This is a genomic window from Actinacidiphila oryziradicis (assembly GCF_005047355.1).
GTDB classification, from domain to species: Bacteria; Actinomycetota; Actinomycetes; order Streptomycetales; family Streptomycetaceae; genus Actinacidiphila; species Actinacidiphila oryziradicis.
In genome coordinates this window covers 1-50,843 of record NZ_SUMC01000060.1, presented here as the reverse complement: position 1 = coordinate 50,843, position 50,843 = coordinate 1, and the positions used below count along the sequence as shown (strand labels likewise).

The 50,843-nt window shown below is 70.0% G+C and carries 38 protein-coding genes and 2 pseudogenes; 26 read left to right on the top strand and 14 right to left on the bottom strand.

What is annotated here, in order from left to right; translation table 11 throughout:
• A partial coding sequence (locus tag FCI23_RS38120; protein ID WP_211265643.1) for a transposase family protein occupies window positions 1-383 on the bottom strand: 383 nt, incomplete at its 3' end.
• A 594-nt stretch (window positions 384-977) separates the two neighbouring features.
• Here FCI23_RS38120 and FCI23_RS38115 point away from each other — a divergent pair.
• On the top strand, window positions 978-1,619 hold the full coding sequence (locus FCI23_RS38115) for a hypothetical protein (protein WP_136728751.1): 642 nt from the start codon (window positions 978-980) through the stop codon (window positions 1,617-1,619).
• Here the strand turns inward: FCI23_RS38115 and FCI23_RS38110 are convergent.
• Window positions 1,616-2,170 carry a hypothetical protein gene (locus FCI23_RS38110; RefSeq protein WP_246144473.1) on the bottom strand — a complete coding sequence of 185 codons (555 nt, stop codon included), beginning with the start codon at window positions 2,168-2,170 and terminating at the stop codon, window positions 1,616-1,618. The genes FCI23_RS38115 and FCI23_RS38110 overlap by 4 nt on opposite strands.
• Window positions 2,171-2,797: 627 nt before the next feature.
• Window positions 2,798-3,193: a hypothetical protein gene (locus FCI23_RS38105; RefSeq protein WP_211265642.1), complete on the bottom strand. Its 396-nt coding sequence runs from the start codon at window positions 3,191-3,193 to the stop codon at window positions 2,798-2,800.
• Window positions 3,194-3,414: 221 nt separating this feature from the next.
• On the opposite strand from FCI23_RS38105, the pseudogene FCI23_RS38100 reads away from it, so the two are divergent.
• From FCI23_RS38100 to FCI23_RS62585, 4 genes and pseudogenes are all read left to right on the top strand, one after another.
• A pseudogene (locus FCI23_RS38100) lies at window positions 3,415-3,660 on the top strand (inorganic phosphate transporter); the annotation flags it as partial.
• Window positions 3,661-3,865: 205 nt separating this feature from the next.
• The gene (locus FCI23_RS62595; RefSeq protein WP_136728748.1) at window positions 3,866-6,712 is read left to right on the top strand and encodes an RHS repeat-associated core domain-containing protein; all 2,847 of its coding nucleotides are present in this window, start codon (window positions 3,866-3,868) and stop codon (window positions 6,710-6,712) included.
• A 12-nt stretch (window positions 6,713-6,724) separates the two neighbouring features.
• A pseudogene (locus FCI23_RS62590) lies at window positions 6,725-6,883 on the top strand (hypothetical protein); the annotation flags it as partial.
• 93 nt (window positions 6,884-6,976) lie between these two features.
• On the top strand, window positions 6,977-7,240 hold the full coding sequence (locus FCI23_RS62585; RefSeq protein WP_265737798.1) for a DddA-like double-stranded DNA deaminase toxin: 264 nt from the start codon (window positions 6,977-6,979) through the stop codon (window positions 7,238-7,240).
• 61 nt (window positions 7,241-7,301) lie between these two features.
• Here FCI23_RS62585 and FCI23_RS38085 read toward each other — a convergent pair whose 3' ends face one another.
• The gene (locus FCI23_RS38085) at window positions 7,302-7,988 is read right to left on the bottom strand and encodes a hypothetical protein (protein WP_136728747.1); all 687 of its coding nucleotides are present in this window, start codon (window positions 7,986-7,988) and stop codon (window positions 7,302-7,304) included.
• Window positions 7,989-8,285: 297 nt separating this feature from the next.
• Between FCI23_RS38085 and FCI23_RS38080 the strand changes: the two genes are divergently transcribed.
• The 5 genes from FCI23_RS38080 (at window position 8,286) to FCI23_RS38070 (ending at window position 12,200) form a co-directional block, all read left to right on the top strand.
• On the top strand, window positions 8,286-9,530 hold the full coding sequence (locus FCI23_RS38080; protein WP_211265641.1) for a hypothetical protein: 1,245 nt from the start codon (window positions 8,286-8,288) through the stop codon (window positions 9,528-9,530).
• Window positions 9,527-9,844: a hypothetical protein gene (locus FCI23_RS58585; protein ID WP_211265640.1), complete on the top strand. Its 318-nt coding sequence runs from the start codon at window positions 9,527-9,529 to the stop codon at window positions 9,842-9,844. Before FCI23_RS38080 ends, FCI23_RS58585 begins: the two co-directional genes overlap by 4 nt.
• Window positions 9,841-11,142 (top strand): hypothetical protein, encoded by a 1,302-nt coding sequence (locus FCI23_RS58580; protein WP_211265639.1) that lies wholly within the window; start codon window positions 9,841-9,843, stop codon window positions 11,140-11,142. The genes FCI23_RS58585 and FCI23_RS58580 overlap by 4 nt, the downstream gene beginning before the upstream one ends.
• Window positions 11,143-11,226: 84 nt before the next feature.
• Complete coding sequence (locus FCI23_RS58575) at window positions 11,227-11,739, top strand: hypothetical protein (protein ID WP_211265638.1); 513 nt, start codon at window positions 11,227-11,229, stop codon at window positions 11,737-11,739.
• Window positions 11,736-12,200, top strand: a complete 465-nt coding sequence (locus tag FCI23_RS38070) for a hypothetical protein (RefSeq protein WP_136728746.1) — start codon at window positions 11,736-11,738, stop codon at window positions 12,198-12,200. The genes FCI23_RS58575 and FCI23_RS38070 overlap by 4 nt, the downstream gene beginning before the upstream one ends.
• A gap of 98 nt (window positions 12,201-12,298) precedes the next feature.
• Here FCI23_RS38070 and FCI23_RS38065 read toward each other — a convergent pair whose 3' ends face one another.
• Both FCI23_RS38065 and FCI23_RS38060 read right to left on the bottom strand, forming a co-directional pair.
• Window positions 12,299-13,237 (bottom strand): MerR family transcriptional regulator, encoded by a 939-nt coding sequence (locus FCI23_RS38065; RefSeq protein WP_136728745.1) that lies wholly within the window; start codon window positions 13,235-13,237, stop codon window positions 12,299-12,301.
• Between the two features lie 109 nt (window positions 13,238-13,346).
• Complete coding sequence (locus FCI23_RS38060; protein ID WP_136728744.1) at window positions 13,347-13,913, bottom strand: GNAT family N-acetyltransferase; 567 nt, start codon at window positions 13,911-13,913, stop codon at window positions 13,347-13,349.
• Between the two features lie 264 nt (window positions 13,914-14,177).
• On the opposite strand from FCI23_RS38060, the gene FCI23_RS60655 reads away from it, so the two are divergent.
• The 4 genes from FCI23_RS60655 to FCI23_RS38040 all read left to right on the top strand — a co-directional run bounded on the left by FCI23_RS60655 (window position 14,178) and on the right by FCI23_RS38040 (window position 17,019).
• A complete protein-coding gene (locus tag FCI23_RS60655; protein WP_246144471.1) occupies window positions 14,178-14,741 on the top strand; it encodes a site-specific integrase in 564 nt (187 codons plus the stop codon).
• On the top strand, window positions 14,731-15,177 hold the full coding sequence (locus FCI23_RS38050; RefSeq protein WP_211265637.1) for a DUF6262 family protein: 447 nt from the start codon (window positions 14,731-14,733) through the stop codon (window positions 15,175-15,177). Before FCI23_RS60655 ends, FCI23_RS38050 begins: the two co-directional genes overlap by 11 nt.
• A 246-nt stretch (window positions 15,178-15,423) precedes the next feature.
• A complete protein-coding gene (locus FCI23_RS38045) occupies window positions 15,424-16,353 on the top strand; it encodes a recombinase family protein (RefSeq protein ID WP_136728743.1) in 930 nt (309 codons plus the stop codon).
• A 60-nt stretch (window positions 16,354-16,413) separates the two neighbouring features.
• The gene (locus FCI23_RS38040; protein ID WP_136728742.1) at window positions 16,414-17,019 is read left to right on the top strand and encodes a hypothetical protein; all 606 of its coding nucleotides are present in this window, start codon (window positions 16,414-16,416) and stop codon (window positions 17,017-17,019) included.
• A gap of 22 nt (window positions 17,020-17,041) precedes the next feature.
• Here the strand turns inward: FCI23_RS38040 and FCI23_RS38035 are convergent, their stop codons facing one another.
• Window positions 17,042-18,586 carry an MDR family MFS transporter gene (locus FCI23_RS38035; RefSeq protein ID WP_246144470.1) on the bottom strand — a complete coding sequence of 515 codons (1,545 nt, stop codon included), beginning with the start codon at window positions 18,584-18,586 and terminating at the stop codon, window positions 17,042-17,044.
• Window positions 18,587-18,786: 200 nt separating this feature from the next.
• Here FCI23_RS38035 and FCI23_RS38030 point away from each other — a divergent pair, with 200 nt between their 5' ends.
• Window positions 18,787-32,760, top strand: coding sequence for a type I polyketide synthase (locus FCI23_RS38030; RefSeq protein ID WP_136728741.1), 13,974 nt, complete (start codon window positions 18,787-18,789; stop codon window positions 32,758-32,760).
• A 53-nt stretch (window positions 32,761-32,813) separates the two neighbouring features.
• On the opposite strand, the gene FCI23_RS38025 is transcribed toward FCI23_RS38030, so the two are convergent.
• Window positions 32,814-33,257 (bottom strand): type II 3-dehydroquinate dehydratase, encoded by a 444-nt coding sequence (locus FCI23_RS38025; protein WP_136728740.1) that lies wholly within the window; start codon window positions 33,255-33,257, stop codon window positions 32,814-32,816.
• A 1,016-nt stretch (window positions 33,258-34,273) separates the two neighbouring features.
• On the opposite strand from FCI23_RS38025, the gene FCI23_RS38020 reads away from it, so the two are divergent.
• Window positions 34,274-35,596, top strand: a complete 1,323-nt coding sequence (locus FCI23_RS38020; protein WP_136728739.1) for a helix-turn-helix transcriptional regulator — start codon at window positions 34,274-34,276, stop codon at window positions 35,594-35,596.
• Between the two features lie 31 nt (window positions 35,597-35,627).
• On the opposite strand, the gene FCI23_RS38015 is transcribed toward FCI23_RS38020, so the two are convergent.
• From FCI23_RS38015 to FCI23_RS38005, 3 genes are read right to left on the bottom strand one after another with little or no spacing between them, the layout of a single operon-like run.
• On the bottom strand, window positions 35,628-36,575 hold the full coding sequence (locus FCI23_RS38015) for an ROK family protein (protein WP_246144469.1): 948 nt from the start codon (window positions 36,573-36,575) through the stop codon (window positions 35,628-35,630).
• Entirely contained in the window at window positions 36,545-37,195 is a 651-nt protein-coding gene (locus FCI23_RS38010) for an HAD-IA family hydrolase (protein WP_136728738.1), read from the bottom strand. Before FCI23_RS38010 ends, FCI23_RS38015 begins: the two co-directional genes overlap by 31 nt.
• Window positions 37,192-38,280, bottom strand: coding sequence for a Gfo/Idh/MocA family protein (locus tag FCI23_RS38005; RefSeq protein ID WP_136728737.1), 1,089 nt, complete (start codon window positions 38,278-38,280; stop codon window positions 37,192-37,194). Before FCI23_RS38005 ends, FCI23_RS38010 begins: the two co-directional genes overlap by 4 nt.
• Window positions 38,281-38,432: 152 nt before the next feature.
• On the opposite strand from FCI23_RS38005, the gene FCI23_RS38000 reads away from it, so the two are divergent.
• The 10 genes from FCI23_RS38000 (at window position 38,433) to FCI23_RS37955 (ending at window position 47,490) form a co-directional block, all read left to right on the top strand.
• Window positions 38,433-39,602, top strand: a complete 1,170-nt coding sequence (locus tag FCI23_RS38000) for a CaiB/BaiF CoA transferase family protein (protein WP_136728736.1) — start codon at window positions 38,433-38,435, stop codon at window positions 39,600-39,602.
• The gene (locus FCI23_RS37995; protein WP_136728735.1) at window positions 39,592-40,467 is read left to right on the top strand and encodes an HpcH/HpaI aldolase/citrate lyase family protein; all 876 of its coding nucleotides are present in this window, start codon (window positions 39,592-39,594) and stop codon (window positions 40,465-40,467) included. The genes FCI23_RS38000 and FCI23_RS37995 overlap by 11 nt, the downstream gene beginning before the upstream one ends.
• Entirely contained in the window at window positions 40,464-41,594 is a 1,131-nt protein-coding gene (locus tag FCI23_RS37990) for a phenylacetate--CoA ligase family protein (RefSeq protein ID WP_136728734.1), read from the top strand. The genes FCI23_RS37995 and FCI23_RS37990 overlap by 4 nt, the downstream gene beginning before the upstream one ends.
• 29 nt (window positions 41,595-41,623) lie before the next feature.
• Window positions 41,624-42,199 (top strand): YbhB/YbcL family Raf kinase inhibitor-like protein, encoded by a 576-nt coding sequence (locus tag FCI23_RS37985; RefSeq protein WP_136728733.1) that lies wholly within the window; start codon window positions 41,624-41,626, stop codon window positions 42,197-42,199.
• Between the two features lie 44 nt (window positions 42,200-42,243).
• Window positions 42,244-42,813, top strand: a complete 570-nt coding sequence (locus FCI23_RS37980; RefSeq protein ID WP_136728732.1) for an isochorismatase family protein — start codon at window positions 42,244-42,246, stop codon at window positions 42,811-42,813.
• Window positions 42,813-44,198 carry a carboxylesterase family protein gene (locus FCI23_RS37975; protein WP_136728731.1) on the top strand — a complete coding sequence of 462 codons (1,386 nt, stop codon included), beginning with the start codon at window positions 42,813-42,815 and terminating at the stop codon, window positions 44,196-44,198. The genes FCI23_RS37980 and FCI23_RS37975 overlap by 1 nt, the downstream gene beginning before the upstream one ends.
• A complete protein-coding gene (locus tag FCI23_RS37970; protein WP_136728730.1) occupies window positions 44,185-45,168 on the top strand; it encodes a Gfo/Idh/MocA family protein in 984 nt (327 codons plus the stop codon). Before FCI23_RS37975 ends, FCI23_RS37970 begins: the two co-directional genes overlap by 14 nt.
• A complete protein-coding gene (locus FCI23_RS37965; RefSeq protein ID WP_136728729.1) occupies window positions 45,165-46,118 on the top strand; it encodes a Gfo/Idh/MocA family protein in 954 nt (317 codons plus the stop codon). The genes FCI23_RS37970 and FCI23_RS37965 overlap by 4 nt, the downstream gene beginning before the upstream one ends.
• Window positions 46,115-46,678, top strand: a complete 564-nt coding sequence (locus FCI23_RS37960; RefSeq protein ID WP_136728728.1) for an NADPH-dependent FMN reductase — start codon at window positions 46,115-46,117, stop codon at window positions 46,676-46,678. Before FCI23_RS37965 ends, FCI23_RS37960 begins: the two co-directional genes overlap by 4 nt.
• 101 nt (window positions 46,679-46,779) lie before the next feature.
• On the top strand, window positions 46,780-47,490 hold the full coding sequence (locus tag FCI23_RS37955; protein ID WP_136728727.1) for a class I SAM-dependent methyltransferase: 711 nt from the start codon (window positions 46,780-46,782) through the stop codon (window positions 47,488-47,490).
• Window positions 47,491-47,723: 233 nt separating this feature from the next.
• On the opposite strand, the gene FCI23_RS37945 is transcribed toward FCI23_RS37955, so the two are convergent.
• From FCI23_RS37945 to FCI23_RS37935, 3 genes are all read right to left on the bottom strand, one after another.
• Window positions 47,724-48,041 (bottom strand): MFS transporter, encoded by a 318-nt coding sequence (locus tag FCI23_RS37945; RefSeq protein ID WP_136728725.1) that lies wholly within the window; start codon window positions 48,039-48,041, stop codon window positions 47,724-47,726.
• A 104-nt stretch (window positions 48,042-48,145) separates the two neighbouring features.
• Window positions 48,146-49,516 carry a phthiocerol/phthiodiolone dimycocerosyl transferase family protein gene (locus FCI23_RS37940; protein WP_136728724.1) on the bottom strand — a complete coding sequence of 457 codons (1,371 nt, stop codon included), beginning with the start codon at window positions 49,514-49,516 and terminating at the stop codon, window positions 48,146-48,148.
• A 3-nt stretch (window positions 49,517-49,519) separates the two neighbouring features.
• A complete protein-coding gene (locus tag FCI23_RS37935; protein WP_246144468.1) occupies window positions 49,520-50,587 on the bottom strand; it encodes a methyltransferase in 1,068 nt (355 codons plus the stop codon).
• Window positions 50,588-50,843: the final 256 nt, after the last annotated feature.

The window sequence follows — 50,843 nt, the reverse complement described above, 5'->3', positions numbered from 1 at the left end:
ATCGCCTCGGTCACCGCGGGGGCATCGTCCAGGACCGCCTCGGCGTAGGCGGTGAACGAGCGGTGCACGACGGGCCAGGACAGGCCGAGGTCCCGGCCGGCCTGTACCACCGTGCGGCCGCCGTCGCACACCACCGCCCCGGCCTCACGCCGCAGAGGTTCGGTGATCCGCATCCGGGCCGGTATCTGCGTGGTCTGCTCGGTGAACGAGCCCCGCTCGCAGCGCGGTTCGCCGCATCGCCAGCGCGACTTGTGCCAACGGATCGCCACCGGCCAGCCGCCGCAGGACAGATGTCGGGGGCGGGTGGTGACTCGGCCCTTGCGGAAGGAGGAGAAGACTCCGCAGTCGGGGCAGGCCCGCGCCGCTTCGTCCGTGGTGACCACGTGCACCACGGTGCCTCCGGCCCCGTCGGACTCCGTCCGCACTACCCCCACCCCCTCCACTCCCAACAGGTCGGAAGCCGCCGTGATGATCTCTGTATCGTTGATGTCCGAGCCCGTGGGTGTTCATGATCAGTTGCGTAGAGAACAACCATGATCACGGACGCCTGCGGGCTCACTGCGTCCAGGGCGCCGGAACCCCAAGACCGTCGCTCAACGTCACAACCGGGCCAGCGATCCGCCACGTTGCCCGCCTAAATTCGAAGACCCGCTTACACGACACACACGGCAACCGTCGAGGAACCGTTCCTGCTGCCTCAGGATGATCTCTTCGGGGACCTGGGGACTGCTCTGGCCTTTCAGACGGCCAGAGGGGCGGACGCTGCCCTTACTCCGACCGGCTATATCCCTCCAGCGGACTCGAAGGCGCTCAAGGCTGTTTGGCATGCAGCCGAGCGGATCAAGCGAGACGACGTCATCGTTGCGCTGCCCGTCGATGTCGCCTGGCTCAAGACCGAATATGCCGAGCAGCTCATCGCGGTCTGCTCGCGGATCAGCCAGCCCAAGGCCTTGATCCTCACCCGGCAATTCGATCCCATGGAAGTCTCCAAGGAGGCCCCCGCCAACTTGCGCCAGCTGATGTCCGAAGTCGAGCACATGGCCCTCCTCCGCACCGATCTCGCAGCGCTGGACGCCATGGCCCACGGGGCATTGTTCACCGGCATTGGAGCGGACAGTTCCGTGCGGCACACCGTCCCCGTGGGTGAGCGGCCCAAGGTGACCAACCCCGGACCGCAGTACCCGAACGTCCTGGTGCCCAAGCTGATGTGTTTCACCGGAGCCGTCAAGCTGGCCAACCGGTACGGCAACTGCGAGCCGGCAACCTGCGCTTGCGACATCTGTGACGGCCGGGGGCTAGACCGCTTCGACAGCCCCGACGGAGCCACGCGGTTGGAGTCCGAGGACCACAACATCCTCACGTGGCGAGAGTGGGCCAGCGAGATGGCCACGTACCGCCCGGGCGCTGATCGCCAGCGCTGGTGGCGGGACAAGTGCGCCGCTTCCGTCGAGCGCTATGCACTGGAAAACCAACGTATCGGAGTGTCGTCACGGGCGGGCTTCACCCCGCCCCCGCCGCTCAAGGCGTGGGCCACCTTGCCGATCGCCTCGCCCGAGCAGTCTCCGACGGTCTCGGAGCCAACTGCCGGGGAGGCCATGCCGCCTGAGGACAAGTTCTAGGACACCTGACGGTGGACATCCTCGACGAATCGCCAGCCCGCGGCCGTGTACCGCTTGCGTACGAAGGGGCGTGGCGGGACAAGCATCTCCACCTCGTCGCCCTGGACTGCCAGCAACCCAATACCGTAGAAATCTGCCTGCATGATTGCATCATCCCTGCGCCTGAGCGGACCGTCGACCAGTGCGGCGCGTGCGCAGAACGGCGTGAATCGCTCAGCCTGCTCCATGGCCGACTGCCAGCCCCTGCCAGGTACAACAGCAAGGTCGACGCGCAACGGCTGAACCGCCGCACGGGTCACTGTGGCACCCTCACGAAGCACCACGCCGCGGGGGACGTGCTTCAGGGCACGCCGTTCGGCGTCGCTCAAGGCGGCAACCGGAACGGCTTGGCCGACGGGCAGCCCCATCAGTAGGTTGATCACGTCGGAGCGGTTCAGGATGCCTGTACACGCTTCGGATCGCCGCTCGCGCTCGCTAAGGTCCGGCCGGTAGGCAAGCACAGCGCGTACCCCGAAGATCTTGACTGCATCCATGCAGGCATCGACCGACATCAGGGCACTCAAGGGCGCCACAGCCGCCGACATAGCATCCCTCGGTTCTCGCGCTGTGACTGCCATGCTCTCACCCTGCCCTATCGGGAAAGCCGGACCCCTGACAGGGTCCACCACTCAGGTGCCGACCCGGTGGTACTTTCCATGAAACATCTCGCATATCAAGGTCTGCCCAATGCGCCCGATATCCGGCCACCCGAGATGGGCTTCGGCTTCTCGCACGCCCTCAACTCGGTTGCTTGACCAAAGGACACGCATGCCTTGATTGGCGGATCCTCAGCCAGGTCGGTGCTCACGTCGGCTCCGACCTGCCAAAATGGCATGCCGGTGAGCACACACGACCGCTGTGACCTTTAGCAACCACAGCTTCCCCTCACCGTCCACTGGGCGATCCGATCGTACCGGCTAAAGCGCAGAATGATGCGCTTGTTCGAATACTTTCCCGTTCGCGTTACCAGATTGCCGCATTGACTACACAGGGTATTCCTCGGACGTGCCATGCGAATTCCCACCACGCCTCGGTCATCGAGGCCCGCCGATCCCGCGCACGCCAGCGTCCAGCCGCGCGGGCGCACGCAGGGCCGCCACGGCCTTCGACTCGCTCACCACCCAGTCCCGCAACAAGCGTCAAGGCGCGGCGCCGAGGGCAAGGAGAGCCGCGACCGTGGACAGCCCAGCGAGCAGAGCGATGAGCTGGGGGTAGCCGCCGAGTGGTGCGGCGAGGGCGGCTCCGGCCCAGCGAGCGAAGGCTGCGGCGACGGTGGCTGGGGCGGCGAGAAGGCCGGAGAGGTGGCCGTAGGAGGTAGCGCCCCAGCGGTCGGGGACGGCGGTGGCCTGCAGGAGGGTGATGTTGCCTCGCACCGTTCCGGCCGGGATTGCGGCGGCGATCAGGAGTGGTACGGGGCCGGGGATCACGGCAAGCAGGGCGGTGGTGGCGCCTCCGGCGAGGAGCAGCAGGCAGGTTTCGGTTCCCAGGTCGGTCCCGAGCCTGCGCGAAGGCCCGGGGTTATCGGCGTCGCCCACTGGTTCACCAGTGGCCTGACCAGCTTCGCTCGGGGCATGAACGACGCCCCGAAGATCGTGGCGATCGGGTCATTCGCGCTCGTCTCAGGCATGACACCGGCCCGACTGCTGGTCGCCGTCACCGTGGTGATGGCGGCCGGCAGCCTGATCGTGGGCCAAAAAAGTCGCCGCGCGCCTGGCCAAGGACGTCATCGAGATGACGCACGTGGAAAGGCTTCACGGCCAACCTCACCACAGCCGCGCTGGTCGGCCTGGGCGCCTTGCAGGGATTGCCCATGTCCACCACACACGTGTCCATCGGCGCGATCTCCGGAACCGCGGGAACCGATCTGTCGCGCATCAAGAAGAAGACGGTGCGTGACTTTGCCATCGCCTGGCTGATCGCCCCGCCGTTCGCAGCCGCCGTTGCCGCAGTGGCCTATCTCTGCGCTGAGACCCGGCGACCTGGAAACGCAACGTCCAGGTAGCCCTGACGCCCGGCCCAGCCCCGGACCATAGAGTGACGCAACCGCGGCGGTCAGCGGCCGGGCAATCAGCGGCGGGCCTGTGCGTACCCGCCGAGTGACAACCGGCCGCGCCCCTGCCGCTGTTGGCACCTGCTCTGGTCCGGATCCGCACCCGTAGCTACCGGGCCGGCCTCGGCGCGAGCCCGGGTGGGAGCACGGCTGGCCGGTGGTCACCAACAACGCCTACAACGTCGCCGGGAACCCGGGCAGCGCGCTGATCTCCGTCTCCCTGGTCTCCATCCCGGACACCACCGTCTCCGACCATGACGGGCTCGGCCGTGCCGACCTGGTGACCGAGGAGCACGACGGCACCAAGACCTGGGCCACGACCACCGCCTACACCGGTGACAAGACCACCGTCCTTCCGCCCAAGGGCGGCGTGGCCGCCGCCACCGTCGTCAACGCGCGCGGCCAGAGCACCGAACTCGACCAGTACACGGCCGCCCCCACCCTCACCGGCACCGCGGCGGCCGGGTTCACCGCCACCAGCGGCACCACCTCGCCGACCACCTACAGCTACACACCGGCCGGCCAGCAGGCCCAGGTCACCGGCCCCGACCAGACGGTATGGAAGACCGAGTACGACCTGCTCGGCCGCAAGACGACCCAGACCGACCCGGACGCGGGCACCAGCAAGTACGGCTACGACGACGCCGGGAACCTGGTGTCGACCACCGACGCCCGCAACATCGAACTCGACTACACCTACGACCTGCTCGGCCGCAGACTCACTGGCACCGACAAGTCCAAGTCCGGCTTCGAGTTCGCCTCCTGGCTCTACGACACCCTGCAGATCGGCAAGCCGACCTCCTCCACCCGCTACGTCCAGGGCACCACCGGCGGCTACACCACCGCGACCACCGGATACAACACCCTCGGCAAGCCGAACGGCACAAAGATCACCCTGCCCGCGGCAGAAGCCCCGCTGCCCGCCACGTGGACCACCACCTACGGCTACAGCATCAACGACCAGCTCCTGCAGACCCAGAGCGACCCGCGCACCACGGGCCTGGCGAGCGAGACCATCCTCTACGAGCACGACAGGCTCGGGAACCCGACGAAAACCACCGGTGGCGGCATGGGCGTTGTCGCCGGGACCGTCTACACCAACTACGGCGCACCGTCGCTGATCACCGTGGGTGACTCCACCAACCCCGTCACGGCCACCTATCACTACGACGACCAGACCCTCCGGCCGACCGAACGCGTCATCGCCCGCACCCAGGCCCCCGGTCCCACCGTCGACGACACCAAGTACTCCTACGACGCCTCCGGCAACCCCACCTCCACGACCGACCAGCAGTCAGAGACCGGCAACACCGTCACCGACCAGCAGTGCTACAGCTACGACACCCTGGACCGGCTGAGCGCGGCCTGGACCGCCAACGACAACTGCGCAGCCAACCCGCCCACCTCCAGCACCCTCACCACCACGGCGGGCTCCTACTGGCAGAGCTTCAGCTATGACGCGATCGGCGACCGCGAACAGAGCATCGACCACGCCATCGGCAGCTCCGGCACCACCGTCACCACCGGCTACACCAACGGCTGCACCACCAACTGCAACGCCACCGGCGCCCAGCCCCACACCCTCACCGCCACCACCGGCGGCACCAACCCCACCACGTTCGTCTACGACACCGCCGGCAACCTCCTCACCCGCACCCCCACCACCGGCGCAGGCCAGAGCCTCACCTGGGACGACGAAGGCCACCTGGCCGAAGCCGACACCACCGGCACCAGCCCGACGGCCACCAAGTACCTCTACGACGCCGACGGCAACCAGCTCATCCGCCGCGACCCCGGCCGGACCACCCTCTTCGCCGGCGACACCGAGATCATCGTCAACACCAGCGTCACCCCCAACGTCCTCCTCGGCGGCGTCCGCACCTACTCCCACGGCGGCGCCGGCGCACCCGTCGCCGTCTACTCCAGCCTCACCGGCGGCGGACGGAAGTACCTCTTCAACGACCCCCACGGCACCGCGACCCTGGCCATGGACACCACCACCCAGCAGGTCGCCCGCCAGCAGTACACCCCCTACGGACAACCCCGAACCAGCCCCAACACCACCACCTGGCCCGACCCCACCCACTCCTACCTCGGCAAACCCCAGGACACCGCCACCGGCTACACCGACGTCGGCGCCCGCAAATACGACCCCACCCTCGGCCGCTTCATCAGCGCCGACCCCCTCCTTGAAACCACAAGCCCACAGCAACTCGGCGGATACACCTACGCCGCCGACAACCCCATCACCAGCAGCGACCCCACTGGCCTGCACTCCGAATGCGGCCAGAACGGCGACAGCGCCTGCGCCAGCAGCAGCCCCCCCGCCAGCGACTGCCCGCCCTTCTGCAGCGCCGACGGCCAGCCCCACGGCCCCAGCGGCACCCCGGGTGCCAACCGCAATTCCGACGGCAGCGAAGGCGGCGGCGACCTCGGCGGCGATGACGGCAACGGCACCCACCACCAAGACCACCACATAGGGCGGAGCATCCTCCTCGGGAAAATCGTCGGAATTGTCAATACTCTGGGCAGAGTCAGCGACATAGCAAACCCGGCCTGCTGGGTGGACTCAGGCTCGTGTTCCTACGACCCGAATACGACAAATAACTGGGCTGCAAGCCTTGGAGCAGACCCAAATTCCGACGACTATAAACTCTCGAGTGAAAACGGCAGCGAAGCAACCTGGATTGCCATCGGCGGAGCAAGAGATCTCGTCGCAGACGGCGAGATGCCGGGCGGCTACAAATGCAGCTTCGCTCCGCAGACTCCAGTCCTCATGGCAAACGGAAAATCCAAAGCCATAGGTAAGATCAAAGTCGGCGATGAGATCGAGTCAGCGGATGCCGCCACAGGAATAGAGAAGGGCGGCCGCGTTGTCCAACACGTGTGGATCAACCGCGATATCAACCTCCTTGACCTCACAGTCCGCGGCGCGGACGGCAAACCTGCCACTCTCCACACAACGTCCAACCACCCCTTCTGGGACAACACCACTCACAGTTGAGTTCAGGCCGGAAAGCTCAAGCCCGGTCACACGCTGAACAGCAACAAGGACGGACATGCCACCGTCCTGTCCATCCGCGTCATCTCCGGAGCCGCCAACCGCTACAACCTCACCGTTCACCAACTCCACACGTACTATGTGCTGGCGGGGCGGACGCCAGTCCTGGTTCACAATGCAAATTGCGGCCCGGCCCTGAAGGATTTGGAGAAGGACTATCCTCGGCGCACAGTGGGAATTCTTGACGTCGGGAACGACCAGCTACCGATGATCAGTGGTCCAGGTGGGCAGTCCGATCTCCTCGATAATCTTCCGGGCAGGACGAAGGCAAACTTCAACCATGTGGAGACTCATGCAGCAGCTTTCTTGCGTATGAATCCCGGAATCAGAAAAGCTGTGCTCTACATCGACTACCCGACTGGGGCGTGTGGAACATGTGCAAGTACCTTGCCTGACATGCTGCCCGAGGGTGCCCAGTTGTGGGTCATCTCGCCAGGTAGGACCGAGAAATTCGTGGGACTCCCTGACTGATTCAGGGACGTAATCGGCGGCCGATCCGGGTGGATCGGCCGCCGATTCACATCCTGACTACCTACCAGGGGAGTGGCTCGTTAGTTGTGTGGTCCTGAACGCCGGAGTAAGAGCGCCACTTGATTCCTATGGTATTTTCCGCCCATTCGAGGTCCTGTGGTGCAACCGCTGCCAGGGTGACGTCATGACCGGCCTCGGGATCGTCGCTCGGATGGATGAGAGCCAGCCAGCTCTCACCGAAGAGGATACGTGAATCGCGGGCCGGCCAGTTCCATGTAGGGAAGGGGAACTCGCGAATCCCTTCCTGAGACCAGAGCCAATCTACTTGTACTCCTTGCGTGACTTTGCTTGCAGGAGCGCCCAGGATTGCCTCTAGGACTGTAGCGTGAATCAAAAATTCTGAAATCCGCTCGCCAGTGCGCTTCCACGGGTTGGGCTCGTCAGAGGGCTCTCGCTCGTATACGAAGTGATCTTCGTTGCTCGGGTCGAATGCCCAAACCCAAGTTCCTTGATTCTCGACCCAGAACGGAATCTTTCCGTCTTCTACCGCAAGTTCTGGCAGCGGGATGGCGTAGTTGTGCGACGTGATCAACCCGCCCCACTGGGTGGAGATTTCATGCCACTCAACAAGTTCCCTGGGTACTTCAGGTGATTCTCCCAGTCTTACATTGGGCGCTGCCGGGGCACCGTACCAGCTCCGTAGAAATCGCAGCAGGCCCGGATTGTCCGTGGGGGTGAGATAGCTCATGTGAGCCATTATGCGCTACAAGCGAGACGTTGACGTGGGGTGATCTGCAAAGTGCCACAGCAACACGGGAGCCCCGTAAGTGGGGCTCCCGTCGGTCTTGACGGCAGTAGTTGACGGCAACGTCAGCGGACGGGTGCTGCACAAGGCGGCGGATCGTCGCCGTCGCCGGCCTCGGCGAGGTTACCCAGCGCATGGTTGAGGAGCTCGATTGCCTGGCGCTGGAGGCGGAGCCGGACATGTAATGGTGACGTCGGGTATTGGAACTGTCTGAATGCCTGCCGCAGCTGCCGTGTGATCGTGGAGGAGTCCTACGCCGTCCACCGCCAGGTGCTGGCCGCTTCGGCCCGGGGCACGGTCCCGACCGACCAGGCGTGGACGGGCGAGAACCTGGCGTGGCTGCTGGCCCGCTTGGGTCCGGTCGGGACGCCGGGCGTCGCCAAGCACCTGGGGTGCTCGCTCAACACGGTGCAAAAGCGCGGCGGTGTCCCCGCGGCGAGCGCCGGGCTGTTCCCGCACCTGAGCACGGTGATCGCCTACCGGCTGCTGTTCGGCGTCTACTCCGGGATCGTGCCCGACGGCATCGACGACCTGCTGGTCGAGGACATCGACTGGGCCGGGGACGCGACGATCCTGCTGTCCTACGTGAAGGGCCGCACCGCGGCCGAGAGCCTGAACCTGCCGAAGAAGGCCGTGCGGCTGCTGGAGCAGTGGCTGTCCCACTCGGCACTGCTGCGAAGCCACGTCGAACCGTCGACAGCACGCCAGTTGTGGCTGGGGCTGACCCGGCCGGGTACCTCGGGTGTGTTCAGCGGACCGATCAACCGCAACGCCGTCAAGGCGTGGACGCTCCAGCGAGGTCTGACCGGGGACGACGGCAACGCATTGAAGGTCCACCGAGGGCGGATCCGCACCACGCATCTGGCGATGCGCGACCGGCGGGCCTGGAGCGGACAGGGGCGCGCGACCATCGATCCCAACCACAGCCCGCAGGTCGAGGGCGATCACTACCTCACCGTGACGACCGCGTCCCAGCAGCGGGCGGTGGAGGCGATCGTCGAGGACGCCCAGCACGACCTGCTTCGCCGGGCCCACCCTCCCACCGTGGTCACCGACGAGGACGCCGCCGCCCTGGCCCGGGACTACCCGCAGCTGGTCGCCGCCCTGGAGCTGGACGACACGGTCATCGCCGAACTCATCGGCGGAGAACGAGATGTGTTCACGGCGGCCTGCGCGGACCAGCTGTCCGGGCTGCACGGCCCGAAGGGCAAACCGTGCCCGGCCCGGCCGTGGGTGTGTCTGCTCTGCCCGCTCGCGGTGTTCGCTCCCCGGCACGCCGCCAACCTGCTGCGGTTGAACGCGTTCTTCTCCCGGCAGTGGCAGCAGATGCCCGCCGCCCAGTTCATGGCCGTGTTCGGCCCCTACTCCCAGAGAATCGGCCAGGTCCTGGACCGCTTCGAGGCGTCCGTGCTGGCCAGCGCCGCCACCGGTGTCGAGGACCGCGACGAGGAACTGCCGCTGCGGCCCGAGGAGGCGACACTATGACCGTCCCCAGCACGCTCACCGCCTCGGCAAGGTCCGGCGATTCGGTGTTCGCCGGCGTCGATGTCTGCCGCGAGGCCGGACTCACCCTCCCCGAAGGAGTACGGCGCCCCCTGTTCGAGGACGACTTGTGGGACCTCGCCGAGGTCGTCGGCCTCCCCGTCCAGTTGGCACTCCAGCACCGGCGCTTCCACTTCACCCACATCGGCGACCCGCGGTGGAGGCTGGTCGCCAAGGAACTGGTCATGGCCCTGCTCGCTCCGCAGCACGAGGCGTGGCCTCACTCTCGCGGGCCTACCGGGCCCCGCACCATGTGAGTACCTGCCACGGCCGGCTCGCCGAGCTCATCCGGTTCACGGCCTGGCTCACCGCACACGGCGTGACCAGCCTGGAAGACCTGACCGACCAGGACTGCGACGCCTACCTGGCCCATCGCCGCTACCCGCGCGACAAGGACGGCGCCGTCGTGGGCGAACGGGGCACGGGCACCCGGCGCCTCGCCGCGCTCATCGTCACCGACCTGCTCAACTACCGGGACCTGTTCACCGCCGACCGCGTCCCGGCCGGCCTGCGGCCCTGGGGTGGCGCCACCCCGTCCGCGATCGCGGAGGACACCAAGGTCAGGCAGAACAAGACACCGCCGGCCCCCGATTCGGTGCTGCAGCCGCTGCTGGCCGCAGCACTGCACATGGTCGACATCGTCGGCCCGCACGCGGCCGAACTCGCCGAGCAGGTCCGCACGGCGGATCAGGGCTGGTCGGTCCGGGCGGACGGGCTCACGCCGACCACCAGGGTCCCGCTCGCCGAGATCACGCGGGTGCTGGCCGACTACGAGCAGGCAGGCGAGCCACTGCCGTTGCTGGAGGACCGCCATATCCAGGACCGGATCGACGCCGGCTGGTCTGCGAAGGATCCGCTGACTCCGATCGCGCTCGGCGTCCTGAGCCGGCAGGCCGGGTTTCGGCAGTTCTACTCGCCATGGCTGCCGCACCTGCGCGGCCCGGCCGAGGCGACGCTGAAGGCCGTCGGGGCGGAGCGGCCCTTCGGCCGCTCCGCTGTCCCCATCGCGCGGGCCGACGGCGAGGGCAACATTCCCTGGACACTGCCGCTGCACCGGAAACAGGCAACCGCCCTGGTCGGCATCGTCCACACCGCGACCCTGATCACCCTGGCGGCGGTCACAGGGATGCGGTCGAGTGAACTGATGGAACTGCAGGTCGGCTGTCGGCTCCCGCCCGAAGAGTACGGCCCAGGGCTGGTCCGCTACCGGCTGGCCAGCAAGCTCGTCAAAGGCCAGCCGCTGGGCGGCGTCCGCGATGAATGGGTCGTCATCGAAACCGCCTACCGGGCCGCAGCACTCGCCGAGCAACTCCACGACGACCCCGTCCCCGGGGCGCCGCTGTTCGGCCGCTTCCACTTCAACTCCCGCTACCAGTGGTTCCGCGAGTGGGTGAACGGGCCCGAGGGGCAGCGGCTGGGACTTGCCCCGATCCCCGAGGACCGGCTGAACATGAGGATGCTGCGACGACGGCTGGCCATCGAAATGGCCTACCGGCCCGGCGGCCTGCTCGCGACCAAGATCTACCTACGCCATGTCAGTACGGCCACGACCTAGGGCTACGCATCTCGCCCTGGCGGGGCCCAGGCCGAGCTCCTCGCCGAGGTCAGCGGCCATGAACAGGAACGCAACCTGACGCTGGTGCTGGAGGAGTTCCGAAACTACCAGGACGGCATCATGCCCGCCGGACCCGGAGCTCGCGATCTGAGCGAGTTCTTCGCCCACGTCGACGGCAAGCTCGTCTCGGACACCGCCCAGGCGGCTGGGGCACCACGGATCCAGGCCAGTGACCGGGACGTGCTCAACCTGCTGACCAAGCGCGCCAGGACCCTGCACCTGGGCGCCGCGAACTACTGCTGGTTCACCGATCCCTCCCGGGCCCTGTGCTTGAAACTCGCCGGCACCCCCAACGCCGACCGTCCGCTGGTCGGGATGTGCGACTCCGCCCGCTGCCCGCAAGCCACCCACCACCCCTGCCACCGGCCCGTCTGGGCCGAGCACGCCGACCAGGCCAAAGTCTTCCTTGGCGGTCTCGGCGCGACCCGCAAGACCGAGAAGGGCCGCCTGCAGAGCGAGTACGAACGGGCCCAGCGGGTCCTGTTAGAGATCGACGCCGCCAGCAGCAGCCCAGTGCCTGACGAGGAATCAGCATGAGGATCACCGCAGCTCAGCGAGCTGAGAACGAGAATCGCATCCGGACCGTCATGGACCGGCTTCTGCGCGGCGAGATTCCGCCCGGCGGCCGATGCGACATCAAGACCCTTGCCATCGAGGCCGGCGTGGACCGCACCGCCTTCTACGGCACCCGTCCCTACTCCCACCTGCGCGAAGAGTTCGAACGCCGCCTCCAAGCCCTGCAGCAGGCCGGAGAGGTCACCGACCCACGAGAGGCTCAGATCGCACGCCTGAAAGCCGAGGTCACGGCGTTGAAGGAACGACTGGCCCGCTCCGTGGGCACCATCGATGAGCTCACCGACTTCCGCACCCAGGCCCTCGCCCGGCTCGCAGCCCAGCACGACGAGATCATCCGCCTGCGGGGCACCGCCGACGCGGCCAGCCGCGTCACCCGTCTCCCAACCGCCCGCGGCATCACCACCATCGGATCATGCAGCTGACAGCGCGGGCAGGCCGCTACTTGAGCAATGCTCGGATGTCTGTGGATCAGCCCCCGGAGGGCACGCGGAGGACATACCTTCCCATCGCGACCGGCCCGCTACCCCGTTATCCGGGCACGCAAGGCCTGGATGAACCAATCGAGCACCGGCGCCAGGCTTTCCGGGGCCGGCCAGCCGTTGATCACTGCCAGCAGCTGAAGGTACCGCTCCCTGCGAGGGTCGTTCGCGGTCTCCAGCCGGGTCAACAGCCGGCGCCGAAGGTCGACGTCGTCGGGGCGGCCGAAGGCGTGCGCGTATTGAGCCGTGACCGCCGCGACGACCGGATCGGCCTGGGGCGAGGCCGGGTCGATGCCGGCTGCCAGGGCTGGGCCGGCCTGGTCACGGACCATGGTGGCAGGGTCGCGGCGCAGGACCGTGGTGTCGCCGTGGGCACGCTCGGCCACATGGTGCTCAGCCATGCGCCGCACGCTGGCGCGAAAATCCGGGTCCTGGGACAGTTCGGCCAACTCCACCCACGCCTCGACCTGCTCGGCCTCGGGGTTGTCGGGCAGTTCGGGGGTCATCGACCGCATGATTCCCACGAATTCGGGGTGGGCGTCCAGGCCGCCGAAGGCGGTGTCGAGGAAATCACCGATCAGACGTCGGCGTTCATCCTCGGAGAGCTTGGCCAGCTTGTGCATGAGATCCATCTCCTCAGGGGTGGAGCCGCGCTTGGCCACCGCCGTCAGCACCGCGCGCCGCAGGCGCAGGGTGCGGATCTGCACTGCAAGTGCTTCGGCGTGCGCTGCGGCGACCTCGGGAAGCGAGATCTCCCGGTCCACGACCTTCCGGATCGTGGGAAGGTCCAGTCCCAGGTCGCGCAGCGTCCGCACGAGATCCAAGCGTGCGACGGCTTCGATGCCGTAGAGGCGGTAGCCAGCCGGGCTGCGGTCAGTCGGCGGCACGATCCCGCAGTCGGAGTAGAACCGAATGGCCTTGACCGTCAGCCCGGTCCGCCGGGCCAGATCACCGATCGAGTAGAGCGTGTCGCCGTCCATGCCCTCACCCTCTCGCCTCCTCCTACTGGAGACTCAAGCCCATCCGCGCCCAGCAGCAAACCACTCCTCATCCACAAGTCTTGACACTTCCTCCCGCTACTTCCCGTTGTCAGACGCGAGTACCTGCCTGTCGTATGTGCACGTGGCCGTCCCTCGGGAAGGAGGGCGGCTGGGCAGGCAGAACCTGGTGAAACTGGTACCGGGCCTTCTCCGCGACGCGACACGACGCATGGTTGTCCGCCTGGTGGAGCAGTTCGAGACGTTCCAGACCTTCGACCGCGAAGGTGTCGAATGCCCAGACGGTGAGGGCTTCCAGGGCACGAGGGGCCACCCCCCGGCCTCGGGCATGGGGTGCCGTCCAGTAGCCGACCTCGGCGGACCCGCTGTGGGGATCGGCCCTCTTCAGGGCCATGTTGCCCGCCAACCGGCTTTCACCAGTGTCGGATTGATCCTCATGAACTGCGAAGCTCAACCGTGCTCCGGTCTCCCAGCCGCGTTTCTGGACATCCAGCCACCGCACCGCGTCCTCGGTGCTCTCGACAGGGAGACTCGTCCAACGACGCAACGTGGGGTCGCGATACACCTCGACCAGCGGTTCGACGTCGTCAGCGTTCCATGGGCGCAGGAAGAGCGCAGAAGCAGACGATGTCGCGTCCACCCGCAATGTGATGGTCATCAAGGTCCTCCCCGGACGGTTCAGCTGATCATCTCCCATTCCACCACCACGCTTTCTGAGCCCCGTCGTCGCACACGGAGCAGAGCAGTGTGCCAGCGGGCAGCACCTGTCCACGATGGATGTGCAACAGGGATGACGCCCTCACATCCTTCTCGAACCCAAGGGCCATCACGAGGGAGTGATCTGTATCACGCCAATGCCCTCGGAATGCAACACGACCTGTTTCAAAGGCAGCAAACGCGACCTCCGAGCTCCGCCAGCTCAATGACGACAAGGGAGCATCTGCACACGCCCTCTGCGGACAGAAGACGAACACTGGGGACACGGCTGATCAACCGGGACGTCCCGCAGGAAGTCGTGCGCCGCATCCTCGACCACGACTCCCACATGATGACGGCGCATTACGCCCGGCTGAGCGACACCACGATCCGTCGGCATTGGGAGCAGGCCCGCAAGGTCGACATCACCGGCCAGGTCGTCGCCCTCGACCCCGAAGGGCCGTTGGCCGAGGCGTCCTGGGCCAAACAGCGTCTCGGCCGCGTCACCCAGGCCCTGCCCAACGGCTTCTGCGGCTTGCCGGTGCAGAAGAGCTGCCCGCACGCCAATGCCTGCCAGACCTGCCCGATGTTCGTGACGACGCCGGAGTTCCTGCCTCAGCACCGGCGGCAGCGCCAACAGCTCCTACAGATCGTCTCGGCGGCCGAGGCCCGCGGCCAGCTCCGCGTCGTCGAGATGAACCAGCAGGCCCTCGGCAACCTCGACCGGATCATCGCTTCCCTGGAGGACGACGAAGCTCCCGGCGGAGCGGAGGTGTCCGATGCGAGCTGACAACTCCCGCCATATCGTCGCCGCGGCCGGCAACCGCCACGAGTACACCCGGGCCAAGGCGATCAAGGCCCTGCGCGAGATCGACGCCGCAGGCACGGCCGTCACCTTCGACATCGTGGCCCGTGCCGCCGGCGTCTCAAGATCTTGGCTCTACACCCAGCCCGACCTGCGAGCCGAGATCGAACGCCTGCGGACCGAACGGCAGCGAGCCTCCGCCGACCCGGTTCCGGCCCGGCAGCGAGCCTCCGACGCTTCGCTCATCCGGCGCCTGGAGGCTGCCAACGAACGCAACCGCCGCCTCACCGAGGAGAACCGCCAGCTCCGAGAACAACTCGCCCACGCGCTCGGCGACCTCCGCGCCGCCAGGCTCCAGAGCCCGCCCATCCCGGAGGCCCGCCGCCAAGGTCGAGGTTCGGCAACGATCGGGCCCTGCTGACAGGACCCTGGGCAGCCTCGTGAGCTGCCTCATGGACGCTGTCCTCACCGCATCGCCCCAGGTCAGCGAGGCACAGCATTTCCGAGCTCAAGATAACGACCGTTTGACGACAGGCGACCCGCGCGTCCAATGAACCCGTGCAATCCGGGGTGCACGGCGGCGCGAATCCAATCAGATCCGATGGTGATTGCTGACAGGGTTTTGACGACAGATAGGGTCCGATCCTCCGTACGGAAGGGCCCTTCGGTGGCGAACCTGGTCTACAAGCGGGTCTCGACCGACCAGCAGTCCACCGCCCGGCAGAACCTCGTCCTTCACGAGGCCGGCATCGAGGACCCGGTCGTCTTCGAGGAGGACCCGGGCACCTCCAGCCGCCTCTACCCCCTCCAGCGCCCGAAGTTCCGGGAACTGCTCACCTACGCGCGGCCCGGCGACACCGTGCACATCTCCGAGATGTTCCGCCTGGTGCGCGGCACCCAGCACATCCTCGACGTGCTCGACGTCCTCCATGCCGACCGGCTGGCCCTACGCATCCACGACGGCGCGTTCTCCGCCATGGACATCACCGCCCGTCACCCGCGCACCGGCGAGCTGCTCTCTACCGTGAAGTTCATGGTGGAGACCCTCGCCGCCGCCGGCGAACTCCGGCGCGACCTCCAGCGCGAGCTGACCTACGACGGGCTGCGGGCCGCCGAGGCCAAGGGCAGTAAGGGCGGCCGCCGCCCGGCCATCCCGGCCGCCAAGACGGACACCGTTCGCAACGCCTACTTGGACGGCCGGTCCATCGCCGCCCTGGCCCGCGAGCATGGGGTCAGCCGGGGCGCCATCCGCACCGCCGTCGCCGACCTCATGCCCGAGCATACCGAGGCCGACCACGAGAACGCCTCGGCCATGGAACTGCCGGTCACCCTCGACATGCCCGGTAAGGTCGCTGACTTCCTCCGCGCCGCCGAGTTGGAGCCCGCCGAGCGGGCCGCACTCGACCGCGGGGTGACCGTACGGCGCGGCCAGGGCTACACCCTGCGCGTCAGCGCCGTCCCCTCGGTGCACCGCGGGCTCCTCGCCCGCTGCCAGCCCCTCGACGGCGCCCAGGGCCCGAGGGTCGTCCCGGCGCAGCGCAAGGCCCGCCGCGAGTACGAGAACCGCGTCAGCATCCTCGCCCCGACCGGACCATGATCCGGGTCAACGGCTACCGCTAATTTCCGTTCGGATACTCCCCGAGGGCCGTGAACGCCCGTGTCTCCTGACCACACCCCCGATCCGAGTGAGGCCGACAACGACATGGCCCGGCGCTGCCCCGGCTGCCAGACCGTCTTCACCGTCGAGGCCAGCTCCAGCCGCCAGGTCTTCTGCTCACGCACCTGCCGGGAAGCCCACCGCACCCACACGCCCGTCCAGCGGACCTGCCCCTACTGCCAGAGCGAGTTCACCACCGATGCCAGCCCTCGCCGGATCTTCTGCTCCAAGACCTGCCGAGACCTCTCGCGCACCAGCGAGGCCGCCCTGGAGGACCGCACCTGCCCGGTCTGCGACAGCACCTTCCGCGCGGCCAAGACCGTCCGGCAGGTCTACTGCTCGCCCACCTGCCGCCGCGATGCCGAACGCCAACGCGACCACGCACGCGACGCAGACCGGGCCCGCCGTCTCGGAGAAAACCCGCCCCCGCAACGCACCGCGTGCGCGCCGAGCGGAGCGAGCGCGCACGTCGGGAGTCCAGAGGGGCGGAGCCTCTTTGGCCTGGGGGTTCGGGGGCGGGGCCCCCGGAGATCAACAGCCGCGGTGATGGCGGAGCGTGGGGTGCGTAGCGCAGCGAGCACCCCGAGGCTTAAGGTCAGCGCCTGACAAGGCGAGCGAAGCGAGCGCGTCAGACGCGCCTCATCGGCGCCGTATCGTCGAGTGTGATTTGGCGGATGAACCAGGAGACGACGACACCGCATATCGCGAGGGCGGCGGCCCATCGGAACAAGAAGCCGGTGCCGTTGGTGATGGCGGTCTGGTACACGTGCTTGGCGGCTTCGGGCATGTGTTGCAGCGCTTGCGGCGTGAGGCCGGTGGCACCGGACGGGCCTGCGGCCGCTGCGGCGCCGTGGGCGTCGACGTAGCCAGTGAGTTGGGCGGCGTAGATCGCGCCCATGATCGAGACGCCCAGCGAACCGCCCATGTTGCGCAGGAAGGTCGACGCGCCGGTGGCCGCTCCGAGGTCGCGCAGGGGCACGCTGTTCTGCGCGATGGTCGTGGTGACCGACATCAGCGAACCGGTGCTGATGCCGAGCATGACCAGGTAGCCCGTGGTGAGCAGGGGCGGCGTGCCGGAGTTCATGGTGGAGAACAGGGCGAGGCTGAGTGCCATCAGCGCGGTGCCCACGATGATCGGGGTGCGGTAGCGGCCGGTGCGGCTGACGTAGGCGCCGCGCAGCGGCGCGACGATCGCGGAGGCGATCATCATCGGGGCCAGCAGTAGGCCGCTGCTCGTCGCGGACGCGCCCTGGATGAACTGCTGGAACTGCGGCAGGAAGGTGATCGCGCCGAACATGGCGCCGCGGTTGAGGAAGCCGAGCAGGGTGGCGAGCGTGAAGTTGCGGTCCTTGAACACATGCAGCGGCATCACCGGCTCGCTGACCCTGCGTTCGACCGCGATGAAGACGATGAACACGGCCACGGTCGCCACGGTCAGCGCCAGGATCTGCCAGGAACCCCAGGCGTACTGCGTGCCGGCCCAGCTGGTGATCAGCACAAGCGTGGTGATCCACGTGATGAGCAGCACGGTCCCGAGCCAGTCGACCGGCGCGGAGCGGTTGCCCGCCGGGAGTTTGCGCAGGGTCGCCGAGCACAGCACCAGCGCGGCGATGCCCAGCGGCAGGTTCACGTAGAAGACCCAGCGCCAGGTGAGGTATTCGGTGACGAAACCGCCGACCAGCGGGCCGGCGATGATCGCGGCGGGGGACGCGGCCATCAGCACGCCCTGGTACTTTCCGCGCTGGCGGGGCGAGACCAGATCGCCGACCGCGGCGACGACGCCGACCATCAGGCCGCCCGCGCCGATTCCCTGGAGGGCGCGGAAGCCGATGAGCTCGATCATGGTCTGGGAGATCCCGCACAGCGCCGAGCCGAACAGGAACAACAGGATCGAGGCGAGCACGGTGAGTCTGCGCCCGTAGATATCCCCGAGTTTCCCCCAGATCGGGGTCGAGGCCGTCGAGGAGATGATGTATCCGGTGGCCACCCAGGCCAGGTGATTGAGACCGTGGAGTTCACCCGCGATGGTCGGCAGCGCGGGCGCGACCACCAGATTGTCCAACTGGGCCAGGAGAATCGTGACGACCAGCCCGCTCATCGCGATCACGACTTCGCGCGGACTCAGCGGCTCGTTCCGCTCGGTCGGACTGCTGGTTTCCGCTGTTTCGGTCACGTGCGGTCCTTGCTCGGGGTTCGGCCGCGCGGGCGCCGGCGCCGCGCGCCGCCTGCAGATCGACGTTACCTCAGCCCTCTGTCCGCTCACGTTCTTCGGCCATCCCCCACGTTGACAGTCTTTGTGCGGTGAATCGTCGACCGACAAGGACAATTCAGATGAGGGATGTCGGCTGTCGCCGATGAAAATACAGTGATCACGTGGACGAAGATGGGATCAAAACGCTGCCGGTCTCGCTGCACGACAATGCCGCTCGCCATGGTGACAAGGTCGCGTTCGAGGACGACTACCGCGCTGTCGGCTACGCCGAACTCCAGGTGCGCACGGGCAGGATCGCCGGCCATCTCGCCGCGCTGGGGCTGGCGCGCGGCGACTGTGTCGCGATCTTCCTGCGCAACAGCGTGGCCACCATCGAGAGCTACCTCGCCATCGTGCGGGCCGCCGGTGTCGGGGTACCGATCAATCCCGCGTCCACACGCGCCGAACTCGACTATCTGTTGGCCGACAGCGGCGCGTCGGTCGTCATCACCGACCAGGTCGGCCTCGCGGAGTTGAGCGGTGTGTCCGCGCTCGCCGACGGCGGCCGCGTTCTGGTCACCGGGGACATGCCCGCCGAGACGCCGGCCGGGCTGGCCTGCCATTCGTTCGAGGGTCTCGCCCGCACCGAGCCCGCGGTGCCCGCGCGCGACGACCTGGACCGCGACGAGGTGGCCTGGATCTTCTACACCTCCGGCACGACCGGGAAGCCCAAGGGCGTCCGCTCGACCCAGGGCAACTGCCTGTATTCGGTGGCGAAAAGCTACGTGCCGATCCCCGGCCTCACCGAAGCGGACCGCGTCGTGTGGCCGCTGCCGTTGTTCCACAGCCTGTCCCACATCGCGTGCGTGCTCGCGGTCACCACGGTCGGCGCGACCGCGCGCATCCTGGACGCTGCGTCGGCGCAGGACGTGCTGATCGCGTTGCGGGAGACGCGGGCGACCTTCGCGGCGGGTGTGCCGACCGTGTATCAGAGCTTGATCGAGGCCGCGCGCCGCGAACCGGTGGAACTGCCCGATCTGCGGGTCGGGTTGGTCGGCGGCGCGGTCGCCAGCCCCGAGTTGTGCCGGACGTTCCGGGAGACCTTCGGCGTGCCGCTGGTGGATGCCTACGGCAGCACCGAGACGTGCGGGGCGATCACGATGAACCCGCCGTACGGCGACCGGGTCGAGGGCTCGTGCGGCAGGCCCGTGCCCGGCGTCCAGGTCGAGATCGTCGACCCCGACACCGGAATCGAGCGGCCGCCGGGCGTCGAGGGTGAGGTGTGGGTCAGCGGACCGAACGTCATGGTCGGCTACCACAATCTGCCCGACGAGACCGCGGCCGTGCTGCGCGACGGCTGGTATCACACCGGTGACCTGGCCTGGCGTGACGAAGAGGGCTACTTCAGGGTCTGCGGCCGCATCAGTGACCTGATCATCCGCGGCGGGGAGAACTTCCACCCCGAGGAGGTCGAGCTGGTGATCCGCGGCCTGCCCGGTGTCGCCGACGTCGCGGTGACCGGTCAGCCGGACGAGCGGCTCGGCGAGGTGCCGGTGGCTTACCTGGTCCCGGACCCGACCGCCGATCTCGATGTGCACGCCGTGCTCGCTCACTGCCGGGAGGTGCTGGCCGCGCCCAAGGTGCCCGAGGCGCTCTACACGATCGACGTGATCCCGCGCACCGCCTCCGGCAAGGTGCAACGCCGACTGCTGAACGGGGACCCTTCCGCGGTCAAGGTATTGGCTCAGCGCACGCGCCGAGCGGACGCGGGCCCGCAGGCGCGCCCCGATCCGGCGATCGTCGCCGCGCTTCGCGCCGAACTGGCAGGGCTGTCCGAACCCGCGCAGGTGTCCCGGCTGGAACGGATGGTCCGGACGCAGGCCGCCGTGGTGGCCGGGCGGCCTGAGTCCGAGCCGATCGCGGGCAACCGCGCGTTCCGCGATCTCGGCTACACCTCGGTCGACGTGCTGGCACTGCGCGATCGGCTGGTCGCCGGCACCGGCCTGAAGCTTCCGTCCGCGATCGTCTTCACACACCCGACCCCGCGCGCGCTCGCCGCGTACCTGCACGCGGAGCTGACCGGCAGGGCGGCGGAGCTCACGGAGACCGTCGAACCGGCCGACGGTGCGGACCCGGCGGACCCGATCGCGATCGTCGGAATGGCGTGCCGGCTGCCCGGCGGGGTCCGCGGGCCGGACGACCTGTGGGAGCTGGTCCGCGCCGGATCCGAGGCGGGCTCGCCGTTCCCGGACGACCGCGGCTGGAACCTGGCCGCGGTGTTCGACGCGGATCCTCTGGCCCAGGCCGGATTCCTCGACGGCGCGGGCGATTTCGACGCGGACTTCTTCGGTATTTCGCCCAACGAGGCGCTGGCCATGGACCCGCAGCAGCGGCAACTGCTGGAGACCGCGTGGGAGGCGATGGAACACGCAGGTCTCGACGTGGCCGCGCTGCACGGGACCGATGTCGGCGTGTATTTCGGCCTGATGGACCAGGGCTACGGCGGAGACCGGGACAGCGCCGGACATTCGCCCGAGCTGGCCGGTTTCGTCACCACGGGCAGCGCGTCGAGCGTGGCCTCCGGCCGGGTCTCCTACCTGTTCGGGTTCGGCGGGCCCGCCGTCACGGTCGACACCGCGTGCTCGTCATCGCTGGTCTCGTTGCATCTGGCCGCGCAGGCGCTGCGCGCAGGGGAGTGCTCGGTCGCGTTGGCCGGCGGCGCCACCGTGATGGCGACCCCGCGGTCGTTCACCGAGTTCGCACGGCAGGGTGCGCTGGCCGGGGACGGTCGGATCAAGTCCTACGCGGACGCGGCGGACGGGACGAACTGGGCCGAGGGTGCGGGCGTGCTGGTGCTCGAGCGGCTTTCCGACGCCCAGCGCGCCGGGCATCGGGTTCTGGCCGTGCTGCGCGGTTCGGCGATCAATTCTGACGGTGCGTCCAATGGGCTGACCGCGCCCAGCGGCCCTGCCCAGCAACGGGTCATCCGGCGCGCGCTGGCGGTGGCGGGGCTGCGTACCGAGGACGTCGACGTGGTCGAGGGCCACGGGACGGGCACCGTGCTCGGCGACCCGATCGAGGCGGAGGCGCTGCTGGCCACCTATGGCCGGGAGCGGGAGGCCGGGCGGCCGCTGTGGCTGGGCTCGCTCAAGTCGAACGTGGGGCACACGCAGGCCGCGGCGGGGGTCGCGGGCGTGATCAAGATGGTGCAGGCGCTGCGGCACGGCGTCCTGCCGCGCACCCTGCACGTGGACGAGCCGTCGGGCCGGGTGGACTGGGCCGACGGTGGGGTCGAGCTGCTCACCGCAGGCCGGACCTGGCCGGATCTCGGCCGGCCGCGCCGGGCTGGTGTCTCGGCGTTCGGCCTGAGCGGCACCAACGCGCACGTGATTTTGGAGCAGGCTGCTGAATCGCCCGCCGCACGGGACGGCGGCGTGGTTCCGGCAGTGGTGCCGATCGTGGTGTCGGCGGCGAGCGAGGGTGCTCTGCGCGCGCGGGCCGGCCAGTTGGCCGACCTGCTCGCCGAGATTGAGCCTGACCGGTGGGTCGACGTGGCCAGGGCCCTGATCGCGCACCGGACAGCGCTGCCAGAGCGCGCGGTGGTGCTCGCCGGTTCGCGGGCCGAGGCCGTGGCCGCGCTCAGTGCGCTCGCCGACGGGAACGAGCAGGACGGTCCGTTCGTCGTGCGCGGCAGGGACTCGCGTTCGGATACGAGGTCCGGCGTGGTCATGGTGTTCCCCGGCCAGGGTTCGCAGTGGCGCGGCATGGGGCGCGAGCTTCTGGAAACGTCGCCGGTCTTCGCGGAAAAGGTCGGCGAGTGCGCGCGGCTGATGGCCGGTCAGCTCGACTGGTCGCTGTTGGACGTGCTGCGCGCAGAAGCGGACGACGCGGTGTTCGAGCGCGTCGACGTGGTGCAGCCGGCGAGCTTCGCGGTGATGGTCGGCCTGGCCGCGGTGTGGGCATCGCTCGGCGTCGTGCCGGACGCGGTCGTCGGACACTCGCAGGGCGAGGTGGCCGCGGCGTACGTCGCGGGCGCACTGTCGCTCTCGGATGCCCTGCGGGTGGTGGTCGTGCGCAGCGAGGCGATCGCGCGGACGCTGGCCGGTCGCGGTGGCATGGCGTCGGTCGGGCTGTCCGCCGAAGCGGCCGAGTCGCGGATCGCGGCCTGGGCGGGGCGGGTCGCGGTGGCCGCGGTCAACAGCCCGGTCTCGGTGGTGCTGTCGGGCGGCGTCGACGCCCTCGACGAAGCCCTTGCCGCGTTGGAGCGTGACGGCGTCCGGGTGCGGCGGGTCGCGGTCGACTACGCCTCGCACACCGAGCAGGTCGCCGCAGTGCGTGCCGAGCTGGCCGATCGCCTCTCCGACATGGACGCTTCGATACCCGGGGTGCCGTTCCACTCGACGGTGACCGGCGGATGGATCGACGAGGCGCCGGACGCAGAGTACTGGTACCGGAACCTGCGCGAGCAGGTCCGGTTCGGACCGGCCGTGGCCACGTTGCTGGACCAGGGTTTCTCTGTCTTCGTCGAGGCGAGCGCGCACCCCGTGCTGGCGCAACCGGTCGCGCAGGTGGCCGATGCGGCCGGTGTGGACGTGCTGCAGGCCGGGTCGCTGCGTCGTGACGACGGTGGCCTGCGGCGCCTGCTCACCTCCGCCGCCGAACTGTTCGTGCAGGGCGTGCCGGTGCGGTGGGCCGGGATCCTGCCCGAGGACGGCGCGCGCTGGGTGGATCTGCCGACCTACCCGTTCGAGCACGAGCGCTACTGGCTGGCCGCGCAGCCTGCCGCGACGACGCGGCCGGACGGCTTGTTCCGCACCGAGTGGCTTCCGGTGTCGTGGCCGGCCGTCACCGCGCTCAGTGAATTGCAGGTGCTCGAGCCCGACACCGCGACCGACGACCCGAAGCCCGCAGTCCACGCCGCATTGGGCGCGGTGCAGGAGTTTCTGGCCCGACCCGAGGGCGACCCGACCCGGCTGGCCGTGGTCGTCGCCGACCGGACTCGGCCGGCCGCGGCCGCGGTGTGGGGTCTGGTGCGGTCGGCGCAATCCGAGCAGCCCGGCCGCATCGTCCTGGTCGAGACGGACGAGGCGACCAGGCCCAGCCTCGCCGAGGTCGTCTCCGCGCTGCCCGACGAGCCGCAACTGTGCCTGCGTGCGGGAACCGTGGCCGTCGCGCGCCTGGTTCCCGTCGCTGAGACCCACGACGAACAGTTCGCGGGGCTCGACCCCGACGGCACCGTGCTCATCACCGGCGGTACCGGCACACTCGGTGCCCTGACCGCGCGACACCTGGTCACCCGGCACGCCGTCAGGCATCTGCTACTGGCCGGTCGCCTCGGCCCCGACGCCGAGGGCGCAGACGAACTGCGCGAAGAACTGGCCGCCCTCGGCGCGCAGGTCCGGATCGTCGCCGCCGACGTCGCCGACCGGACGGCGGTCGCCGAACTGCTCGGCTCGGTCGCGCCGGACCATCCGCTGACGGCCGTCGTGCACACCGCGGGCGTGCTAAACGACGCCGTTCTGACCGAGCTGACCCCCGACCGCGTGGACGCCGTGTTCGGGCCGAAGGTCGACGGGGCCCGGCACCTCGACGAGCTGACCCGCGAGCTGCCGTTGGCCGCGTTCGTGCTCTTCTCCTCGGCCGCGGGTGTGCTCGGCAATCCCGGTCAGGGCAACTACGCTGCGGCCAACGCCGCACTGGACGCGCTCTCGATCCAGCGCCGCGCAGCCGGACTGCCGTCGGTCTCGATCGCGTGGGGGTACTGGGCCGGCGCCAGCGGGCTCACCCGCCACCTCGGGCAGGCCGACATGCGACGCAACCGGGACCTGGGCATGCTCGGCCTGTCCGATGCGCATGGCCTCGCCCTGCTCGACTCCGCACTCACCGCGGATGCCGCCGTGGTCGCCGCCAGGTTCGACTTCGCCGCGCTAGGCGAGCGTGAGGTGCCCGCGCTGCTGCGCGAACTGGTCGAGGCACCGCGGGTCGAGCGAGGCAAGCAGGCCGCGCTGGTCGAGCGGATCAATGTGCTGGCTGACCCCTCGGCGCGAACCGAGGCCCTCGTCTCGGTGGTGCAGCAGCACGCGGCCGCCATCCTCGGGCACGCCGATCCCGCTGCCGTGCGGCCGGATCGCGCGTTCAAGGACGCCGGGTTCGATTCACTCACCGCGCTGGAACTGCGCAACCGGCTGGCCACCGCCACCGAGCACAGGCTGCCCGCGTCGATCGTGTTCGACCACCCGACGCCCTCCGCGCTGGCCCGTCACCTGCTCGACCGGCTTTTCGGTGGCGACCCGCTCTTCGGCGACGGTGCTCCGGCGGCGGTCGCATTGCCGGCGCGCGTCGACGAACCGATCGCGATCGTGTCGATGGCGTGCCGGTTCCCTGGCGGCGTGGACAGCCCGGAAGACCTGTGGCGGGTGCTCGTCGACGAGACCGACGTGATCACCGAGTTCCCGGCCGACCGCGGCTGGGATGTCGACGGTGTCTTCCATCCCGACCCGGACCACCCCGGTACCACGTACGTTCGGCACGGCGGTTTCCTCGACGACGCCGCCGGGTTCGACGCAGCGTTCTTCGGCATCTCGCCCAACGAGGCGCTGGCCATGGACCCACAACAGCGGCTGTTGTTGGAGGCCTCATGGGAGGCCCTCGAACGCGCCGGGATCGACCCGACCGCGCTCGGCGGTCAGGAGGTCGGCGTGTTCGTGGGGGTGAACAGTCACGACTGGACCGTCCGCACGCACCGCGCCGCCGAGGTCGAAGGGTTCCGACTCACCGGCACGTCCGGCAGCGTCGTGTCGGGGCGGGTCGCGTATCACCTCGGGCTGCGTGGGCCGGCGATCACCGTGGACACCGCCTGCTCGTCCTCGCTGGTCGCCCTTCACCTGGCCACACAGGCGCTGCGCGCGGGTGAATGCTCGATGGCGCTGGTCGGCGGCGTGATGGTGATGAGCACGGTCGAGACCTTCGTCGAGTTCTCCCGGCAGCGCGGGCTTGCACCGGACGGCCGCTGCAAGCCGTTCGCCGACGCGGCCGACGGCACCGGCTGGTCCGAGGGCGCGGGCATGCTGCTGGTCGAACCCCTGTCGGCGGCCCAGCGGCTCGGGCATCAGGTGCTCGCGGTCGTGCGCGGATCCGCAGTCAACTCCGACGGTTCCTCCAACGGACTGACCGCGCCGAACGGACCCGCCCAGCAGCAGGTGATTCGCAGGGCGCTGGCCGCGGCCGGGCTGCGCGCGGACGAGGTCGACGCTGTCGAGGCGCACGGCACCGGCACCACTCTCGGCGATCCGATCGAGGCACAGGCCCTGCTCGAGAGTTACGGCCGGGACCGGCCCGGCGAGCGGCCGCTGTGGGTCGGATCGGTCAAATCAAACCTCGGGCACACCCAGGCGGCGGCCGGGGCGGCGGGCATCATGAAGATGGTGCTGGCCATGCGACACGGCCGGCTGCCGCGCACCCTGCACGTGGACCGGCCCTCGTCGCACGTGGACTGGTCGGCGGGCGCGGTGCGGCTGCTCACCCAGGCGCGGGACTGGCCGAGTGCCGGACGTCCGCTCCGGGCCGGTGTGTCGTCCTTCGGTATCGGCGGCACCAACGCACACGTGATCCTCGAGAGCGCGCCGGAGCGCGCGGAAACCGTTGACCGGCAGCCGGTACCGGACACGCCGTGGACCGCGGTGCCGCTGTCGGCGCGCACGCCGGGCGGGTTGCGCGGCCAAGCCGAGCGGCTCGCGGCGTTTCTCGACGCGCGGCCCGACGTCGCGCTCCCCGACGCGGCGCTGGCGCTGGCCACCGGCCGCGCGCACCTCGACCGTCGCTGCGTCTTCGTGGTCCGCGACCGCGCGGAGTTGATGGTAGAGCTGGACGCGGTCCGCGGCGGCTCGGTCCCCGCCGTGGCCGGGCAGCCGGCGGCGGGCAAGCTCGCGATGCTCTTCACCGGGCAGGGCAGCCAGTGGGCCGGGATGGGGCGCGCGCTCGCGGCCGCGCACCCGGTCTTCGCGGAGGCGTTCGCCAGTGCGTGCCGAGCCGTCGACCAGCACCTGCCGGACACGGACGAGCGCACATTGGCAGAGGTCGTGTTCGCCGAGCCGGGTCCGACGGCTGCGCTGCTCGACCAGACCATTTACACCCAGGCCGGGCTGTTCGCGCTGGAAACCGCGCTGTACCGGCTGCTCGAGTCCTGGGGTATCCGGGCCGACCTGGTCGCCGGGCATTCGATCGGCGAGATCGCCGCCGCGCACGTCGCGGGCGCTCTCGATCTGGACCAGGCGGGCGAACTGGTGGCCGCGCGCGGCGCACTCATGTGGGCGCTGCCGGCAGGCGGGGCCATGGTCGCGGTGCAGGCCACTGAGCAGGAGGTCGCGCCGCTGGTCGCGGCCTCCGCCGGAGCGGTCTTCCTGGCTGCGGTGAACAGCGCGAATTCGGTGGTGCTCTCCGGCGATGAGAAGGCGGTGCTCGACGCGGCGGCGCAGTTCGCCGCACAGGGCCGCAAGACTCGCAGGCTGCGGGTGAGTCACGCGTTCCACTCGGCACGGATGGACCCGATGCTGGCCGAGTTCGGCGCGCTCACCCAACGCCTGGCCTACCGGCGCGGCGGAATCCCGATGGTGTCCACGCTGACCGGCCGCCTCGACACCGAAGGCCGGATGGCCGCGCCTGACTACTGGGTCGAGCAGGTGCGCGGCACGGTCAGGTTCGGCGATGCGGTGCGGGACCTGCACGATCAGGGGGCGACGACCTTCCTCGAAGTGGGGCCGGGCGGCGCCCTGACCGCGATGGCAGTGGAAACCCTGGGCCTGGCGTCCGTCGGTTGCGTCGCCACACTGCGCACGGCTGATACGGAGCCGGCGGATGTGCTCAGCGCCATCGGTGAACTGCACGTGCGCGGCGTCGCGGTCGACTGGCCCTCGGTCCTGGGCCGGTCCGCCGCCGATGCCCGACGCCACGTCACCGAGCTGCCCACCTATGCCTTCGACCGTCGCCGCTACTGGATCGACGCCATCGACACCGGCGAGGCCCCGGCGCCAATGCGCCCGCCGGCGCCCGCGCCTGAGCCGATGGCGCCGGTGACCTCGGGGCGCGAGCGTGAACAGGCTCTGCTGGACCTGGTGCTCGACAGCGCGAGGGTCGTGCTCGGCTACCGCGACGCGGACGCCGGGATCGTCGAAGCCGATCGGCCGTTCCAGGATCTGGGGTTCGACTCGCTGGCCGGGGTCCGGCTCAGCCGCCGCTTGCACGACCTCACCGGCATCGACGTGGCGTCGACTGCGGTGTTCAACCATCCGACGCCGCAGGCGCTCGCCGACCACCTCGCCGAGGGCACCGCGGGCCGGCGTGCGCGCACCGCGCCCGCACCGGTCTCCGACGCGGACGAACCGATCGCGATCGTGGCCGCGAGCGTGCGGCTGCCCGGCGGCGTGGACAGCCCCGAGGCGCTGTGGGAGCTGGTCGGCCGGCGCCGGGACGCCATCAGCGAATTCCCGGTCGACCGCGGCTGGGACCTGGACAACCTCTACCACCCCGACCCCGGGCACCCCGGCACCAGTTACACCCGCTTCGGCGGCTTCCTCCACGACGCCGCGCAGTTCGACGCCGACCTGTTCGGGATATCGCCGCGCGAGGCCCTGGCCATGGATCCGCAGCAGCGGCTGCTGCTGGAGATCTCGTGGGAGGCGCTGGAACGGGCCGGGATCGACCCGCTTTCCTTGCGAGGCAAGGACGTCGGCGTGTTCACGGGGATCGTGCACCACGACTACGTGACCCGACTGCGCGAGGTACCCGACGAGGTCGCCGGCTACGTGATGACCGGCACCTCGCCGAGCGTGGCCTCCGGGCGCATCTCCTACGTCTTCGGCCTCACCGGGCCCGCGATGTCGGTGGATACCGCGTGCTCTTCCTCTCTGGTTACCATCCACCTCGCCGCGCAGGCGTTGCGGCGCGGTGAATGCGCCATGGCGCTCGCCGGTGGCGCGACGGTGATGGCCAGCCCGGCCGCGTTCGTCGAGTTCTCCCGTCAGCGCGGGCTGTCCGCGGACGGCCGGTGCAAGGCGTTCGGCGCGGGCGCGGACGGCACCGGTTGGTCGGAGGGCGCCGGAATGGTGCTGCTCGAACGACTGTCGGTCGCTCGAGAACAGGGACATCCGGTGCTCGCGGTGATCCGCGGGTCGGCGGTGAGCCAGGACGGCGCCTCGAACGGGCTGACCGCGCCGAACGGGCTTGCCCAGCAGCGGGTCATCGAGCAGGCGTTGGCCGACGCAGGCCTCGCCACCGACGATGTGGACGTGGTCGAGGCGCACGGCACCGGGACCATGCTGGGCGATCCGATCGAGGCGCAGGCGCTGCTGGCGACCTACGGCGCGGGACGTGACCCGCGACAGCCGTTGTGGCTCGGCTCGCTCAAGTCGAACATCGGGCACACCCAGGCGGCCGCCGGCGTGGCCGGTGTGGTCAAGATGGTCGAGGCGTTGCGGCACGCCGAACTTCCCGCCACCCTGCACGCACAGGATCCCACGCCTCAGGTGGACTGGTCCGCGGGTACCGTCGCGCTGTTGACCGAGGCGCGCGACTGGCCGGGCACCGGGCGGCCTCGGCGCGCGGCGGTGTCGGCGTTCGGCGCCAGCGGCACGAACGCGCACGTGATCCTGGAGCAGGCGCCTGATGTGCCCGATGCAGCCGATGCGCCCGAGGCGGCACCGGCACCCGCGCGACCGGCGAGCACAGGCGCCCTGCCCCTGGTGGTGTCGGCCAAGACGCGGCCGTCGCTGGCCGAGCAGGCGTCGCGACTGCTGGCCCGCATCACCGAGGACGACCTGCCGGGCTTGGCCGCGGGGCTGGTCACCGGCAGGGCCGCGTTGGCCGAGCGGGCCGTCGTGGTCGCAGACTCCGTCGACGCCGCCCGGTCCGGCCTTGCCGCACTGGCCGCCGGCGACCCAGCACCGAACCTGGTGACCGCTACTGCGGCGCGGCCCGGCCGGATCGTGTTCGTATTCCCCGGCCAAGGCTCGCAATGGACCGGCATGGGCGCGGCACTGATCGACGAGTCGCCGGTGTTCGCCGCGCGCGTGGCTCAGTGCGCTGACGCGCTGGCGGAATGGGTCGACTGGCCGCTCCTGGACGTGCTGCGCGGCACCGCCGATCCCGCCCTGTACGACCGGGTCGATGTCATCCAGCCGGCCAGCTTCGCCGTGATGGTCGGCCTCGCCGCCGTCTGGGAGTCGTTCGGCGTGCGGCCGGACGCCGTCCTGGGGCACTCGCAGGGCGAGATCGCGGCCGCGTGTGTCGCGGGTGCGCTCTCCCTCTCCGACGCGGCCCGGATCGTGGCCGTACGGAGCACGGCGATCGCGACGACGCTGAGCGGCCGGGGCGGCATGGTCTCGGTCCGGCTCGGTGAGGACGAGGCCCGGGAACGGATCGCGGCCTGGGACGGCCGGATCGAGGTGGCCGTGGTGAACAGCCCGTCCTCGGTCGTCGTCGCAGGGGATACCGAGGCGGTACGGGAGGCGGTCGCCGAGTTGGCCGCCGAGGGCGTGACCGTGCGGGAGGTGCCGGTCGACTACGCCTCACACACCCGGCATGTCGAAGGCATCGAGGACACCCTCGGCGAGGCCCTCGGCGACATCACCGCGCAGGCTCCGGCCGTGCCGTTCTTCTCCACCGTGACCGGTGGCTGGATCACCGAGGCCGGCGCGCTCGACGGCGGGTACTGGTACCGCAATCTGCGGCAGCAGGTCCGGTTCGGCTCCTCGGCCGCCGATCTGCTCGGCCAGGGCCACGGTGTGTTTCTGGAAGTCAGTGCGCACCCGGTGCTGGTGCAGCCGATCACCGACCTGGTGGACGGGCAGCAGACGATCGTGACCGGGACGCTGCGGCGCGACGACGGCGGTCTGACCTGCTTGCTCGCCTCGGCGGCCCGGTTGTTCACCGGCGGCGTGCCCATCGACTGGTCGCCGGTGGCGCCTGCCGTGCCCGGCACGCCGTGCGACCTGCCCACGTATGCCTTCCAGCGGAAGCACTACTGGCTCACCGAATCCGCGTCCGGCGAACAGCAGGCCGATGCGCCGGACAGCGAGTTCTGGACCGCGATCGAGCAGGCGAGTATCGTGACGTTGAGCACGATGCTCGACGTCCCCGAGGACGGCCGCCTTGCGCTCGCCACGTTGCAGCCGATGTTGGCCGACTGGCACCGGCGTTCGCGCGAGCGGTCGAGCGCGCAGGCGCTGCGTTACACGGTCGGGTGGAAGCCGATCGAGCAGGACGTGGCCGGGGTGCCCGGCGGCCGTTGGCTGGCCGTCGCGCCGGAAGATCCCGAGGCCGACGAGGTCCTCGACGCGCTCCGCGCGCACGGGCTCGACCTGATCACGTTGCGCGCCGGATCCCTCGACCGGCTCGGATCGGTGCTGGCCGAGCATGGGAGCTTCGCCGGCGTGCTGTCGCTGGCGGGGTCGGCCGCAGACCGCGAGCCGGCCGCAGCGGCCGTGGCAGGCCTCGAACTCGTCAAGGCGCTGGCCTCGACCGAGGACACCGGGCGGCTGTGGTGCCTGACGCGGGGCGCGGTGGGCACCGGCATCCGCGACCGGGTCGCCGAGCCGGCCCAGGCCGCGATCTGGGGCCTCGGCCGCGTGGCCGCGCTCGAGTGGCCCGACCGCTGGGGCGGACTGATCGATCTCCCGGGCGAGTTGGACTCCCGAGCGGTCACGCGCGTGCTCGGCGTGCTCAACGGTGCGACCGGCGAGGACCAGTTGGCGGTCCGGCGCTCCGGCATCCACCTGCGCCGGTTGCGGCGCGCCGCGGTCGCGGAGGCGGCGCGTGGCGGGCATTGGCATCCGCACGGCACGGTCCTGGTGACCGGCGGCGCGGAAGGCCTCGGCCGGCACTGCGCGTACCGGCTGGCGCAAGCCGGTGCGGCCCGACTGGTCGTCACCACCGCCGAGGCCACGCCGCCGGATGCGGTGGCGAACCTGCGCGCCCGGATCGACGCGCTGGGCACGGGGGTCGTGGTCGAGGCCTGCGAGGAAGGCGACCGGGACACGATCCTCCGATTGGCCGCCGCCGACCCGGACCATCCGCTGACCGTGGTCGTGCATGCGGCCGACGTCACCATGACCAGTGCTCTCGCCGACACCACCGCGGCCGACGTCGCGGCGATGTACCAGGCCAAGGTGGCGACGGCGGACTGGCTGGGGGAGCAGTTCGGCGAAGCCGGACTGGACGCCCTCGTGCTGTTCTCTTCGATCGCAGGCATCTGGGGCGGTGCCACTCAAGGCCTCGCCGCGGCCGCGAACGCCGTCCTGGACGCGTTGGCGGAACGGTTGCGGGCACAGGGCTGCCCGGCCACGTCGATGGCCTGGGGCGCGTTGACCGAGGCCGGTGTCGGCATGGACGAGGCCGCGCTGGCCCGGTTGCGGCGGCTCGGACTGGTGCCGATCGATCCCGAGCACGCCATGACCGCGTTGGAGCAGGCCGTCCTGGCCGGTGAGAAGGCGGTGACCGTGGCGGGGATGAACTGGGAGGCGTTCCTTCCCACCTTCACCTCCGTGCGCCCGAGCCCGCTGTTCGCCGACCTGCCCGAGGCACAGGCGCTCGCGCAGGCGGCGCGACAGCCCGGCGACGACACCGCGTCCGAGCTCGGGGCGTCGCTGCGCGGCGCCACCGAGGCCGAACAGGAGCGGATCCTGCTGCGCTTGGTGCGCGGGCACGCCTCGACCGTGCTCGGCCACGGCGGGGCCGAGGGCATCGGTGCCCGGCAGGCCTTCCAGGAGGCCGGGTTCGACTCGCTGGCCGCGGTCAACCTTCGCAACAGCCTGATCGGCGCCACCGGCCTGAACCTGCCGGCCACGCTGATCTTCGACTACCCGAATCCGGCCTCGCTCGCGCAGTTCCTGCGGCTCGAGCTGCTGCGCGAGAACGACGAACTCGCCGGGCGGGAGGCGCAGCTGCGGCGGGTGCTGGCAGCGGTGCCGTTCGAGCGGTTCCGCGACGCGGGCATCCTGGCGGCCCTCCTGAGCCTGGGCGAGGACTCAGGCCCCGACGGTGCCGACGACGCCGCGGCGGCCGCCCCCGACGCGCCGGACACCACCGGTGACGCGATAGCGGCCGAGATCGACCTTCTCGACATCGACAGCCTGGTGCAGCGCGCCCTGGGCGACAGCAGGTGACGCACGGCGGGCGGCCGAAGGAGGACTCCTTCGGCCGCCCGTGGCGGTGGCGGCTATCGGTCCGCGCCGGCCAGGTGCAGCAGCGTCCGTGCGGCGAGCCGGTAACCGTATGCGCCGATACCCGCGATGAAGCCGCTGGCCAGCGGTGCGGTCACGGACTCGTGCCGGAACTGCTCGCGCGCGTAGATGTTGCTCAGGTGCACCTCGACCCAGGGCGGCGGGTAGCTCGCCAGCGCGTCCCGCAGGCTCCATCCGGCCATCATCAGCGCCGCGGGGTTGACGATCGCGCCGACGGTCGAGTGCCTCGCGCGGTGCACGGCCCGGACCAGCTCGGCCTCGCTCTCGTCCTGGACCGCGATCACCTGCCAGCCCGCCGCGGCGACCTCCTCGCGAACCATGGCGACGATGTCGTCCAGTGTGTCGTGGCCGTAGATCTCGGGCTCCCGTTCACCGAGGATGCCGAGGTTGGGGCCGTTGAGCAGGAGGATGTCGGTCAAGGCAGGGCCTCTCGTCGTCGCCTCGAACTGGATAAGGACTTAGTGCCCGGATTTCAGAGACGGGACACCGGGCGAGCAGTCGGACTTCGTGAACTGATACTGACCGTCATGCGCTGAGTGCGAGGCGTGTGCGTTCGTGGTGCCGATGGGAGCGCGCCTTCTGCGGTGTGCGCAGACAATCCGAAAGGGGTGCAATGGAATTCAATCGCATCCCAAGGCTTCGCGGTACTGAATTCCTCATGACCGTCGGGGGCGGCGGCGAACCGGGGTGACATCTCGCAAACAGGGCATTTCGGTCAGGGGGATCTCGTGCAAGATTAAACAATGAAGGCGATGCCGATGTGAACGGGGCAGGCCACGTCTGAGGTAGGCGCTTTCCGACCGGTGGTTGACTCAAAAAAATGCAGAGCGGAGTTGACCTCGCATACTCATACACCAGCCGGCGGCCGCGATGATCACGCCCTTCACCTGCGACGAGTAGCGATACGCCCGAAATCAACCACGCACCAAAAGGGTGCCGGTCGCTCGGCCCGTTCTCGCAGGTCAGTTAGCTAAATCAGGGTTTTGTCTGACGGATGTTGACAGACTACGTAGATGCCGGTAGCTTCGAATACGCATTGATCCCCGGCTGCCCCAATGATGTCGCAGCGATTGATGCTCACGGGACGGGCTCTATTAACTCTCCATTCCCTCGTACGCCCACAGATGGCCAGTTTGCGCCTACGAGCAAGAGGGCTGCATGTCGACCGCCATATCCGAGGAACGATCCAGACATATCGTCCGAGAATTGCGCTGTACTCGAACGTGCGGAGCCGCGTCGATCCGGGCATGCGACGTAAATTCCGATCGCGCCGGATTCAAATTAGCACTTGGATTTTTCGCCACCACGACTTTCCAAGGAGACTCGCATTTTCTTCGTCGGACGATCATTCAGAACGGTGCCGCCACCCACATCCCCGGAATCGGGACACGGTTTCCGGGAACGAAACGATGAAGCGGAATCCGCGATGAGCGACGTGAGTGTTCGGACTGACTGCGAGCACATCCTCGACGACCCGGAACTCTGTCCGCCGCACCTGCGCCCGTCGAGTTCCCCGCACGGCTGCCCGAGCTTCGAGCTGCTGGTCTCCGCCGGCGACGCCTGGCGCGTCGCCCACGTCGCCTCCGCGTGCTCGCTCGCCTCGGTCGCCTCGAGCACGTCCTGCTCGTACGGCGGCGACCTGTGCCCGTCGCTGGCCGGTCTGCAACTCGCCCTGCTGCTGACCAACCTCCGCCGCGTCGACGAGGCGCGGCGGTTGGTGCGCCGGGCCGGCGAGGTGGCCGACGACGCGCGCGTCGGCGGGATCATCTCCCTCGTGGAGGCCAGGATCGCCCTCGCCGTAGGGGATCTGGGCGAGGCCGCCGAGCTGTGCGGGGCGGGCCTCGGCATCGCCCAGGAGCACCGGCTCACCCCGTGGATCCCGGTCGGGAACCTGGTCGCCGCGGCCACCGCCCTGCGCGTCGGCGAGGTCGCACCCATGGTGCAGTACGCGAACGCGCTCAAGGAGGACGTGCTCTTCGGACGCGAGACCTTCCCGTGGAACTCCCCGATCTGGCTGATCCTGCAGACCGCGGTGGCCGAGAGGGGCCGTACCGCCGTGGTGCCGCTGGCCCGCGAACTGCTGGAGTCCGCCGGGGCGACCCGGCGGCTGCTGCTGACCGAGCCCGCGGCCCTGGCGTACCTGGTCCGGATGATGCTCGCCGCCAACGAGCGCGAGGTCGCCACGGTCGGCACCGGGTACGCCACCGCGCTCGCCACCCGGAACCCGGACATCCGCGCCTTCAGCGCGGGCGCGCTGCACGCGCGCGGACTGCTCGCGGGCGACGTCGGCATGCTCTCCCGTGCCGCGGCGGGCTATACGGACCCCTGGGCGCGGGCCTCCGCACACGAGGACAGCGGCACACTGCTGGCCGAGGCCGGCGAGCCGGCCCGGCAGGTCACCGAGTACTACGAGCTCGCGATGCGCGCCTATGCCGAGGCAGGGGCGTTGCGTGACTCCTCGCGGGTGCGCAGCAAGGTGCGCGGCTTCGACCGGTCCGCGGCCACCGGAAGTTTCTGGCCGGCCAGCCGGATCCCCGGGCTGACCGACACCGAGTACGCGGTGGCCAAGCTGGTCTCCAACGGCCTCACCAACGCGGAGGTCGCCGGCCAGATGTATCTGTCCCGGCACACGGTCGCCTTCCACCTGCGCAAGATCTTCCAGAAGGTCGGCGCCAGGTCGCGGCTCGAACTCGCGGTCCGCTGGAACGAGCTGGTCGCGGGCGAGCCCGCGGCCGAGCGTCATATCCGGGCCGTGTGACGCGCGCCGGCGCCCCCGCGGCGCCGATCGTTCACGAGGCCCCCGGGACGGGGGGCACGAGCAGGCGAGCCAGCGCGACCGCGCCGTGCAGCGTGGCCAAGCCGCCGAACCGCGCCCCCCGTACCGCAGGCACTTCCGAGACCCCTCGTCGCGCCAGGGCGTGAACGTGCGACTCGACGGTCGCGACGAACCCGGGCACTCCGGCGGCGAACCCGCCGCCGATCACCACCGCGTCCGGGGCGAGTAGTTCGCTCACCCCGGTGATGACCGCGGCCAGCCGACGGCACGTCAGCTCCACTGCGGCCACGGCCCATTCCTCGCCGGCCGCCATGCCGCGGCGCAACTCGTCGAAGGCGACGGGTGCGCCGCGCAGCGCGGCGGCCCGCTCGAGGGTCGCGGGTCCGCTCGCCACGGCCTGTACGCAACCGCGACGGCCGCAGCGGCACGGCGGGCCGTCGTCCGGGTCGGTGATCACGTGCCCGATCTCGAAGGGCCCGATCCCGCCCGCTCCGAAGTCCGCCCCCTTGATGGCCATGCCACCGCCGATCCCGGTGCCCACGCCGAGGTAGAGCAGGCGGTCGACGCCGCCCGCGTCCGCCTCGGCCAGGGCGCCGAGATCGCCGTCGTCGGCGAAGCGGACCGGCACGCCGCCGAACAGCTCGCGGAACGCGCCCCGCAGGTCCAGTCCGATCCACTCCGGACGGTTCGGCCAGGCCGACACCGCGCCGAGCGGGTCCAACGTGGCGGGCGTGCCGACCCCGACCGCGTCGAACCCGCCCGCGAGTCGCGCCCGGAGCAGGCCGACCTCGGCGGACAACTGCGCCAGATCGGCGCCGGCCCCGCGTGTCTCCCAGCGGAACACGCGCTCGTGGACGACCCCGCGACCGGTCTGCGCCCGCAGCGCCGTCTTGGTGCCACCGAGGTCGACGCCGAGCCAGACGGTCTCGGTCACGGTGAGACGGCCTGTGCCGAGAGCCACTCCAACAGCATGCCGGGCTTGTGCAGCACGACGTGCGGGTCGGAGTCGAGCAGATCGTCCTCGTCCACCGTGGCCCAGGTCGCGGCGATCGCGGTCACTCCCGCGCCGCGCGCGCACCTGATGTCGGCGGGCGCGTCGCCGACCATCACCGCCGCGGCGGGCTCGATCCGGAGCAGGGCCAGCGCGTGCAGGGCGATGTCCGGCGCGGGCTTGGGGTTGGCGATCTCGTCCGAGCCCACGATCGCGGTGAAGAAGTCGCTCAGCTTCAGCGTGGTCAGCAGGGACCGCGCCCGCCAGCCCGCTTTGCCGGTCGCGACCGCGAGCCGCAGCCCGTTGTCGCACAACGCGGCGAGCAGGTCCGGCACGCCGTCGATGACCGGGATCTGCTCGGCGAGCCGGCTGCTCTCCCGGACGAACGGCTCCTCCATCTCCAGCGGCAGGCCCATCCGGCGCATGATCTCCGGGAAATAAAGGCCCTGGTACCGCTGGTACTCCTCGAACGGGGCGGGGCCCTGGCCCACCACCTCGGCGTAGGCGACGGCGAACGCCTTGCCCATCACCTCGTGGCTGTCCACGAGCACGCCGTCGAGGTCGAAGATCACTGCATTGATCCCGGTCATCGAGCCGTCGCCTCCACCAGATCCGCTGCCGTCGTCTCGCCCGCGGACGCGTAGATCGCCTCGATCGTGCCGACGATCGCGCGGGCCTTCCCGATCGCCGCGCCGAGCACGGGCGCACCGGTGAGGCTGCCGCCGATCTCGCCGAGCAGCCGGTCGTACTCGATGCCGAGCGTCTCGGCGGGCACCGGGATCCGGCGGACCCGGCGGTCCCGCACGACGGTGATGCCCGGCTCCTGCTCCCGGTTCGGGCTGAACCCGAACGTGCACCGCAAGGTCGCGGTACCCTCGCTGCCCGCCACCCGGATCGAGGTCAGGTCGTGCGTCACCTCGGTGGTCGCCCAACTCGCGGAAAGGCCGACACCGATGCCGTCGTCGGTGGCCAGGAACGCGCGCGCGGTGTCCTCGACGTCGGCGACCGACTCCTCGCCGGCCGCGTCCGCGCGCCAGTTCGCCCGCATGGCCGGGTCGCGCAGGTTGTCGCTCGAGGTGATCGCGGTGACCTGACGGAAGGTCACCGGGCCGACGAGGTCGCCGAGCACGTCGAGCAGGTGCCAGCCGAGGTCGACGAGGACGCCACCGCCGGCCAGCGCGCGATTGGTGAACCAGCCGCCCGCGCGCGGAATGCCGCCGGCGCGCAACCAGCTCAGGTCGACGCCGCGGATCGCGCCGAGCTCGGGCAGCAGCGCACGCAGTTGCTCGATGTCGCCGCGGTGCCGGGCCGCGCTTCCGGCCAGCAACGGTGTGCCGCCGCGCTGCTCGGCCGCGGCCAGCGCGTCGGCCTCGGCGGTGGAGATGCAGACCGGTTTCTCGATGAAGGTCGCGACGCCGCGGTCCAGCAGTTCGCAACCGATCCGCGCGTGCAGATGGTTGGGCAGCGCGACGATCGCCAGATCGACGCCTTCCGTGTCCAGGTTCTCCAGGCCCACGGTGGCGGGCCTGCCGGTGACCGCGGTGAACCGCGCCCGGTTGCCCGGATCCGGGTCGAGCGCGGTCACCACCTCGTACTCCGGGGCGGCGAGTAGGCGCGGCAGCCAGATCTGTTGACCTGACCAGCCGAACCCGATCAGAGCGGTACGGATCGTCATGCGGGCAACGTTAGGAATGGCCGCGTGGCGGCACATCCCTCGACCTGACAGAGGACGCCGATACTGCTCACGTTGGTGATGCCCGGCCGGTGCTCCGTGGTCGAGACTGGGCCGAGGGTCGAAAAGATCCATGGGCCGACGAGAGGACTGGCATGGCGGAGCCGTCGCTGCCACTGGCCGGATTGCGCGTCATCGACACCTCGACGCTGCTCGCCGGGCCGCTGGCGGCCATGCTGCTGGCGGACTTCGGCGCCGAGGTGATCAAGGTCGAGCATCCTTCCGGCGACCCGATGCGCCGGTTCGGACACACCCAGGACGACGTCTCGCTGTGGTGGAAGGTGTTCAACCGCAACAAGAAGAGCGTCGTGCTCGATCTCAGCACCGGACAGGGCGCGGCCAACTTCCGCCGCCTCGCCGTCGGCGCCGACGCGCTGATCGAGAACTTCCGGCCCGGCACCCTCGAGCGGTGGGGCCTCGGCCCCGACGAGCTGGCCGCGATCAACCCGGGGCTGGTGGTGACGCGGGTGACCGCGTTCGGCCAGACCGGGCCCTACGCGCGCAGGCCCGGATTCGGCACGCTCGCCGAGGCGATGAGCGGCCTCGCGGCCATGTCCGGCGAACCGGACGGCGCGCCGCTGCTGCCGCCCTTCCCGATGGCCGACGCGTTCGCCGGACTGCACGCCGCGTGCGCGACCCTGATCGCCCTGCGCGGCCGGGACAAGACCGGCGTCGGGCAGAGCATCGACGTCGCCATCACCGAGGCGATGATGGCGTCGCTGGGCGCCCAACTGACCGTGTTCGAACAACTCGGCGTGAAACCCGCGCGGCTGGGCAACGGGTCGAACAACAACGCGCCCCGCAACGTCTACCGGTGCCGGGACGGCCGCTGGCTCGCCGTCTCCGCGCCGGCGGACTCGATCGCCGAGCGGATCGTACGCCTGGTCGGACGTCCGGAACTGTGCGAGGAGCCCTGGTTCGCCACCGGCCGCGGCCGGGCCGAGCACGCCGCCGTCCTGAACGAGGCCATCGGCGGTTGGGTCGCCGAGCGCGACGCCGCGACGGTGCTGGCCGCATTCGAACAGGCGCAGGCCGCAGTGGCGCCCGTCTACGACGTCGCCGACATCGTCGGGGACCCGCACTTCAAGGCCCGCCGCACCATCGTCGAGGTGCCCGACGAGGAACTGGGCGCGGTCGCCATGCCCGACATCCCCGTCCGGCTGTCCGCGACCCCCGGCCGCATCCGCTGGGCCGGCCCGCGCCTGGGCGAGCACACCGACGAGGTACTCGACGCACTGGCGAAGGAGACCGGCAATGCCCGTTGACCGACCCGAACCGCCCGTGTTCCGCAGTTGCCTGTACGTACCGGGGCACCGCGAGGGCCGCATCGCCCGCGCCTACGAGTCCGCCGCGGACGCCGTAATCCTCGACCTCGAGGACGCGGTGCCCGCCGCGGCGAAGGCGCGCGCACGGGAGATCGTCTCGGCCATCACCGCGGGGCCGACCGCGAAACCCACCTACGTCCGGGTGAACGCCATCGGTTCCGGCCTGGGCGAGCAGGACGTGCTCGCGGTGGCCGGCGCCGGACTGGTCGGGGTGCGGATCGCCAAGACCCGCGACGTCGGCGAGGTCCGGCGGGTCGCCGCCCTGCTGGAGACCGTGGCCTGCACCGCGACCGTGCACGTGCTCATCGAGTCCGCGGACGCGCTGCGGGACGCGTTCGAGCTCGCGACCGCCTCACCGGCGGTGACCATGCTCGGTCTGGGCGAATCCGACCTGCGCGCGGACCTGTGCGCCGAACTGGACAGCATCACCATGGACCTGGGGCGCGCCCGGATCGTCGTGGCGTCGCGGGCGGCCGGCCTGATCAATCCGGCGCAGAGCGTGCATCCCGATCCGCGCGACCTCGCCGGACTGCTGACGACCAGCGAGCGCGGAAAGCGGCTCGGCTTCGTCGGCCGGATGGCCATCCATCCCGACCAGATCCCGATCATCCACCGGGTGTACACCCCGCAGCCGCACGAAGTCGAGGAGGCGCGCGAGATCTGCGCGACGGCCGACACCGCCCGCGAGGCGGACCTCTCGATCGTCGTCTCGAAGGGACGGCTGGTGTCCCCGCCGGTCGTCGCCCGCGCCCGGCGGACGCTGCACCTCGCCGAGAACCTCGACCTCAGCATGGAAGCGCGATGACGGAGAACGATACCTTGACGACATCCACGCCCTTCGCCCAGGACGAACTGCTGCACATCCTCGATCCCGCGCGCACGCCCGACGATCCGGAGGAGTACCTGCGGGCCGCGATCCGCTGGCACTTCGGCGAGGACACCGGTTCGCCGTTCTGGCTGCGCAGGGCCGCGACCCTCGACTTCGACCCGATCCGGGATGTGCGCTGCTACGACGACCTCGCGCTGTTCCCGAACATCGTCGACGAACTGCGCGACATCAGCGTCTTCGACCTCGTGCCCCGCGGCTACGGCCCGAACCCGCCCGCGCCGCAGGTGTTCGAGACCGGCGGCACCACCGGCGCGCCCAAGCGGGTCATCCACATGCCGGACTGGATCGACGCGTCCATCACCCGGCTGCTCGCCGGGCCCCAGTTCGCCGGGCGGCCGCCCGGCAACATCCTCACCGCGGTGCCCACCGGTCCGCACAAGATCGGCACCTACTACGACCACGTGGTGAGGCGGCAGCACACGGTCAAGTTCAGCATCGACATCGACCCGAGGTGGGTCAAGAAGCTGGTCCGCAGAGGCCGCCAGGACGAGATGGACCTCTATGTCGAGCACGTGCTCGACCAGATCGAGGACGTGCTGCGCACGCAGCCGGTCAGCCTGCTGGTGATCACGCCGCCGCTGCTGCAGGCCGCGGCCAAGCGCGCGTCCACCCACGAGCTCATCAACGAGGCGGTCGACATCGTCTTCTGGGGCGGCGCGCACATGACCATCGACGGCCGTTACGCGATGCGGCTGAAGTTCCCGGGCGTCCGGCTGGTCAGCAGGTACAACAGCGCGCTGATCCTCGAGGGCGCCAACGAGCGGCCCGGCATCGGCCCGGACGAAGAGCTGGTCTACGACCCCTTCAGCCCGGTGGTGACCTTCCGCGTCGTCGATCCCGAGACCATGCTCCCGGTCGAATACGGCGACCGCGGCCAGATCGTGATGAACCATGTGAGTAAAGGCATGTTCATCCCCAACAACCTCGAACGCGACACGGTCATCCGGATTCCCGCACCGCAGGGCCAGATCGGCGACTCGGTGGCCGCACCGGCGCCGGTGGCCACCTTCGGCGGGGAAGCCGTCATCGAGGGCGTCTACTGATCACCGACGAGGAACACAGAGAGAGCATCATGCGGAAGATAACCCGGATCTCACGCCGTTTTGCCGCTGTCGGCGCGGCCGGCATCGCCCTGGCTACCGTCTTCGCGACCTCGGCGGCGGCGTGTCCCGTCGACCTCACCGTCAGCAGCATCGCGCTGTCCGGTCCGAGCGTCCCGCTCGCGCAGCAGGCGAACGAGTTCGGCTGCACCGGCGGCAACCTCGCCCCGGACATCGAGTGGACCGGCGTGCCCGCCGGCACGCAGAGCTTCGCGGTGTCGCTGTGGGACGAGAACGCCCCGAGCGGCAAAGGCCTCTACCAGTGGGTGGCCTTCGACGTCCCCGGCTGGGCCAGGTTCCTGACCGAGGGCCAGGACCTCAGCGACATCGGCGGCAAGGAAGCCCTCAACGACATCGGCCAGTCCGGTTACCTCGGCCCGTGCCCGCAGCCCGGTTCCGGCCCGCACCACTACTTCATCACCATCTACGCGCTCGACGTCCCCACGCTCGGCCTGGCCGCGAACACCGCGGACGCCGACGTGTTCACCGCGATCAACGCGCACCTGATCTCCAAGGGACAGTTCGAGTTCACCGACTCCGCGTCCTGACGCCGACCCGACCGTCGAATCGCGACCCCGAAAAGGCGAGAAACGTGCCAGTGACCACCATCGATCCCAGGCCCGCTCTGGTCGTCGTCGACCTGCAGAAGGGAATCCTGGGCTTTCCCACCGCGCATCCGTCCGACGAGATCCTCGCGCGCGCAGCCGATCTGGCGAAAGCGTTCCGCGGCAAGGGACACCCCGTCGTGCTGGTCAACGTCGCCGGCGTCGCACCGGGCCGCACCGACGTGGGGCCGCGCTCGCGCGGGCAGTTCCCGCCCGGTTTCACCGACATCGCCGAGGAACTCGCCCCGCACGAGGACGACCTGCGGATCACCAAGCACCGGTGGGGCGCCTTCCACGGCACCGGGCTCGACTCGAGGCTGCGCGACCTCGGCGTCACCCAGGTGGTGGTCTGCGGGATCGCCACGAGCATGGGTGTCGAGTCGACGGCCAGGGCCGCGCACGAGCACGGGTACCACGTGCTGCTGGCCGCCGATGCCATGTCGGACAAGGACCTCGACGCGCACGAGCACTGCGTGGGCAAGATCTTCCCGCGGCTCGGCGAGGTCGCCGACTCCGCGCAGATCGTCGCGATGGTCAACGGCGAAGGGCGCGACTGATGGGCGCCACGGCACCGCTGACGGTGCCCACCACCAGCGGCCGGGTGCGCGGCTTCGAGGAGCGGGGAGTGCGCGCCTGGCATGGGATCCGGTACGGCCGCGTGGAAGCGCGCTTCACACCGCCGGTGCCCGAGCGCGCCGCGGCCGACGTCGTGGACGCGACCCGGTTCGGCCCGATCAGCTGGCAGCTCCAGATGATCTCCGGCGGCGGGCAGGCCCGTGGCCGTATCGGCCGGGTGCCGCAGGAGAGCGAGGACTGTCTGGTGCTCAACGTGTGGGCACCGGCGGACGTGGACGCGCCGTGTCCGGTGCTGGTGTGGCTGCACGCGGGCGGCGGGTCCTCCGGCAGCGGCTGCCAGGTGGAGAACCCGCACGTGTATGCCGCTGAACACGGCTGCGTCGTGGTCTCGCTGAATTGGCGGCTCGGCCCGTGGGGCGCCCTGGACCCAGGGCTCGAGTCCTCCGCGAACCTTGGTGTCCGCGACCAGTTGCTGGCCCTGCGTTGGTTGCGGGACAACATCGCGGCGTTCGGCGGCGACCCGGACAACCTCACCCTGTTCGGCGTCTCCTCCGGCGGGACTGCGGTCGCGGGCCTGCTCGCGGTGCCCAGCGCCCGTCCGCTCTTCCGCAGGTGCGCCGTCTACAGCGGCGGCGGCAGACTGATGAGCGCCGAGGAGATGGCCGAGTTCGCGGACCGGTTCCGCACCACCGCCGCCCGCGTGAGCGACGCCATCACGGACCTGCGCACCGTGCCGAACGTGGCGCTGCGGCACATCCACAACCAGCTGGTCGCCGAGCACGGGTTCTTCGGCTACCGTCCGTACGTTGACGGCGAACTCGTGCCGAGCACGGTGGTCGACGCACTCGCCGGATCGGCGCAGACCGGTCTCGAACTGCTGATCTCCGTGACCGCGGAGGAGGCGGCGTTCCTCTACTACGCCCCCGAACCGCAGACCGACCAGTGGTACGAGCGCAACATCCCGGACCCCGTCCCCGGCCTGGACCGCGACGAGAAGGTCAGGGCCCTGACCAAGCGGCTCTTCCACGACCCGGCCGAGCGCATGAGCCAGGCGGCGGCGGGCAGCGGCGCGGCGGTGTGGCGGCAGCTCTACGACTACCACCCCACCAACACCGAGTGCGCACCGCGTCTGCCCGAGGCGGAACGAAGGGCGCACCACGCCGTCGACCTGAAGTCGCTGTTCTACAGCGCGGCCGACGAGACCAACACCGAGGCCGACCGCGAGGTCGCGGTCCGGGTCCAGCGCTCCCTCGCGAGCTTCGCGCGCACCGGCGACCCCGGCTGGAAGCAGTGGCTCCCGGACCGCTTCGACCAGATCGTCGCCGCCGACACCGACCAGAGGCGGGAAGCCCGTGCCACAGCTTGAGATCGCGCTGATCGGCGCCGGGCTGATCGCCCGCCTGCACCTTGACTCGTGGCTCCGCCTCGGCGCGACCGTGCGCGTGTACTCCGTCGACGGCCGGGACAAGGAGCTGGCCGCCGAGTTCGGGGCCACCGCGGCCGACTCGCTGGCCGACGCGCTCGCCGGCGCGGACGTCGTGGACATCTGCACACCCACCGCGACGCACCGCGAGATAGCGATGGCCGCGATCGCCGCGGGCGCGCACATCGTGTGCGAGAAGCCGTTGTCGGCGGTGGCCGCCGAAGCGGAGAAGATCGTCCAGGCCGCGGAAGCGGCCGGGTTGCGGCTCTACCCGGCGCACGACATCCGCTACGCCCCGGCCTTCGCGCGGCTTCATGAACTCGTGGCCGACGGCTCGCTCGGCACCGGCACGACCGCGCGCTTCACCGTGGCCGGCTACCACCCGCGGCCGTGGAGCGGTCCGGCGTCCGCGGAATCCGGCGGCATCCTCACCGACCAACTGCTGCACGGCGTCGACCTGGCCTACTGGGTCTTCGGCGACGTGGTCCGGGTGCACGCCCACTATCAGGGCGACCTGCCCGCGCCCGCACCAGAGGGGGCCGCGGCGACCGGAACGGTCGTGCTCACCCATGCCAGTGGCGCGCTCAGCCAGATCGTGTGCCGGTGGACCGCGACTCCGCAACCGTCGGTCCGCGTCAGCTACCACGTCTCCGGCACCGGCGGAACCGTCGCCTACGACTCGCAATGGCCGCAGGAGATCAGCGTGACCGGCGATGCCGCCGGAATCCCGGGCGCTTACGGCGAATCCGTGTTCGACCTGGAGCTGCGCGAGTTCTCCGACGCGTTCCTCGGCGGCCCGCCGCCGCGACTGTGCGCGCGCGACGCGCTGGCCACCACCCGCATCACCGCGGCCGCCGCCGAGTCCGCGTGGACCGGGCGCGTCGTGGAAATTCCCGTACTGGGGGTCGCATGAAGATCGCCGTGCTCTCGTCGGACCCGCACCGGGCGCAGGAATACCTCAGCCCGCTCAGTGCCCTGCCCGACCTCGATCCGGTCACCGCCGGACCCGACGGCTGGGACGAGGTCCTCGCGCAACGTCCCGACGCCGTCGTCGTCACCGGCGAACTCACCGGGCATCGCGACCTGACCACGCGACTGGCCGAAGCGGGTGCTCCGGTACTCGCCGAACACCCCTCGCCGGTGGCCACCGCCACCGCCGCCGTCGCTAAGATCGATGCCGCCGAGTCTGCTGCCACTGCCACTGCCGCTGCCACTGCCGTCGCCGCCGCCGAGGCCATGGTCGCGGCGGGCATCCGGCTGACCTTCGCCTCGCCGGGCCGCTGCGGCCCGATCTTCGCCGCCGTGCGCCGGGCGATCACCGAGAACAAGCACGTCGGCGAACTCACCACCATCCACGGCGCTTACCACGACTCCGGTCGCCCCGGGCCGGCGCTCGCGGGCAACGCGCCGGTGCTGCTCGACATGGTCGAGTCCGTGCTCGGCGGCGACCCGGCTGTCTCGGTGTACGCGCAAGTGAACACCATCCTGAGCGGCGACCCGGAAGTCGACAGCGCTGCGCTGCTCACCGTGCGCCACGCGAGCGGGGTGGTCGTGTCCCTGGACGCGAGCTGGAGCCCGACCATCGCGGCGACCGGGCCCGTCATGACCTTCATCGGCGACCGGGCCGGCATCGAGTACACCGGCAGGCCCAGGCTCCTGGACGGCTTCGACGCGACCACCGCCGGCGCGCGCTGGGAGCCGGGCGGCACCGACGCCCGGCAGCTCATGCTCGCCGAGTTCGCCGCCGCGGTGCGCGACGGCGAGCAGCCGGCCGGCCCCGACGGCGCCGCCGGCCTGCGCACGCTGCGCATCGTCGAGGCCGCCTACGCATCGGCCCGCACCGGCCAGGTGGTCGACCTATGACCAAGATCGGCATCATCGTCGGCAGTACCCGCCCCGGCAGGCTCGGCCCGCAGGTCGCGCGGTGGGTGGAGAAGGCGGCTGGCGAGCGCGACGACGCCGAGTTCGACCTCGTCGACGTTGCCGACTACAACCTGCCCCTGTTCGACGAGCCACGGTCCCCACTTCTGCGCGACTACCAGCATGCGCATACTCGAGCCTGGAGTGCCAAGGTCGCCGAGCTAGACGGGTACGTGTTCGTCACCCCCGAGTACAACAGGTCGATCCCGGGAGCGCTCAAGAACGCGATCGACGTCGTGTACCACGAATGGAACCACAAGGCCGCCGGGCTGGTCGGCTACGGCAGCACCGCGGGCGGCGCCCGCGCGCTGGAGCACCTACGTGGGATCGCCGGCGCCGTCATGCTGGCGCCCGTGCACACCGAGGTCACCCTCTCGATGCATAACGACTTCGAGAATTACGCGGTGTTCAACCCGGACCCGCGTCACGAGGGAGCGCTGCGTCAAATGCTCGGCGAAGTGATCGCGCTGGCCGACGCCCTCGCCCCTTTGCGCGGAACCTGAGCGGATCACCGCGGATGACGTTGTCAGGTTAAGGGATCCGCCGGCACGCAATTTCGCAATATCGTCAGATAAACCACCATCGACATACAGGGTCGGAGCCGATGACCGAGACCGAGATTGACCCGTTCCAGAATTTCGACGCGCGAACCCTGGACTTCGAGCGAGCCTACCGTGAGGGTGTGCTGGTCGACGGGGTCGAGCTGGACAAGATGCCGTGGGACCACGGCAAGCCCAAGCAGACGCTGCTCAAGCTCCTCAAGGAGAACCGCATTCCCCTCGAGGGCGACCTGCTCGACATCGGCTGCGGCCCCGGCGACAACGCGATCCACCTGGCCGGACTCGGCTACCGCGTGACCGGGGTGGACTTCGCCCCCTCCGCGATCGCCAAGGCCAACTCGCGGGCGGCGCAGCAGGGCGTCACCGCGACCTTCGCGGTCGCCGACGCGACCGAGCTGGCCGGGTTCGACGACGACTTCGACACCGTGGTCAGCGCGTCGCTGTTCCACTGCTTCACCGCCGAGCAGCGGCCCGACTACGTCGCCGCGCTGGCGCGGGCCATGCGCTCGGGCGCGCGTCTGCTCCAGTGGTGCGCGCGCGGTGACCTCGCCGGCCCCGAGCCGATCACCGACGAGATGCTCCGCACCGCGTTCGCCGGCCAGGAGTGGACGATCGTGTCGCTCAGCCCGGAATTCGTGACCATGCCCGCGCTCAAGCAGGAGCACCGGCACGACATCAAGGGCAACCAGTTCGAGGTCGACGAGAACGGCGCTCCGCTTCTGCCGATCTGGGTGCTCGAGGTGACCCGCAACTGATCGCGCGCCTCGGGCCTCGGGCCGGGAGCCGTGAGCCTCGGGCTGCGAGCCGTGAGCCGTGAGCAGCGCGCCTGAGCCGCGAGCGGCGAGCCCCATCCGAACGCGACTGCCGCCGCACCCCGCCCGCCGGGGTCGCGGCGGCAGTGCTTTAGAACCTCCACCACAGACGGATCACGTGTCGGAGGGTGATACCGCATACGCCAGTCGGCCGGACCCCGGGCGGCGTCCGTCGATCAAGCGCCAGCTGCCGGGGACGGCGCGGTCTGGCGGACGCTGAGCACGGTCAGGGCGGCTATCGCGGCACCGACCACCGGGACGGCGATCGGGCCGAAGCCCGAGAGCACCGCGCCGCCGAGCGCTCCGCCGATCGCCACACCGAGGAACTGCGCGGAGAAGTGAAGGCCGATGGCTTGTGGGCGCTGCTGCGGGGCGTGCCGCGCCAGGCGTGTCTGCCGGCTGATGCCGCCGGACCACCAGCTGAGGCCGAAGGCGAACATGAGCGGGAAGCAGATGACTGTCGCCGCGGTGTGCACTTTCGTCGCCGTCAGCACGGTGAGGATCGTGAGTAGGCCGCAGACGGCCGGCAGGGCGAAACGCAGGACGTTGCCGTTGCCGTTGACCTTGACCTTGACCTTGATTTGGGCCTTGGTTTTGTTCAGCGATCGGCGAGCTCGGTCAGCCGCTCCTGTATCAGGTCGAGACGCTTGGTCTGCTCCGGGTCCGCTTCCGGCCAGGACAGTTCGACTCCGAGCCTCCCGTCGAACGTGTGCGCCACGTAGCCGCCGATCGCGGCGAACTTCTGGCGTCCCGGCAGTACGCGCATGCGCGAAGCGGATCGGAAGTCGACGAGCCGCAGGTCTTCCGGGTGTTGCAGCACCGGCACGGTGCCCCAGTTCACCATGCTCACCACGGCCGCCGACCGCTGCGCCGGTCGCGGCACCGGTCGCGGCACCGGCGCTGCGACCGGCGCGGCGGTCGCAGCGGCGGCGGGTGCGCGACCGACTCGGTCCACCAGCGCTCGCTGCACGGAGCCGTCGGCCAGGCCGGCGCGCAGCCGCGCGCCTACGGCGCGGCCGAGCGCGATCGCGTCGGGCTTGGCTGCGCCGTCCGCGCTGTCGGCCAGTTGGAACCGCAGACCGCCGGCGATGTTCGTGCCCTCGGCCGGGCCGACCGGGGGAGTGAGGTGGCTGCGCAGATTCACCGAGAACCGGTAGACGAGGTCGGCGAGCGGCAGGTCGCGGATTTCTGCCTCGGCCAACAGTACGACGCCGGACAGCAGGCTATTGATGGTGACCTGCTCGCGGTGGCCGAGCGCGATCAGAGCGGCTGTCCGCTCCCGGCTCAGCCGGAACCCGGCGACGTGCCGAACGTGCGGTACCGAGTCGGCTGAGGGTCGGACTGAGTTGGGCGGGGGTTGCACTGAGTCGGTTGAGGGCCGCGCCGTCTCCGCCTCGACCGGGTGCGTCGGAGCGGCCGCGGTGCCGGTGCCGATACCAATGCCGCGTTCGGCCAGCAGATCTTCCAACGACCGGGGATAGCCGTTGCGCGGTAGCGCGATCGGCACGCCGGCGACCGCGTCGGTGTAGGCCGACCACAAGGCGGCGAGCACGGCGAGGGAATGGTCCGCGTCGGCGATGCTGTGCTGCGTAGCCAGGGTGACGCTCGCGTCCGTGCCGTTCGTGGCGTCCGCGCCGTCCGTGCCGCTCGTGCGGTTCTGGATCACTTCGAGGGCGCTGAGCGCACGGCACTGGTCGAGCGTCACGTGACGCAGCGGCAGGTCCGGGTCGCCGTCGGCGCACCAGATTTCCGGTTGTACGTCCGAGGGCACCACGGCCGGGGCGCCGTTGTCTAGGTCCAGGCGTGCCGGGAGCACCGGATACGCCTGGCACACGGCCGCGTAGGCGACCTGCAGTGCCTCGAGGTCTATTCGGCCCGCGACGCGCACCGAATAGCCCACGTACGTCTCGTCGCCGACGAAGATCGCCTCGGTGGGTGCCAGTACCCGCCGGATGTTCGGTGCCGTCACGGCTTACGCGACCTTCGTCGCCGACAGGATGCCGTGCGCGATCAGGGCACCCGGCATGGCGGTCAGGTCCTGCGCGATCGCCTTGGTCACCTTGAACCCGCACTCCTCGAGCCACTTCCGGTACGTGGACAGCTGCTGCGGCCCGCCCTGGCCCATCGTGCAGGCGAGGAAGTACGCGGGGAAGATGTCCACGCCCGCGCTGCTCGCCTCGGTGATGTCGTCCGGGTACACCGGAACGAGGATGTTGACCTGCCCGCCGACGTCCAGCGCCTGGTAGACGTTGGTCAGGATGCGGACCACGTCGCGCTTGTCGAACATGTCGAGGAAGTGCTTGACGAGCACCACGTCGAAGCCCGCGGGCACGCTGGCGAAAACGTCCCCGCCGATGAAGGAGCTGCGTTCCGCGACCCCGTGCGACCGGAAGTTGGCGAGGCACTCCTCCTGCTTCTCCGGCAGGTCGAACGTCGTCACGTGCAGCCCGGACGATTCGCTGAGCTGGTGGGTGAGGATCGCGCCGAGCCCGGTGTTGCCGGCCAGGTCGAGCACCCGCGCCCCGCGCGGGATGTCGATGTTGCGGAAGAACCAGGGGTCGGTCAGGGTCGTGACGCCGTCCATCATGGTCGCCCACGACTCGCGCAGGTCCCGGTGCTCGCCGACGGCCTCGTAGAGGTTCCCGTCGAAGTCGTAGAGCTCTTTCAAGCCGACTAGAGAACCGGAACGGACGCTCTCGGTGAGGTAGAACATCTGCCGGAGCATCACGACCTTGACCATGTCCATGATCTCGCGCACCTGGCGCAGCCGGATCGGCGCGATGCGTCCGAACGCGTCGAGGCGGTAGCCGCCGGTTTCGGCGTCCCTGGCCACGAAGCCTTCTTTCACCGGCAAGTGCAGCAACTGCTCGACCGCCGCGGGGTTGGCCCCGACCGCCTCGCCGAGTTCGGCCGCGGTCATACCCGGCTTGTCCCGGAGCAGGTCGATGATGCCCAGTTCGAAACATGACAGCAGTGTCATCAAGCGCGAAGGCCCGACCATGTACTCGCGAAGGCGTGTGAATGTGGCAGCTGCAGTCATGGCAGTGTTATTCCTTCTGGCCGGGCGGATCCGTCCGGTCGTTGCCACGCCGCGAGTCGACGCGACGAGCATCGCCCTTGCCGCAGCGTAGGACGGGCCCGCCGAGCCGGGCCATCCCCCGAGCTGACAGCCTCACGAATTCACGGCACCAGGCACTTCAGTGACAGCCAGTCACCTCATGGAGGAAGGGTGCTTCCGACCTGCGATGATTCAGCTTCTCTAGGACTGGATCACGTGCAGGGGAGGCACCCTTCCG

What these genes read in the sequence shown, in the direction of transcription:
- FCI23_RS38085 (WP_136728747.1), bottom strand. Translation starts at nt 7,988, where the DNA reads ATGAGCTATCTCACCCCCACGGACAATCCGGGCCTGCTGCGATTTCTA.
- FCI23_RS37960 (WP_136728728.1), top strand. Translation starts at nt 46,115, where the DNA reads ATGACCAAGATCGGCATCATCGTCGGCAGTACCCGCCCCGGCAGGCTC.
- FCI23_RS37935 (WP_246144468.1), bottom strand. Translation starts at nt 50,587, where the DNA reads ATGACTGCAGCTGCCACATTCACACGCCTTCGCGAGTACATGGTCGGG.
- FCI23_RS38000 (WP_136728736.1), top strand. Translation starts at nt 38,433, where the DNA reads ATGGCGGAGCCGTCGCTGCCACTGGCCGGATTGCGCGTCATCGACACC.
- FCI23_RS38060 (WP_136728744.1), bottom strand. Translation starts at nt 13,913, where the DNA reads ATGACCATCACATTGCGGGTGGACGCGACATCGTCTGCTTCTGCGCTC.
- FCI23_RS60655 (WP_246144471.1), top strand. Translation starts at nt 14,178, where the DNA reads ATGACGACAAGGGAGCATCTGCACACGCCCTCTGCGGACAGAAGACGA.
- FCI23_RS37955 (WP_136728727.1), top strand. Translation starts at nt 46,780, where the DNA reads ATGACCGAGACCGAGATTGACCCGTTCCAGAATTTCGACGCGCGAACC.
- FCI23_RS38010 (WP_136728738.1), bottom strand. Translation starts at nt 37,195, where the DNA reads ATGACCGGGATCAATGCAGTGATCTTCGACCTCGACGGCGTGCTCGTG.
- FCI23_RS62585 (WP_265737798.1), top strand. Translation starts at nt 6,977, where the DNA reads ATGATCAGTGGTCCAGGTGGGCAGTCCGATCTCCTCGATAATCTTCCG.
- FCI23_RS38070 (WP_136728746.1), top strand. Translation starts at nt 11,736, where the DNA reads ATGAGGATCACCGCAGCTCAGCGAGCTGAGAACGAGAATCGCATCCGG.
- FCI23_RS38115 (WP_136728751.1), top strand. Translation starts at nt 978, where the DNA reads ATGGAAGTCTCCAAGGAGGCCCCCGCCAACTTGCGCCAGCTGATGTCC.
- FCI23_RS38065 (WP_136728745.1), bottom strand. Translation starts at nt 13,237, where the DNA reads ATGGACGGCGACACGCTCTACTCGATCGGTGATCTGGCCCGGCGGACC.
- FCI23_RS37985 (WP_136728733.1), top strand. Translation starts at nt 41,624, where the DNA reads ATGCGGAAGATAACCCGGATCTCACGCCGTTTTGCCGCTGTCGGCGCG.
- FCI23_RS37975 (WP_136728731.1), top strand. Translation starts at nt 42,813, where the DNA reads ATGGGCGCCACGGCACCGCTGACGGTGCCCACCACCAGCGGCCGGGTG.
- FCI23_RS37990 (WP_136728734.1), top strand. Translation starts at nt 40,464, where the DNA reads ATGACGGAGAACGATACCTTGACGACATCCACGCCCTTCGCCCAGGAC.
- FCI23_RS38110 (WP_246144473.1), bottom strand. Translation starts at nt 2,170, where the DNA reads ATGTCGGTCGATGCCTGCATGGATGCAGTCAAGATCTTCGGGGTACGC.
- FCI23_RS37995 (WP_136728735.1), top strand. Translation starts at nt 39,592, where the DNA reads ATGCCCGTTGACCGACCCGAACCGCCCGTGTTCCGCAGTTGCCTGTAC.
- FCI23_RS38005 (WP_136728737.1), bottom strand. Translation starts at nt 38,280, where the DNA reads ATGACGATCCGTACCGCTCTGATCGGGTTCGGCTGGTCAGGTCAACAG.
- FCI23_RS37965 (WP_136728729.1), top strand. Translation starts at nt 45,165, where the DNA reads ATGAAGATCGCCGTGCTCTCGTCGGACCCGCACCGGGCGCAGGAATAC.
- FCI23_RS58585 (WP_211265640.1), top strand. Translation starts at nt 9,527, where the DNA reads ATGACCGTCCCCAGCACGCTCACCGCCTCGGCAAGGTCCGGCGATTCG.
- FCI23_RS38050 (WP_211265637.1), top strand. Translation starts at nt 14,731, where the DNA reads ATGCGAGCTGACAACTCCCGCCATATCGTCGCCGCGGCCGGCAACCGC.